The 56,444-nt window shown below is 71.7% G+C and carries 54 protein-coding genes, 1 tRNA gene and 1 riboswitch (2 of these 56 cut by a window edge); of the genes, 21 read left to right on the plus strand and 34 right to left on the minus strand.

Annotation, left to right across the window (positions count from 1 at the left end):
* The 3 genes from L8M95_RS15725 to guaB form a co-directional block, all read right to left on the minus strand.
* Positions 1-245: the 5' portion of an FAD-dependent oxidoreductase gene (locus L8M95_RS15725; protein ID WP_260487023.1), read on the minus strand. 1,519 nt of this gene lie to the left of the window's left edge; the window shows 245 of its 1,764 coding nt (coding positions 1-245); the start codon lies at positions 243-245; the stop codon falls past the left edge of the window.
* 120 nt (positions 246-365) lie between these two features.
* Positions 366-1,505 (minus strand): GuaB3 family IMP dehydrogenase-related protein, encoded by a 1,140-nt coding sequence (locus tag L8M95_RS15730; protein WP_260487024.1) that lies wholly within the window; start codon positions 1,503-1,505, stop codon positions 366-368.
* 6 nt (positions 1,506-1,511) lie between these two features.
* Positions 1,512-3,047, minus strand: coding sequence for an IMP dehydrogenase (gene guaB / locus L8M95_RS15735; RefSeq protein ID WP_260487025.1), 1,536 nt, complete (start codon positions 3,045-3,047; stop codon positions 1,512-1,514).
* 113 nt (positions 3,048-3,160) lie between these two features.
* Here guaB and L8M95_RS15740 point away from each other — a divergent pair, with 113 nt between their 5' ends.
* Entirely contained in the window at positions 3,161-3,583 is a 423-nt protein-coding gene (locus L8M95_RS15740; protein ID WP_396119038.1) for a DUF5319 domain-containing protein, read from the plus strand.
* 62 nt (positions 3,584-3,645) lie between these two features.
* Here the strand turns inward: L8M95_RS15740 and L8M95_RS15745 are convergent, their stop codons facing one another.
* The 4 genes from L8M95_RS15745 to groES all read right to left on the minus strand — a co-directional run bounded on the left by L8M95_RS15745 (position 3,646) and on the right by groES (position 7,557).
* The gene (locus L8M95_RS15745) at positions 3,646-4,671 is read right to left on the minus strand and encodes a hypothetical protein (protein ID WP_260487026.1); all 1,026 of its coding nucleotides are present in this window, start codon (positions 4,669-4,671) and stop codon (positions 3,646-3,648) included.
* On the minus strand, positions 4,668-5,249 hold the full coding sequence (locus L8M95_RS15750; protein WP_260487027.1) for a sigma-70 family RNA polymerase sigma factor: 582 nt from the start codon (positions 5,247-5,249) through the stop codon (positions 4,668-4,670). Before L8M95_RS15750 ends, L8M95_RS15745 begins: the two co-directional genes overlap by 4 nt.
* Before the next feature lie 275 nt (positions 5,250-5,524).
* Positions 5,525-7,147 (minus strand): chaperonin GroEL, encoded by a 1,623-nt coding sequence (gene groL, locus L8M95_RS15755; protein WP_260487028.1) that lies wholly within the window; start codon positions 7,145-7,147, stop codon positions 5,525-5,527.
* 122 nt (positions 7,148-7,269) lie between these two features.
* Entirely contained in the window at positions 7,270-7,557 is a 288-nt protein-coding gene (gene groES, locus L8M95_RS15760) for a co-chaperone GroES (RefSeq protein ID WP_108846796.1), read from the minus strand.
* A 350-nt stretch (positions 7,558-7,907) separates the two neighbouring features.
* Here groES and L8M95_RS15765 point away from each other — a divergent pair, with 350 nt between their 5' ends.
* Positions 7,908-8,753 carry a formate/nitrite transporter family protein gene (locus tag L8M95_RS15765; RefSeq protein WP_260487029.1) on the plus strand — a complete coding sequence of 282 codons (846 nt, stop codon included), beginning with the start codon at positions 7,908-7,910 and terminating at the stop codon, positions 8,751-8,753.
* Between the two features lie 9 nt (positions 8,754-8,762).
* A complete protein-coding gene (locus L8M95_RS15770; protein ID WP_260487030.1) occupies positions 8,763-9,140 on the plus strand; it encodes a hypothetical protein in 378 nt (125 codons plus the stop codon).
* Here the strand turns inward: L8M95_RS15770 and tsaD are convergent.
* The 8 genes from tsaD to glmS are packed head-to-tail and all read right to left on the minus strand — an operon-like array spanning position 9,137 to position 17,801.
* Positions 9,137-10,162 (minus strand): tRNA (adenosine(37)-N6)-threonylcarbamoyltransferase complex transferase subunit TsaD, encoded by a 1,026-nt coding sequence (tsaD, locus tag L8M95_RS15775; RefSeq protein WP_260489286.1) that lies wholly within the window; start codon positions 10,160-10,162, stop codon positions 9,137-9,139. The genes L8M95_RS15770 and tsaD overlap by 4 nt on opposite strands.
* Before the next feature lie 8 nt (positions 10,163-10,170).
* Positions 10,171-10,686: a ribosomal protein S18-alanine N-acetyltransferase gene (rimI, locus tag L8M95_RS15780; RefSeq protein WP_260487031.1), complete on the minus strand. Its 516-nt coding sequence runs from the start codon at positions 10,684-10,686 to the stop codon at positions 10,171-10,173.
* The gene (gene tsaB, locus L8M95_RS15785) at positions 10,683-11,417 is read right to left on the minus strand and encodes a tRNA (adenosine(37)-N6)-threonylcarbamoyltransferase complex dimerization subunit type 1 TsaB (RefSeq protein WP_260487032.1); all 735 of its coding nucleotides are present in this window, start codon (positions 11,415-11,417) and stop codon (positions 10,683-10,685) included. The genes rimI and tsaB overlap by 4 nt, the downstream gene beginning before the upstream one ends.
* Positions 11,418-11,421: 4 nt before the next feature.
* Positions 11,422-11,943 carry a tRNA (adenosine(37)-N6)-threonylcarbamoyltransferase complex ATPase subunit type 1 TsaE gene (locus L8M95_RS15790; protein ID WP_260487033.1) on the minus strand — a complete coding sequence of 174 codons (522 nt, stop codon included), beginning with the start codon at positions 11,941-11,943 and terminating at the stop codon, positions 11,422-11,424.
* Positions 11,921-13,201: an alpha/beta fold hydrolase gene (locus L8M95_RS15795; RefSeq protein ID WP_260487034.1), complete on the minus strand. Its 1,281-nt coding sequence runs from the start codon at positions 13,199-13,201 to the stop codon at positions 11,921-11,923. The genes L8M95_RS15790 and L8M95_RS15795 overlap by 23 nt, the downstream gene beginning before the upstream one ends.
* A complete protein-coding gene (gene alr / locus L8M95_RS15800) occupies positions 13,198-14,370 on the minus strand; it encodes an alanine racemase (RefSeq protein WP_260487035.1) in 1,173 nt (390 codons plus the stop codon). Before alr ends, L8M95_RS15795 begins: the two co-directional genes overlap by 4 nt.
* 38 nt (positions 14,371-14,408) lie before the next feature.
* Positions 14,409-15,908 carry a bifunctional ADP-dependent NAD(P)H-hydrate dehydratase/NAD(P)H-hydrate epimerase gene (locus L8M95_RS15805; RefSeq protein WP_260487036.1) on the minus strand — a complete coding sequence of 500 codons (1,500 nt, stop codon included), beginning with the start codon at positions 15,906-15,908 and terminating at the stop codon, positions 14,409-14,411.
* A 36-nt stretch (positions 15,909-15,944) separates the two neighbouring features.
* Positions 15,945-17,801, minus strand: a complete 1,857-nt coding sequence (gene glmS / locus L8M95_RS15810; protein WP_260487037.1) for a glutamine--fructose-6-phosphate transaminase (isomerizing) — start codon at positions 17,799-17,801, stop codon at positions 15,945-15,947.
* 73 nt (positions 17,802-17,874) lie between these two features.
* Between glmS and L8M95_RS15815 the strand changes: the two genes are divergently transcribed.
* Positions 17,875-18,747: a dienelactone hydrolase family protein gene (locus L8M95_RS15815; RefSeq protein ID WP_260487038.1), complete on the plus strand. Its 873-nt coding sequence runs from the start codon at positions 17,875-17,877 to the stop codon at positions 18,745-18,747.
* Between the two features lie 80 nt (positions 18,748-18,827).
* On the opposite strand, the gene glmM is transcribed toward L8M95_RS15815, so the two are convergent.
* The 3 genes from glmM to rplM all read right to left on the minus strand — a co-directional run bounded on the left by glmM (position 18,828) and on the right by rplM (position 21,327).
* Entirely contained in the window at positions 18,828-20,186 is a 1,359-nt protein-coding gene (glmM, locus tag L8M95_RS15820; protein WP_260487039.1) for a phosphoglucosamine mutase, read from the minus strand.
* Positions 20,187-20,344: 158 nt separating this feature from the next.
* Positions 20,345-20,887 (minus strand): 30S ribosomal protein S9, encoded by a 543-nt coding sequence (gene rpsI, locus L8M95_RS15825; RefSeq protein WP_260487040.1) that lies wholly within the window; start codon positions 20,885-20,887, stop codon positions 20,345-20,347.
* Positions 20,884-21,327, minus strand: a complete 444-nt coding sequence (gene rplM, locus L8M95_RS15830; RefSeq protein ID WP_120286230.1) for a 50S ribosomal protein L13 — start codon at positions 21,325-21,327, stop codon at positions 20,884-20,886. Before rplM ends, rpsI begins: the two co-directional genes overlap by 4 nt.
* Positions 21,328-21,537: 210 nt before the next feature.
* Here rplM and L8M95_RS15835 point away from each other — a divergent pair.
* Positions 21,538-21,613: transfer RNA gene (locus L8M95_RS15835), tRNA-Arg, on the plus strand.
* A gap of 35 nt (positions 21,614-21,648) precedes the next feature.
* Here L8M95_RS15835 and L8M95_RS15840 read toward each other — a convergent pair.
* The 5 genes from L8M95_RS15840 to L8M95_RS15860 form a co-directional block, all read right to left on the minus strand.
* Positions 21,649-22,209, minus strand: a complete 561-nt coding sequence (locus tag L8M95_RS15840) for a hypothetical protein (protein WP_260487041.1) — start codon at positions 22,207-22,209, stop codon at positions 21,649-21,651.
* Positions 22,210-22,347: 138 nt separating this feature from the next.
* Positions 22,348-23,967: a cation acetate symporter gene (locus L8M95_RS15845; RefSeq protein ID WP_260487042.1), complete on the minus strand. Its 1,620-nt coding sequence runs from the start codon at positions 23,965-23,967 to the stop codon at positions 22,348-22,350.
* Complete coding sequence (locus tag L8M95_RS15850; RefSeq protein WP_067712641.1) at positions 23,967-24,257, minus strand: DUF485 domain-containing protein; 291 nt, start codon at positions 24,255-24,257, stop codon at positions 23,967-23,969. Before L8M95_RS15850 ends, L8M95_RS15845 begins: the two co-directional genes overlap by 1 nt.
* A 267-nt stretch (positions 24,258-24,524) precedes the next feature.
* Positions 24,525-26,087 carry a substrate-binding and VWA domain-containing protein gene (locus L8M95_RS15855; RefSeq protein ID WP_260487043.1) on the minus strand — a complete coding sequence of 521 codons (1,563 nt, stop codon included), beginning with the start codon at positions 26,085-26,087 and terminating at the stop codon, positions 24,525-24,527.
* 238 nt (positions 26,088-26,325) lie between these two features.
* Positions 26,326-27,072: an enoyl-CoA hydratase gene (locus L8M95_RS15860; protein ID WP_260489287.1), complete on the minus strand. Its 747-nt coding sequence runs from the start codon at positions 27,070-27,072 to the stop codon at positions 26,326-26,328.
* 96 nt (positions 27,073-27,168) lie between these two features.
* Here L8M95_RS15860 and L8M95_RS15865 point away from each other — a divergent pair, with 96 nt between their 5' ends.
* Together L8M95_RS15865 and L8M95_RS15870 are read left to right on the plus strand one after the other, a co-directional pair.
* Positions 27,169-28,695, plus strand: a complete 1,527-nt coding sequence (locus L8M95_RS15865; protein ID WP_260487044.1) for an acetyl-CoA carboxylase carboxyltransferase subunit alpha/beta — start codon at positions 27,169-27,171, stop codon at positions 28,693-28,695.
* Positions 28,696-28,757: 62 nt separating this feature from the next.
* A complete protein-coding gene (locus L8M95_RS15870; RefSeq protein WP_260487045.1) occupies positions 28,758-30,674 on the plus strand; it encodes an AMP-binding protein in 1,917 nt (638 codons plus the stop codon).
* Between the two features lie 58 nt (positions 30,675-30,732).
* Here L8M95_RS15870 and L8M95_RS15875 read toward each other — a convergent pair whose 3' ends face one another.
* The 4 genes from L8M95_RS15875 to pdxH form a co-directional block, all read right to left on the minus strand.
* On the minus strand, positions 30,733-31,119 hold the full coding sequence (locus L8M95_RS15875) for a hypothetical protein (protein ID WP_260487046.1): 387 nt from the start codon (positions 31,117-31,119) through the stop codon (positions 30,733-30,735).
* A gap of 167 nt (positions 31,120-31,286) precedes the next feature.
* Positions 31,287-31,643, minus strand: coding sequence for an FKBP-type peptidyl-prolyl cis-trans isomerase (locus L8M95_RS15880; protein WP_067712656.1), 357 nt, complete (start codon positions 31,641-31,643; stop codon positions 31,287-31,289).
* A 31-nt stretch (positions 31,644-31,674) separates the two neighbouring features.
* Entirely contained in the window at positions 31,675-32,964 is a 1,290-nt protein-coding gene (locus L8M95_RS15885; protein ID WP_260487047.1) for a citrate synthase, read from the minus strand.
* Positions 32,965-33,099: 135 nt separating this feature from the next.
* Positions 33,100-33,765, minus strand: a complete 666-nt coding sequence (gene pdxH / locus L8M95_RS15890) for a pyridoxamine 5'-phosphate oxidase (protein WP_260487048.1) — start codon at positions 33,763-33,765, stop codon at positions 33,100-33,102.
* An 85-nt stretch (positions 33,766-33,850) separates the two neighbouring features.
* Here pdxH and serC point away from each other — a divergent pair, with 85 nt between their 5' ends.
* The 3 genes from serC to L8M95_RS15905 all read left to right on the plus strand — a co-directional run bounded on the left by serC (position 33,851) and on the right by L8M95_RS15905 (position 37,030).
* Complete coding sequence (gene serC / locus L8M95_RS15895; RefSeq protein ID WP_260487049.1) at positions 33,851-34,975, plus strand: phosphoserine transaminase; 1,125 nt, start codon at positions 33,851-33,853, stop codon at positions 34,973-34,975.
* A gap of 184 nt (positions 34,976-35,159) precedes the next feature.
* A complete protein-coding gene (sepH, locus tag L8M95_RS15900; RefSeq protein ID WP_260487050.1) occupies positions 35,160-36,101 on the plus strand; it encodes a septation protein SepH in 942 nt (313 codons plus the stop codon).
* Between the two features lie 8 nt (positions 36,102-36,109).
* Entirely contained in the window at positions 36,110-37,030 is a 921-nt protein-coding gene (locus L8M95_RS15905; RefSeq protein WP_260487051.1) for a DUF6928 family protein, read from the plus strand.
* 92 nt (positions 37,031-37,122) lie between these two features.
* Here L8M95_RS15905 and L8M95_RS15910 read toward each other — a convergent pair whose 3' ends face one another.
* Both L8M95_RS15910 and L8M95_RS15915 read right to left on the minus strand, forming a co-directional pair.
* Entirely contained in the window at positions 37,123-37,959 is an 837-nt protein-coding gene (locus L8M95_RS15910; RefSeq protein WP_260487052.1) for an RNA methyltransferase, read from the minus strand.
* Between the two features lie 28 nt (positions 37,960-37,987).
* The gene (locus L8M95_RS15915; RefSeq protein ID WP_260487053.1) at positions 37,988-39,457 is read right to left on the minus strand and encodes an NCS2 family permease; all 1,470 of its coding nucleotides are present in this window, start codon (positions 39,455-39,457) and stop codon (positions 37,988-37,990) included.
* Positions 39,458-39,533: 76 nt separating this feature from the next.
* Between L8M95_RS15915 and L8M95_RS15920 the strand changes: the two genes are divergently transcribed.
* The gene (locus tag L8M95_RS15920) at positions 39,534-39,803 is read left to right on the plus strand and encodes a DUF2530 domain-containing protein (RefSeq protein ID WP_260487054.1); all 270 of its coding nucleotides are present in this window, start codon (positions 39,534-39,536) and stop codon (positions 39,801-39,803) included.
* A 5-nt stretch (positions 39,804-39,808) separates the two neighbouring features.
* Here the strand turns inward: L8M95_RS15920 and L8M95_RS15925 are convergent, their stop codons facing one another.
* Positions 39,809-40,729 carry a DUF3027 domain-containing protein gene (locus L8M95_RS15925; protein WP_260487055.1) on the minus strand — a complete coding sequence of 307 codons (921 nt, stop codon included), beginning with the start codon at positions 40,727-40,729 and terminating at the stop codon, positions 39,809-39,811.
* A 57-nt stretch (positions 40,730-40,786) separates the two neighbouring features.
* On the opposite strand from L8M95_RS15925, the gene L8M95_RS15930 reads away from it, so the two are divergent.
* From L8M95_RS15930 to L8M95_RS15940, 3 genes are read left to right on the plus strand one after another with little or no spacing between them, the layout of a single operon-like run.
* Complete coding sequence (locus L8M95_RS15930) at positions 40,787-41,683, plus strand: glutaminyl-peptide cyclotransferase (RefSeq protein WP_260487056.1); 897 nt, start codon at positions 40,787-40,789, stop codon at positions 41,681-41,683.
* Positions 41,676-43,067, plus strand: a complete 1,392-nt coding sequence (locus L8M95_RS15935; RefSeq protein ID WP_260487057.1) for an MFS transporter — start codon at positions 41,676-41,678, stop codon at positions 43,065-43,067. Before L8M95_RS15930 ends, L8M95_RS15935 begins: the two co-directional genes overlap by 8 nt.
* Positions 43,064-43,573: a DUF2771 domain-containing protein gene (locus L8M95_RS15940; protein WP_260487058.1), complete on the plus strand. Its 510-nt coding sequence runs from the start codon at positions 43,064-43,066 to the stop codon at positions 43,571-43,573. Before L8M95_RS15935 ends, L8M95_RS15940 begins: the two co-directional genes overlap by 4 nt.
* Before the next feature lie 8 nt (positions 43,574-43,581).
* On the opposite strand, the gene L8M95_RS17545 is transcribed toward L8M95_RS15940, so the two are convergent.
* Positions 43,582-43,983: a cold-shock protein gene (locus L8M95_RS17545; protein ID WP_312027423.1), complete on the minus strand. Its 402-nt coding sequence runs from the start codon at positions 43,981-43,983 to the stop codon at positions 43,582-43,584.
* 114 nt (positions 43,984-44,097) lie between these two features.
* On the opposite strand from L8M95_RS17545, the gene L8M95_RS15950 reads away from it, so the two are divergent.
* Both L8M95_RS15950 and L8M95_RS15955 read left to right on the plus strand, forming a co-directional pair.
* Positions 44,098-44,385, plus strand: a complete 288-nt coding sequence (locus L8M95_RS15950; RefSeq protein WP_260487059.1) for a hypothetical protein — start codon at positions 44,098-44,100, stop codon at positions 44,383-44,385.
* Between the two features lie 180 nt (positions 44,386-44,565).
* Positions 44,566-44,725, plus strand: a riboswitch (cyclic di-AMP (ydaO/yuaA leader).
* Positions 44,726-44,736: 11 nt separating this feature from the next.
* A complete protein-coding gene (locus L8M95_RS15955; RefSeq protein WP_260487060.1) occupies positions 44,737-45,363 on the plus strand; it encodes a transglycosylase family protein in 627 nt (208 codons plus the stop codon).
* Positions 45,364-45,459: 96 nt separating this feature from the next.
* Here the strand turns inward: L8M95_RS15955 and L8M95_RS15960 are convergent, their stop codons facing one another.
* On the minus strand, positions 45,460-45,660 hold the full coding sequence (locus L8M95_RS15960) for a hypothetical protein (RefSeq protein WP_260487061.1): 201 nt from the start codon (positions 45,658-45,660) through the stop codon (positions 45,460-45,462).
* A 102-nt stretch (positions 45,661-45,762) separates the two neighbouring features.
* Between L8M95_RS15960 and L8M95_RS15965 the strand changes: the two genes are divergently transcribed.
* The 5 genes from L8M95_RS15965 to nirD all read left to right on the plus strand — a co-directional run bounded on the left by L8M95_RS15965 (position 45,763) and on the right by nirD (position 53,773).
* Positions 45,763-48,120, plus strand: a complete 2,358-nt coding sequence (locus L8M95_RS15965) for a helicase-associated domain-containing protein (RefSeq protein ID WP_260487062.1) — start codon at positions 45,763-45,765, stop codon at positions 48,118-48,120.
* Positions 48,121-48,186: 66 nt separating this feature from the next.
* Positions 48,187-49,854 (plus strand): DNA repair helicase XPB, encoded by a 1,668-nt coding sequence (locus L8M95_RS15970; protein ID WP_260487063.1) that lies wholly within the window; start codon positions 48,187-48,189, stop codon positions 49,852-49,854.
* 34 nt (positions 49,855-49,888) lie between these two features.
* Positions 49,889-50,575, plus strand: coding sequence for a DUF3239 domain-containing protein (locus tag L8M95_RS15975; protein ID WP_260487064.1), 687 nt, complete (start codon positions 49,889-49,891; stop codon positions 50,573-50,575).
* Between the two features lie 137 nt (positions 50,576-50,712).
* Positions 50,713-53,262, plus strand: a complete 2,550-nt coding sequence (nirB, locus tag L8M95_RS15980; RefSeq protein WP_260487065.1) for a nitrite reductase large subunit NirB — start codon at positions 50,713-50,715, stop codon at positions 53,260-53,262.
* A gap of 115 nt (positions 53,263-53,377) precedes the next feature.
* A complete protein-coding gene (gene nirD, locus L8M95_RS15985; protein WP_260487066.1) occupies positions 53,378-53,773 on the plus strand; it encodes a nitrite reductase small subunit NirD in 396 nt (131 codons plus the stop codon).
* Positions 53,774-54,028: 255 nt separating this feature from the next.
* On the opposite strand, the gene L8M95_RS15990 is transcribed toward nirD, so the two are convergent.
* Together L8M95_RS15990 and L8M95_RS15995 are read right to left on the minus strand one after the other, a co-directional pair.
* Positions 54,029-55,168 (minus strand): uroporphyrinogen-III synthase, encoded by a 1,140-nt coding sequence (locus tag L8M95_RS15990; protein ID WP_260487067.1) that lies wholly within the window; start codon positions 55,166-55,168, stop codon positions 54,029-54,031.
* Positions 55,169-55,284: 116 nt separating this feature from the next.
* On the minus strand, positions 55,285-56,444 hold the 3' portion of the coding sequence (locus tag L8M95_RS15995; RefSeq protein ID WP_260487068.1) for an FAD-dependent oxidoreductase. It continues 331 nt past the right edge of the window; the window shows 1,160 of its 1,491 coding nt (coding positions 332-1,491); the start codon falls outside the window, past its right edge; its stop codon occupies positions 55,285-55,287.

A 56,444-nucleotide genomic window follows, 5' to 3' on the forward strand; every position in this document is an offset into this window, starting at 1 on the left:
ACGCGCTGGATCCCGAACAGCTTGAGTTTGGGCGCCCACACGTAGCGGTTGAGACGCCAGGATGTCTTGGGCAGGTCGGCGTCCTCGAAACGGCGGCCCGCCTCGATCACCGTGACGCGGTACCCCTTCTCCGACAGCCGCAGGGCCGTGACACTGCCGCCGAAGCCGGAACCGATGACGACGACATCGGTGTCGGTCGGAGTGGAGGGGGCGTCGGTCGGGATCGACTGTGCGTGCGACGTCATGGTGCAACTCCCAGGGGTGGTCGATGGTGGGCATCACAGTACCCGAGCACCATCGAACCTACCCGACAGTAGCCCCTGATTTGTCCACGCGGTGACCGTGAGAGATGCGGCGTCGGACGGTCAGGGCCGGACGGACAGGTCCACCTTCTGGAATCCCTTGACATCGGAGTAGCCGCACTTGGCCATGGCCCGACGCAGGCCACCCATGAGGTTCCGGGTGCCGTCCGGGACGCTGGTCGGCCCCTCGAGGACCTCTGCCAGCGGCGCCAGGGCCGTCTCGTCCTCCACCTCGGACACGTGCCCCCGCGGCACCTTGGGGTGAGCCGAGACCGCATCCCAGTAGACGCCTCGGCCCGGGGACTCCAGAGACCCCGCCAGGAGGGGTCCCAGGACCACGGCGTCGGCGCCGCACGCCACTGCGCGGGCGATGTCGCCGGAGGTGTAGATGTCACCGTCCGCCAGCACGTGGACGTAGCGGCCCCCGGTCTCGTCCAGGTAGTCCCGGCGGGCCGCGGCCGCGTCGGCGATCGCGGTGGCCATGTGCACCTCCATACCGAGCACCTGGCCGGTCGTCGTGATGCCGTCGACGCCGCCGTACCCCACGATCACGCCGGCCGCACCGGTGCGCATGAGGTGCAGCGCGGTCTTGTAGTCGACCACGCCGCCGGCGATCACCGGGACGTCCAGGCCCCCGATGAACTCCCTGAGGTCGAGAGGGGCGTCCTCGCCGCTGACGTGCTCGGCCGAGATGATGGTGCCCTGCACGACCAGCATGTCGATCCCGGCCGCGACGAGTCCCGGGGTGAGCTCGCGCGCGTGCTGCGGCGAGACCCGCACCGCGACGGTCGCGCCCTCGTCCCGGATGCGGTGGACCGCGGCGGCGAGGAGCTCGCGGTCGATGGGCGCACGGTGCAGCTCCTGCAGCCGCGCCACGGCCCGGTGCCCGGTCACGTCGTCCAAGGCCAGCTCCCGCAGCTCGGCGATCACCGCATCGGGATCCGCGTGGCGGGCCCAGAGTCCCTCACCGTTGAGGACGGCCAGACCACCGAGCTTGGAGAACTCCACCGCCGAGGACGGGGAGACCACCGCGTCGGTCGGGTGGGTCATCACGGGGATGTCCATCTGGTAGGCGTCGATCTGCCAGGCGGTGGACACCTCCTTGGAGCTACGGGTGCGGCGGGAAGGGACGATGTCGACCTCGCCCAGTCCGTACATACGACGGGCCTCGCGACCCAGGCCGATCTCCACGACGTTGCGCACGCGACTTCAGTCCTTGACGTTGTAGTTGGGGGCCTCGACCGTCATCTGGATCGCGTGCGGGTGGCTCTCCCGGAGCCCCGCGGCCGTGATCTGGACGAACTGGGCGCGGTTCATCTCCGGGATGGTGGCCGCACCGGTGTAGCCCATGCCCGCACGCAGCCCGCCGGCGAGCTGGTGGAGCACCTGGCCGACGTCCCCCCGGTACGGGACCCGCCCCTCGATGCCCTCGGGCACCAGCTTCTCCTCGGACAGCACATCGTCCTGGAAGTACCGGTCCTTGGAGAACGACTTCTCCTGCCCGGGTTTGCCGCGCCCGCGCATCGCGCCCAGCGAGCCCATGCCGCGGTAGACCTTGTACTGCTTGCCGTCCACGAAGATCAGCTCGCCCGGCGATTCGGTGCACCCGGCGAGCAGCGAGCCGAACATGCAGGAGGACGCGCCGGCGGCGATCGCCTTGGCCACGTCACCGGAGTACTGCATACCGCCGTCGGCGATGACGGGGATGCCCGCCGCCTTCGCCGCCACCGAGGCCTCGAGGATCGCCGTGATCTGCGGGGCGCCCACACCCGCGACCACGCGGGTGGTGCAGATCGAGCCGGGACCGATGCCCACCTTGATGGCGTCCGCGCCCGCGTCGATCATCGCCTGCGCGGCGCCACGGGTCGCGAGGTTGCCACCGATCACCTGCACACGGTCACCGAGCTCACGCTTCACCCTGGCGACCATGTCGAGGGCGTTGCGGTTGTGGGCATGGGCGGTGTCGACGACCAGCGCGTCCACCCCGGCGTCGGTGAGCGCCCCGGCACGCTGCCAGGCGTCCTCCCCCGTACCGATGGCGGCGGCCACGCGCAGACGGCCGTCCGAGTCCTTGGTGGCGTCGGGATGCTTCTCCGTCTTGACGAAGTCCTTGACCGTGATGAGCCCGGTCAGGCGCCCGTCACCATCCACGATCGGCAGCTTCTCGATCTTGTGCCGGCGCAGCAGGCCGAGCGCCGCCTCCGCGGTGACCCCTTCACGCGCGACCACCAGGGGTGCCCGGGTCATGACCTCGTCGACCCGCCGGGACTTGTCCATCTCGAACCGCATGTCGCGGTTGGTGATGATGCCGACCAGCTCGCCGCGCTCGTCCGTGACCGGCAGACCCGAGATGCGGTAGCGGGCGCACTTCTCGTCGACCTCGGCGAGGGTGTCGCTGGGCGCGCAGGTCACCGGGTCGGTGACCATGCCCGCCTCGGACCGCTTGACGGTCTCGACCTGGGCGGCCTGATCCCCCACGGAGAGGTTCCGGTGGAGGACTCCGATCCCGCCCTGACGGGCCATGGCGATCGCCATGCGGGCCTCGGTCACGGTATCCATCGCCGACGAGATCAGGGGCACCCGGAGGGTGATGTCCCGGGTCAGCCGGGTGCTGGTGTCGACCTCACTGGGGACCACCTCGGACGCGGCCGGGAGGAGGAGAACGTCGTCGAACGTCAGGCCCACCATCGCGACCTTGGTCGGGTCGTCGCCGCCGGTACGCACGGGGCCATTCGACTCGCTCATCTGCCGTCCTCCTGGGGGTCGTCTATGTACTGACTTCCGAGGATAGTGGTTCCGGGGGCCGCGACTCGAACCGTCGACCCCGTGAGACCGTGGTCACGGGTACGGTGGAGGGCGTGAACGATCCCCTACGGCACGGAATGCCGCCCGACCCGTTCGCCGGTGATCCGGATGATCCCGCTGCGGAACTGGCCGAGCTCGACCCCGTCGACGACGGCATGCCCGCCGGCCCCCTCGACGCGGATGAGCGGCGAGCGATCGAGGAGGATCTCGCGGACCTCGCGGAGTTCCGCCACCTGTTGGCCCCGATCGGGGTGAAGGGCGTGGCCGTCCAGTGCGACGACTGCGCGGAGGAGCACTACCACGAGTGGGACATGCTCCGGGCCAACCTCATGCAGTTGCTCGAGGACGGTTCCCTGCTGCCGCACGAGCCCGCCTTCGATCCGATCCCCGACGACTACGTGACCTGGGAGTACTGCCGCGGTTACGCGGATGCCGTCCGCGCCCTGCGCCCGCGCCGGTTGAACTGGCGGCGCTGACCGCGGGTGCCGGTGGGCTGTGAGGGCGTCGACCCACGCGCCCGGAAGACGCCGCGTGGCGATCAGTTGGTCGGAGAGGCCGCCTGGCTCGTCTGTTGCGGCTTCGACTGCACCGGCTGCGTGGGGGTCGGGACCTGCGTCACCGTGGTGCGGCTCGGCGTCGGGGCCACCACTGCCCGGTCGTCATCCGCCCCCTCGCTCTCACGCCCCGTCGTGGGTGAGAGGAAATCCTGGATCCGCTGTGTGTCGATCGGGATCTGCAGCGTGGTGGAGATCCGCAGCCCGTCGAGCGGCAGCGGGATCACCGGCATCCCCGCAGGTGGCGGGGGGATCAGGTTGGACGGCAGCGGCACCGGGACACCGGGCACGAGGGTCGCCGCCCCCGGGGCGGGCGCCGACGACGGGGCGGGCGGCGGAGGCGGCGCGGGCGACGGGACCGCGCTCGGGGTCACCCTGCTCAGATCACGCTTGATCGCATCTCGTCGCTTCATCAACTCGACACGCTCGGACGCGTCGGAGACCTCGTCGAGGCGCTCGCTCACCTCCTCGAGCAGACGCTCGGCCTCACCCCTGTCCCCCTCGCGGGCGGCGAGGTCTGCGGCGGCGAGATAGTCGCTGAGATCGTTGACCAGTTCGACGTTCCCGGCACGGTCGGAGAACATCGTCTTGGACACGCCCCAGAGCGGGTCCCCCGGCATGGCGCTGTGCGCGGCCACGGACAGGCCGCCGACGATCAGTGCGGCCACGGCGGCGGCACCGGTCACGGCCTGCCACAGGGCCGGCCGCTGGCCGTGGTGGTGTTCGTCGGACCGCGCCCACCCGCGGCGGGGCCACAGGCGGGAGACGTTCGGAGAGAGGGCGACCTCGATCTCCTCGTCGCTCGGCAGGTCGGGCAGCGCAGCGGAATCCAGGTCGGCGCGCCAGTCGGCGAGGATCGCGACGAGCGCGTCGTCGCCCGCGGGGCGGTCGCCTCGTCCGAGCGCGTCGAGGAGTTCGTCGTCGCGGTCCAGCTCTGCCCGGTCCACGTCGTGCTCGACGAGCGAGGCGTCATCGTCCCGGGTGCCGGGATCGACTTCGTCGTCGTTCATCGCCATCGCTCCTCTCCGTCCTGCTCGATCCTCGCCCGGAGCTGCTTCATCGCCCGGTGTTGGGCGACCCGCACGGCTCCGGCCGTACTGTCGACGATCTCCGCGGTTTCCTCCGCGGACAGTCCGACCACCACACGGAGCCGGATTATCTCCCTCTGTTTCTCGGGCAGGGTGCCGAGGAGGCGGCTCACCGCTCTCGACACCTCGCCGTCGAGGACGTGGTCCTCCGGCCCCGTGTCGGTAGAGAGCACCTCGGGGAGGTACTCCACGGGATCGGACTTGTTCCGCGCGGCGCCACGATGGGCGTCCGCGACCTTGTGGGCCGCGATCCCGTACACGAAGGCCATGAAGGGACGTCCCTGGTCCCGGTATCCCGGCAGAGCCGAGAGGACCGCGATCAGCACTTCCTGGGCGACATCGTCAGCAGACAGGTTGACCCTCTCCGAGCCACCGACACGGGAGCGGCAATACCGCACCACACCGGGCCGTACGAGCTCCAGCACCCGCGCGGCGGCGGTGCGGTCACCCTTGACCGCATCGGCTACGGCGAGTTCCAACTCGTCTGCTGTACCTGTCATCGGATTTCGGGGGCCCCGTGTTACACGGATGTGTTACGGGGCACGGCCTTTCTCTCGAGTCGCGACACGCGTCGCGACGGGTCCCACATCCCGGCCCGACTGACGGCCGGTGTGGCTCGGGCCCAGAATAGGCGTGTGACCCCTGTGCCGGGGGACTACTGGTGAGCGCCAAGCGTAACCGCTCGGGGGCGCGTGGGACCACGCGACCGGTCCGGAACGGCCCACGGGCCCCGCCACCCGCGGCGCGGGGTGCGGGGCCCGTGGGCCGATCGGGATCAGTGCGAGTGACCGGCGTGCGAGTGGCCGCCGGTGCCCTTCTCCTCGGGCTTCTCGACGATCGCGGTCTCGGTGGTGAGAACCATCCGGGCGACCGAGCAGGCGTTGACGACGGCGGACGACGTCACCTTCACGGGGTCGATGATCCCGGCGGAGATCAGGTCGCCGTACTCCCCCACGGCGGCGTTGAAGCCGTCGCGCGGACCCATCTCGGCGACCTTGCTCACCACGACGGAGCCGTCCTCTCCGGCGTTGGCGGCGATCCAGAACAGCGGCGCGGAGAGCGCCTTGCGGACCACGTTCACCCCGACGGCCTCGTCGGCGTCGGCGGTATCGGCGGCGAGTCGCTCGAGCGCCGCGGCCGCCTGGACCAGCACCGAACCGCCTCCGGCGATGACACCCTCCGCCACTGCGGCCTTGGCCGAGTTCACGGCGTCCTCCACGCGGAGCTTGCGCTCGGTCAGCTCGGTCTCGGTGGCCGCACCGACGCGGATCACGGCGACACCCCCGGCGAGCTTGGCGATGCGCTCCTCGAGCTTCTCGCGGTCCCAGTCCGAGTCGGTGGCCTCGGCCTCACGGCGCAGCTGCGCCACGCGGGCGTCGACGTCCGCCTGGTCACCGGCACCGTCGACGATGATCGTGTCGTCCTTGGACACGGTCACGCGCCGGGCGTGACCGAGAACGTCCAGGCCGCACTCCGACAGCTTCATACCCAGGTCGGGGCTGATGACCTCGGCCTTGGTGACGATCGCCAGGTCCTCCTGGAAGGCCTTGCGCCGGTCGCCGAAGAACGGGGCCTTGATCGCGACGACCTTGAGGGTCTTGCGGATCGAGTTGACCACCAGGGTCGACAGCGCCTCACCGTCGACGTCCTCGGCGATGATGAGCAGCGGCTTGCCGGTCTCGGCGACCTTCTCCAGGAGCGGGAGCAGATCCGGCAGGGAGCTGATCTTCTCGCGGTGCAGCAGGATCAGGACATCCTCGTGGATGGCCTTCTGCTCGTCGGGGTCGGTGACGAAGTAGGGCGAGAGGAAGCCCTTGTCGAAGGCGATGCCCTCGGTGACGGCCACCTCGGTGTGCAGGCCCTGCGACTCCTCGACCGAGACGACGCCGTTGACGCCGACGGCGTCCATGGCCTCGGCGACCATGCGGCCGATCTCGGGATCACGCGAGGACACGGTGGCCACCTGGGCGACGGCGTCGGAACCGGAGACCGGGGTCGCCGCCGAACGGAGGAACTCCACGACGGCGGCGGAGGCCTTCTCGATGCCCTTGCCCATCGCCATCGGGTTGGATCCGGCGGCCACGTTGCGCAGCCCCTGGCGGATGAGCGCCTGGGCGAGCACGGTGGCGGTGGTGGTGCCGTCGCCGGCGACATCGTTGGTCTTGGTGGCGACGCTCTTGACCAGCTGGGCGCCGAGGTTCGCGAACGGCTCGGAGAGCTCGATCTCGCGGGCGATGGACACACCGTCGTTGGTGACGGTGGGCCCACCGAACGCCTTGGCGAGCACCACGTGGCGCCCCTTCGGGCCGAGCGTGACCTTGACGGTGTCGGCGAGTTCGTCGACACCGGCGAGCATGCCCTTACGGGCCTGCTCGTCGAACGCGATCAATTTGGACATCGATGGAACTCCTGGAGGGAAGTGGGTGGTCGTGACGGACGGGTACCGCGGGGTGAGACACCTCCGCCCCGGTGGTGCCTGGCTCTGGCCGGCGCCGCCGGGGCGGGGGTCAACAGCTCACGTCAGTCGATGACAGCGAGGACGTCACGCGAGGAGAGGATCAGGTACTCCTTGCCCTCGTACTTGATCTCGGTGCCGCCGTACTTCGAGTAGATGACCTTGTCCCCCTCCTTGATATCCATGGGGATGCGGTCGCCGTCCTCGTCGAAGCGGCCCTTGCCGACCGCGACGACGGTGCCCTCCTGGGGCTTTTCCTTGGCGGTGTCCGGGATGACGAGGCCCGACGCCGTGGTGGTCTCGGCCTCGAGGGCCTCGACGAGAATCTTGTCCTCAAGCGGCTTGATCGCCACGATGATCCTCCCGTATGGGGTGCGGTCGCCCGGGAACCGGGCGACTCGGAGTGTGGTTCGACAGATCGGGACGCCGGTGGGCGACCCGTGGTTCATGTATGACCCGGGCTGCCGCGTGCACCGTCGCGGGTGGCGCCCTCGGAGCTCCGTGTCTATTGGCACTCTACACAGGCGAGTGCCAGCACTCAAGGAAACGAGGTGCGGGGTCCACATCCACCTCGGTTCCCGGCGCGTCGGCGAACCCGTCGCACCCGACCCGGCCGGAGGTAGGCTCACCCGCACGCACGGACATCTACCGGAGAACCCCCTCTGCCCGACCCGATATCCATCGAGGACAGCGAGGTCCAGCAATGACCGCAGTCGCACCCCCCGACATCGTCACCGCCGCCGTCGAGGGCGGGGAGAAGAAGGCCCACGCCCCGGGGTGGCAACTGGCCCTCCGAGGGTTCCTCGCCGTCTACCTGCTCGGCGCGGCCACCCTGCTGGCCGTCGTGGTCACCGAGGCGACCGGCGTGGCGATCCTGGGTGCCGTCCTCTTCCCCCTCGGTCTCACCCTGGTCGTCCTGCTCGGCTGGGAACTCGTCACCGGCGCCTACGGGCTGGTCCCGTTGGCCGCGATGGAGGGGCGGATCCGGGTCCGGGACTGCCTGCGTGTGTTCGGCTGGATGATCCTCGGGCACGCCGTCGGCGGGCTGGCGGCGGCGTGGATGCTCACCTCGGTGCTCACCGGGATGGGGACCGAACCCGATGCCACCGGGGTCCAGGGCCTGGTGGATCTCGCGGTCGAGAAGACGGTCGACTACAAGGAGGCGGGTCTCATCACCGGTCTCGGCTGGGTCACGTTGAGCGCCGTGTTGTGCAACTGGTTGGTCGCGCTCGGGGTCATCATGTCGTTCTCCTCCACGAGCACCTCGGGCAAGATCCTGGCCATCTGGCTGCCGATCCTCACGTTCTACGCCCTCGGTTACGAGCACGCGGTCGTCAACCACTTCACCATCCCCGCGGGCATGATGTCGGGCGCCGACGTGAGCATCGCCGACTGGTTGCTGTGGAACCAGATTCCCGTGCACATAGGCAACTTCGTCGGCGGATTCACCCTCGCCGGCCTGGGCCTGTATTTCGCGCAGCGCACGCGGGTCGACCGCTCCGCCGCGTCCGGGCACACCGACCCCGCCGCCGGGGCCGGCGGCGCCTGACCTCGTCCGGTGCACCCTTCCCGGAGGCCGGGGGATCAGCCCGGCCCGCCGCACCCCCGACCCGGGCACCCGTACGACGCGCCGGGGACGCCGCGGCCCACCGGCACCAACGGACTGTCCGTCATCGCACTCGTGATCGCGGTCGCCAACGTGGTGTTCGGCTCGTTCCTCGGGATGTTCGTCCCGTTGGTCCCCGCCGCCGCCGCGGTGGTCGTGGTCGCGCTCGGACACGTGTCGCTGACGCATATCACCCGGAATGGTCAGCAGGGCAGGGAGATGGCCGTGTCGGCCCTCGCGATCGGCTACCTCTGCCTCGCCGGGTTCGCCGCGTTCCTGGTGCTGACCTTCACGTTCACCGCCGTGGGGATGGCGCTGCTCGGCTTCTAGGCGACCTGGGTGATCTCGACCGGCAGCCCGGGGTCGGCCGCCACGGTCAGGGGGCTGGGGTCCGCGCCCGCGGCGAGGAGCGCGGAGGCGACCCCCACCACCATCGCGCCGTTGTCGGTGCACAACCGTGGCCGCGGGACGCGCAGCGTCAGCCCGGCCTCGGCACACCGCTGGGCGGCGAGTTCCCGAAGCCGCGAGTTGGCGGCGACCCCTCCGCCCACGAGCAGGGTGTCCACGCCCAGATCGGTGCAGGCCCGGACCGCCTTCATGGTGAGGACGTCGGCCACCGCCTCCTGGAACGAGGCGGCGACGTCCGCGACGTCCAACTCCTCACCGTCGCGTTCGGCGGCCTCGATGCGCCGGGCGACCGAGGTCTTGAGCCCGGAGAAGGAGAAGTCGTGCCGGGCGTCGCGCGGCCCGGTCATCCCGCGGGGGAAGGCGATCGCCCCGGGGTCACCGGTGCCCGCGAGTCGGTCGATCACCGGACCGCCCGGATACCCCAGGCCGAGCAGGCGGGCCACCTTGTCGTAGGCCTCGCCGGCGGCGTCGTCGACGGTCGACCCGAGTTCGACGACCGGTTCGGTGAGAGAACGTACGTGGAGCAGCTGGGTGTGCCCACCGGAGACCAGCAGGGCCACGCACTCGGGCAGGGGGTCACCGTCGAACCCCGCGACGGCCACGTGGCCGACGAGGTGGTTGACGGCGTAGAAGGGCGTCCCCCACGCGGCCGCATAGGCCTTGGCCGCGGATGACCCCACGAGCAGCGCCCCGGACAATCCGGGCCCGATCGTGGCGGCGACGGCGTCGGGGCGCCCCACCCCGGCCTCGGCGAGGGCCGCGCGGACGGTGGGCACGATCGCTTCGAGGTGGGCGCGGGAGGCGATCTCGGGGACCACTCCGCCGAACCGGGCGTGCTCGGACATCGAGGAGGCCACCACGTCGGACAGCAGTTCGGCCCGCCCGTCGTCGTGTACGCGCGCGACGGCCACCCCCGTCTCGTCGCACGAGCTCTCGATCCCCATGACGGTCCTCACCGGCTGCTCCCCTTCCCTGCGTCGCGTTCTCCACCGGCGCGCGCCGGCCGCACCATGAGGTGCGCGTCTGCCATGCTCGGCCGGTAGTACCGGGGCCGGAGCCCCACCACCTCGAACCCGTGGGCCTCGTACAGGGTGCGGGCCGGGACGTTGTCGGTCCGCACGTCGAGCACCACGGGTGCCGCGTCGGCGTCCGCGACGGCGAGCATGCGTTCCAGGAGCGCGCGCCCGATCCCGCGGCCCTGGTGTGCCGGGTCGACCCCGATGGTGTGCACTTCGTATTCGCGGTCGCCCTCGGGTCCGAGCACGGCCAGCACGGCGTAGCCGACGAGGACGTCGTCCACCCGCGCGGCGAGGCACAGGGTGTGCCGGGAGCCGATCTCGGACAGGAACGCTCGTGCCGACCACGGCCCGTCGGCGGGGAACAGCACCCTCTCGAGGTCGGCGCACCGCATGGCGTCGTCGGCGACCAGGTGATCGTGGACGACGGCGGCCGACGGGGGCCCGCTCATCGCTGAACCCCGCGCAGCGCGGTCGAGGGTGCGGCGCGCCGGGGCGGGACGGCGTCGGGTCGACGCAGGTAGAGCGGTTCCAGCGGGGCCGGGGTGGCGCCCGTCAGGAGGTCGGGCGCGGCGACCGCCACGAGGCCCGCGGGGTCAGGGGCGGAGACGGCAGCCAGGACCGCGCCGGCGACACCGGGGTCGGCTGCGGTGATCTCCCCCAGACGGGCGGGGTCGCCGACCAGGTGGCCGATGCCGGCCACGTCGATCGCGGCGGCGGGGCCCACCGTGGGGCCCGACGTCCGCACGCCGTCGGCGGAGTAGCGGGCGTGGTACGCCTCACGGCGTCGGGCATCGGTGACGACGACGAGGTCTCCGGTCGCCCCGGCGGCGCGCGCGGTGGCCGCGAGCCCGTCGAGCGAACACACCCCGTGGACCGGCCTGGAGACGGCGTCGGCGAAGGCGGTGGCGGTGGCCATCCCCACCCGTAGCCCGGTGAACGGCCCCGGCCCGGTGCCCACGACCACGGCGTCGAGGTCGCCCGGCGTCAGGCCCGCGTCGGCGAGGCACTGCAGGATGTGCGGGGTGAGTAGCTCCGCGTGGGCGCGGGGGTCCTCGGTGACCCGGGTGGCCAGGGTCTCGACATGCGGGGGCTCGACGTGCGGGTGGTGGTCGCCGGGCACGAGTCGGCACACCCCTGCGGTGACGAAGGGGGTCGAGGTGTCTACGGCGAGGACGAGCACGGGGTCAGGGTACCGCCGGGCCGGCCGTGCGACCGGGCGAGGCGCCCCTGTGCCAGGTGGCCGTCCGGACGTCCGTGTCGTCGGGCCTACGCAGGGTGACGACGAGCGGGGCCTCGACGAGGGAGTCCACGAACCCGGCGCCCCACTCGACGACCACGACGTCGCTGTCGAGAGCGGAGTCGAGGTCGAGGGACTCCAACTCGTCGGCCAGATCTCCGCTGGTCGGCTGGGGGCCGTCGGGGTCCTGGCCGCCGAGGAGGCGGTAGGCGTCGACGTGGACCAACCCGGGATCGCCGGGGGTCGCGGGCGGGTGCCGGCGGGCGATGACGAAGGTCGGCGAGGTGACGCGGCCGCGTACCCCGAGCCCGGCGGCGATACCTGTCGTGAGCGCGGTCTTCCCGGCGCCGAGGGGCCCGTCGAGGACCACCACGTCGCCGGCCCGGAGCAGGGCGGAGAGTTCGGCGCCCAGGGCACGGGTGTCCTCCACCGTGGGCAGCTCGCGCTCACCGGGGACGCGGATCGTCACGAGGCTCTGTCGTGGTCGGCGCTGTCCTGGTCGGCGGACGGCCCCGGCCGTCGCGGCGCTCCCGGTCCCGCCACTCGATGATCGCGTCGGCCACCAGGTCCCCCAGCACCTCCGACACGTGGGCGGGTTCCTCCAACATCACCATGTGGCCGGCCCCGGGGACCACCACGAACTCGGCGTCCGGCAGTTCCTCGACGATGTCGACCGACCGGTCCAGCGGCGTGAGCAGGTCGCGATCCCCGCACAGGACTGTCGTGCGGACGTCCCGCAGGACGGGCACGGCGGCCGACTCGTCGTGCTGGGTGAGGGTCTCGAAGAAGTTGGCGATGGTGAGAACGTCGGTCGAGGCGATGAGTTTGTCCACGAACCGGGCGACGGTCGGACTCATCGTGGCCGGGTCGCCGAACGACCCGCCGTAGATGAACGGCGAGATGATCGCCCCGAGCGCGCGCCGGCCGTTGGTGAACACCCCGGGACTGCGGCCCGCGAGGCCGGCCAGCCGCGCGACGGACCGGTTGTCGAGCACCGCGCCGAGTCCGGCCTCGGAGAGCTCGGCCATCGCGGTGGAGACCAACCCGACCCCCAGGACGCGCTCCCGCACGGTCTCCGGGTGGCGCGCGGAGTACCCCATGACGGTCATCCCGCCCATGGAGTGCCCGATCACCACCACCGGACCGGTGGGGGCCGTCGCGGAGATGACGGTGTCGAGGTCCCGGGACAGCTGGTCGATGGTGGAGTTCCTCCGCGAACTCATCCCGCTCAGTCCGTGTCCGCGCTGGTCGTAGAACACCATCCGGATCTCGGAACCGAACCGGTCCGCGAGGTGCCGCCGCTGGAAGTGCCAGGTGTCCATCGACAGGGTGTAACCGTGGACGAACACGACGGTCATCGGCGCGTCGGTGGGGCCGGCCTCGCGTACTGCCAGCGGCACACCGTCGCTCGCGGCGACCATGGAGCCCCGGTCCACGCCGAGTTCCCACATGTCCTCGCCGGCCCAGGGGTCGTTGGCGCGTCGACCGGGCAGGAGCGTGACCACCGAACCGAGCGTCGCCGCTCCGAGGGCGCCCAGGCCCGCACGCAGCCCGCCGGGGGTGCGGATCTGGTCGGTGACGGCCTCGAGGTCCCCGGCCGCGGCGCCGACGACCTCGGGCGGTCGGATCTCGACCGGCGGCTCGGCTGCGGACCGCGCCGGCCGTCTCGGCAGACGGAGGCGGGGCCTCCCGCGGCGACCGGTCACCTCGCCGTCGTCCTCGCTCATCCCGCGGACTCCCGCTCGGTGCCGTGCGATCCCCGCAGGATGTGATACTTCTCGGCCCGGCCACGCACCGCGGTGACCACCTCGTAGTGGATGGTGCCGACCGTCCGCGCCCACTCGGCGGCCGTGGGGCCGCCGTCGGCCCCGTTTCCGAACAGGACCGCGGTGTCCCCCACCCTGACCGGCGGGCCGGGCTCCGGGCCGAGGTCGACGACGAACTGGTCCATGCAGACCCGGCCGACGTTGGGATAGCGGTGCCCGCCGATCATCACGTCCATCCGGCCCGAGAGCAGCCGCCACACCCCGTCGGCGTAGCCGGCCGCGACCAGGGCCACGGTCGTGTCCTGGGGGGCATGCCACGTGTGCCCGTAGCTCACACCCTGGCCTGCGGCGAGGCGCTTGACCATGAGGACCTCGGCCGAGAACGTCATGGCGGGAACCAGGTCCACCTCGAGGCCCTCGACCGGGCTGAGCCCGTAGAGGGCGATCCCCGGCCGGACCATCTCGAAGCCGTCCTCGGGACGGGTCAGGGTCGCGGCCGAGTTGGCGTGGTGGTTGACCGGGCACTCCAGGCCACGGGCGCGGGCCTGGGCCACGCACTCGTGCAGACGCGCCACCTGCAGGTCGATCACCGGGTTGCCCGGATCGTCGGCGTGGGCGAAGTGCGCCATCAACCCCGTCACCTCGACGAGCCCGCCGGCGGTCGCGGCGACCAGCCGATCGAGCACCGCCGGCCACTCCTCCAGCGCGATCCCCGAGCGGGCCAGGCCGGTGTCGATCTTGGGGGTGATCCTCGCCCGGCGCCCGGTCCGCCGGGCGGCCTCGAGGACGGTGTCGAGGTGGCCGGGGCTCGGGACCGCGAGGTCGATGTCCGCCTCCAGGGCCGCCCGGACGTCATCGGACGCCGAGTACAGCCAGGCGAGGATCTCGGCGTCGATCCCCGCCGACCGCAGCTGCCGGGCCTCGGCGAGGGTGGTCACGCCGAGGGCGTGCGCGCCCCCGCGCAGTGCCGCCAGGGAGACGGGTACGGCCCCGTGCCCGTAGGCGTCCGCCTTGACCACGGCCATGACCCGCGCCCCGCGCGCAGCCCGGACCAGGACGCGACTGTTGTGCTCGATCGCGTCCAGGTCGATCTCGGCGCGGCACGGTGCCGGGGGGACAACTGGACCCATTTCGTCAATTCTGCCAAAGAGCGCCACCGGTAGGCGATTCACGCCCCCCGTAGCGCGGAGATCGCCCCCGGTACGGCGGCCAGCAGGTCGGAGGCCCCGATGGGCGCGCCCGCCGCGCCGTGCCGGTGCGCCGCCCGCCGCGCGGCCTCACCGTGCACCGACGCGGCCACGACCGCCGGCCACGCCACAGACCTGCCGGCCCCCGTGCCACTCGCGAGCAGGGCGCCGGCCATCCCGGCCAGGACATCCCCCGACCCGGCCGTCGCGGCCCACGAGGAACCGACGTCCAGGGTGTACGTCGTCTCGCCGTCGTCGACCAGGGTGACACGCCCCTTGAGCAGCACGGTCGCCTCGATCCCCCGGTCCCTGAGGCCCGCAGTGAACCGGCGCAGGGCGCCGGGTCGGTCCGCGCGGTCCCACCCACCGGTGAGCCGGTCGAACTCCCCGGCGTGCGGGGTGAGCAGAACCGACGCGGTCGCGCCGCGAAGAAGGACAGGGTGCGCTGCGACGCAGGTCAGCGCGTCGGCATCGAGCACGGTCGGCCGCCCCTTCGCGAGCACCGCGTCGATGTCGGACACCATGGCGGTCCCCGTCCCACCCCCGGGTCCCACCACCCACGCCTGGGCGGTGCCGGCCTCGGCGACCGTCGGGTGACACACCACCTCCGGCCGGGCAGCGACGACCGCCTCCGCCCCCGACCCGACGTACCGCACCATCCCCGAGGTCGCCGCGACGGCGGCCGACGCGCACAGCACCGCCGCCCCCGGGTACCGGTCGGATCCGGCGCGCACGGCCACGACGCCCTGGGTGTACTTGTCGTCGGCGGGGCCCGGCACCGGCCAGGAGCGACCCACCTCGCCCGGCACTGGGCACGCGACCGTTCCGGGCCCCGCCGCCGGTTCGCCCAGACCGATGTCCACCACCTCGACGCGCCCACACACCGGGGAGGCGAACAGATGCGCGCGACGCAACACACCGAAGGTCACGGTGAGCGTGGCCCGCACGTGGGGCTCGTGCACGGTCCCGGTATCCGCGTCGACGCCACTGGGCAGGTCCACCGCGACCACCGGGGTGCCGGCGGTGTGGAGCCGCGCCAACACCTCGGCGGCGGGTTCGCGCAGGGGCCCGGTGCCGGCGAGCCCGACCACGCCGTCGACCGCCACGTCGGGTCCTCGCCGCCCGGTCGCGCACACCTCGCCGGCGGACACGATGCGCCCTCCCGCCCGCCGGAGCGCGGCCACCCCCCGCGGGTGGGCACGATCGGGGTTCGTCAGGACCGCCTCGACCCGGCAGCCCCGTGCGCGCAGCGCCGCCCCCGCGTAGAGAGCGTCACCGCCGTTGTCCCCGCTGCCCACGACGAGCAGGACCGACCGGCCGTAGATGCCGCCCGTGATCTCCCGCAGGAGCGCCGCGGTGTGGTGCGCGACCCCCGCGGCGGCCCGCCGCATCACCGCGTCGGGATCCCCGGAGGCCTCCGCGGCGGCGATGAGGGGACGCTCGGCCTCACGGACCGCGTCCACCGGGTGTGCGCGCCTCATGATCGTCGGATCCCGATCGGTCTCAGACCCGGGAGGTCACTCCACCGTGACGGACTTGGCCAGGTTGCGTGGCTTGTCCACGTCGTAGCCCCGCGCGGCTGCGACCTCTGCCGCGAACGCCTGGTACGGGATGGTGGCCAGCAGCGGCTGCAGCAGAGTGGTCGACGCGGGGATCGGGATGAAGTAGTCCGACAGCGGCCGGGCCACCTCGTCGCCCTCCTCGGCGATCACGATGGTCCGCGCCCCACGGGCCCTGATCTCCTGGATGTTGCTCACCAGCTTCGAGTGCAACACGCCGCGCCCCTCGATCGGCGGCATCACGATGAAGACCGGCAGGCCCTCCTCGATGAGCGCGATGGGCCCGTGCTTGAGCTCCCCTGCCGGGAAGCCCTCGGCGTGCATGTACGCGAGCTCCTTGAGCTTGAGCGCGCCCTCGAGCGCCGTCGGGTAACCGACGTGGCGCCCCAGGAAGAGGACGGACTTGGCGCCGGCGAGTTCGCGCGCGATCTCGCGGACCGGGTCGAGGGAGTCCACGACCTTCTGGATGTCCTCGGGCATCCGCTCGAGCTGGCGGAACTCGGCCGCCACCTCGTCGGGGTACTTGGTGCCCCGGGCCTGCGCGAGCGCGAGCCCGACCAGGTAGTTGGCGGTGATCTGCGCCAGGTACGCCTTGGTCGAGGCCACACCGATCTCGGGACCGGCATGGGTGTACAGCACGGCGTCGGCCTCGCGGGGGATCTGCGAGCCGTTGGTGTTGCACACGGCCAGTACACGGGCCTTCTGCGCCTTCGCGTGGCGGACCGCCTCGAGGGTGTCGGCGGTCTCGCCCGACTGGGAGATGGCCACCACCAGGGTGGAGCGGTCGAGCACCGGATCGCGGTAGCGGAACTCCGAGGCGATCTCCACCTCGCATGGCAGGCGGGTCCAGTGCTCGATGGCGTACTTGGCGACCATTCCGGAGTGGTACGCACTGCCGCAGGCCACGATGAACACCTTGTCGATGTCCCGCAGGTCCTGGTCGCTCATGCGCTGCTCGTCCAGCACGATCCGACCGTCCTGGAAATGTCCCAGCAGCGTGTCGGCGACCGCCTGCGGCTGCTCGGCGATCTCCTTGAGCATGAAGTAGTCGTAGCCGCCCTTCTCGGCGGCGGCCAGGTCCCAGTCGATGTGGAAGGGCCGGCCCTCGCTGGGCTCGCCCGCGAAGTCGGTGATCTCGTACCCGTCGGCTCGCAGCACCACGACGTTGTCCTGGCCGAGCTCGACCGCCTCGCGGGTGTGCTCGATGAACGCGGCGACGTCGGATCCGAGGAACATCTCGCCCTCACCGACACCCAGCACCAGTGGGGTCGAGCGGCGCGCGGCCACGATGACATCCGGGTGGGCCGCGTGGCTGAAGACCAGGGTGAACGCGCCCTCGAGACGGCGGAGCACGGTGCGGCACGCGGCGACGAAGTCGCCGCCGTCGCGGCCCGACTCCATCTCGCAGCGCAACAGGTGCGCGGCGACCTCGGAATCGGTGTCCGACTCGAGCTCGACTCCCGCAGCCTCGAGCTCGGCGCGCAGCGGGGCGAAGTTCTCGATGATCCCGTTGTGCACGATCGCGACATCGCCCGAGACGTGCGGGTGGGCGTTGCGGTCGCTGGGGCGGCCGTGGGTCGCCCAGCGGGTGTGGCCGATGCCGGTACTGCCGGGGAACCCGCCCTCACCCGCGGTCGCGAGGGCCTGCTCGAGGTTGGCGAGCTTGCCCTCCTTCTTCTCGACCCGGGAGTTGCCCGCGCCGTCGAGGACCGCGACACCCGCTGAGTCGTAGCCGCGGTACTCCATTCGCCGCAGGGCTTCGACGACGACAGGGAGGGCGGGGCGATGCCCGACATATCCGACGATTCCGCACATGGGCGCTAAGTGTAGCCACGCGGTCCGGGGACCCTGGCCCCTTCGTCGCCCCCGAGGCGATACTGTGGCCCTCGTGGCCAAGAAGACGAAGGAACTGCTCGACCGGGTGATCCGGCGCGGCCCCTACGGCGTCGACCGGGGTGACCTCGGTTTCACCGGCACCCCGGGGTCCGTGTTCGTGCCCCGCGGCGCCCCGTCACCGGCACCGCTCGTGGGCTGGGCCCACGACTGGACCAGGGGACCCGATCACTACGTCGACACCCTCAAGCACCTCGCGTCGTGGGGATTCGTGGTGGTCGCACCCGCCGCGGACCGCGGCCTGAGGCCCCACCACCAGCACTTCGCGGATCACTTGTCGGCCGCGGTGGAGGACGTCCTCCAGGCCCATCTGGGTCGTGGGGCCGTCCGAGCGGACCCGCACCGGATCGCCCTGGCGGGTCACGGTCTCGGGGCCGGGGTCGCCGCCCTGCTGGCCTCCCAGCGCACCGACATCGACGCCGTGGCCATGGTCTTCCCGACCGATACCGTGCCCTCGGCCGCGGACCGCGCGATGACCATCGACGCCTCCGCGCTGCTGCTGTCGGCCGCGGGTGGGGTCCACTCCGAGGACGCGCGCGACCTCCAGCGACTCTGGCGCGGGGACCTGGTGCACCGCCGGTTGGAGAAGGCGATCGAGACCGGGCTGGTCGAGCGCAACGCGCTGATCGAGCGGATCGGTCTGGCGGACCCGGACCAGCGCACCCACCGGGCGGTCCGACCGCTCCTGGCGGGCTACCTGCTGGCCGCGCTGACCGACGACGACTCCTACGCCGCGTTCGCCGATCCGGAGGCGGAGTTCAAGGGCACCGTCACGGTCACCCACGAGATGCTCGACGAGGAAGCGGACGACGTGCTCGCCAGCACCCCGCCGTTGCTCAAGTTGGTCAAGTCCTTCACCGGTGGCTGACGAGCGACCGGCGTAGCGGAGGCCCGGGGCCCGGCGCACACCCGCCGGCCCGGCGCGGGTGTGCGCCGGGCCCTCCGCCGTCAGACCGCCGCGACCACGTCCGCCAGTCGCTCTGCGACCTCGCCGGCGAGCGTGGCGTCCTCGGCCTCGACCATCACGCGGACGAGCTGCTCGGTGCCGGAGGGGCGCAGCAGCACCCGGCCCGTGGCGCCCAGCCGGCGCTCCTCCCCCGCCACCGCGTCGCAGACCGCCTCGGACGCCACGACGGCGGCCTTGTCCTCGACCGCCACGTTGACGAGGACCTGGGGCAGCACGGTCATGACCCCGGCGAGCTCCGCGAGCGACTTCCCCGTCTCCGCCATGCGGGCCATGATGCGCAACCCGGTGAGAACACCGTCCCCGGTCGTGGCGTGGGCGGGCAGCACGAGGTGCCCGGACTGCTCGCCGCCGAGGCTGTACCCGCCCTCGCGCAGCCGCTCGAGCACGTAGCGGTCCCCGACCTTGGTCTCGGTGATCGTGATCCCGGCCTCCCGCATGGCGACCTTCAGACCGAGATTGCTCATGATGGTGGCCACCAGGGTGTTCCCTGCGAGCTCGCCCGAGTCGCGCATCGCGAGGGCCAGGATCGCCATGATCTGGTCACCGTCGACCACCTCGCCGGAGGCGTCGACGGCCAGGCAGCGGTCCGCGTCGCCGTCGTGGGCCAGACCCAGGTCCGCGCCGTGCTTGCGCACCGCGGCGCGGACGTCGTCGAGGTGCGTGGACCCGCAGTTGTCATTGATGTTGTAGCCGTCCGGGCTGGCGTGGATCTCGATCACGGTGGCGCCGGCCTCCCGGTAGGCACGGGGCGCCGCCGCACTGGCGGCGCCGTTGGCACAGTCGACGACGACGACGAGCCCGTCCAGCCGTCCCGGCGTGGCGCCGAGCAGGTGCGCGACATAGCCGTCCAGGGCGTCCTCCGGCGTCGCGCGGGAGATACGGCCGATCGCCGACCCGGTCGGCCCGGTGATCACGCCGTCGGTGAGAGCGGACTCGATCCGGTCCTCCACGTCGTCGGCGAGTTTGTGCCCGCCGGCCGCGAAGAACTTGATGCCGTTGTCCGGCATGGCGTTGTGCGACGCCGAGATCACGGCGCCCAACTCGGCCCCGTGCTGCGCGGTGAGATGGGCGACGGCAGGGGTCGGCAGCTCGCCCACCAGCAGGACGTCGACCCCCTGGCTCGCCAGTCCGGCGGCAAGGGCGGCCTCGAGCATCTCCCCGGAGACACGGGGATCACGTCCGACGACGGCGAGGGGTCGGGGCCCGGAGCGCTGGGGCGACGGCTCGACCCCGGTCGCGAGGACCGCCGCGGCGGCAGCCCCGAGGCGCACGGCCAGGTCGACGGTGAGGGTCCGGTTGGCGAGTCCGCGGACTCCGTCGGTGCCGAACAGTCGCGTCATGTCGTGTGATCCTCCGGGGATGGTGGGTCGCCGCGCCGCGGACGGTGGGCGTGAATGGCCGGGTCAGGATAACCCCGGCCGTCGGTGGAGTGGGGAAATGGACCGGAGCAGGCCCCCGCAAAGGCAGGGACCTGCTCCGTTGTCGCGATCCGGGTGGATCAGCGCTTCGAGTACTGCGGGGCCTTACGGGCCTTCTTGAGGCCGGCCTTCTTGCGCTCGACGGCACGGGCGTCCCGGGTGAGGAAGCCCGCCTTCTTGAGCGCCGGACGGTCGTCCGGGGCGTACTCGATGAGGGCACGGGCGATGGCCAGACGCAGGGCGCCGGCCTGACCCGAGGGCCCACCACCGTGCAGCAGGCTCACGATGTCGAACTGCTCCTCGCGCTCCACGAGGACCAGCGGCGACTTGACGAGCTGCTGGTGCACCTTGTTCGGGAAGTACTCCTCGAGGGTGCGACCGTTGAGGGTGAACTGGCCGGAGCCGGGCACGAGGCGGACGCGGGCGACAGCCTCCTTGCGGCGGCCGACGGCCTGGGCCGGGCCGGAGGCGATGGTCGCCCCCAGCTGGGCGTCGGCGTCGGCGACGTACTCGGTGCCACCGGCGTAGTCGGCCTCGCTGTAGTCCTCCGCGACCTCGGCGGCGAGATCCGCCACCACGTCGTCAGCGACCTCGGACTCGGGGGTGATGTTCTCGTCGGTCACTGGGCCACCTGCTTGATCTCGAAGGGCACGGGCTGCTGGGCGGCGTGCGGGTGATCGGGACCCGCGTACACCTTGAGCTTGGAGGCGACGGCACGGCCGAGCTTGTTGCTCGGGAGCATGCCCTTGACGGCCTTCTCGACGACGCGGTCGGGCCGCGTGTCCATGGCCTTGCCGAGGGACTGCGTCTTGAGCCCGCCCGGGAAGCCGGAGTGGCGGTGGTGCATGACGCGCTCACGCTTGTTCGACGAGATCGCGACCTTGTCGGCGTTGATGATGATGACGAAGTCGCCGGTGTCGGCGTTCGGGGCGAACTGCGGCTTGTGCTTGCCACGGAGGATGTTGGCGACCTGCACGGCGAGTCGACCGAGAACCACATCAGTGGCGTCGATGACGTACCAGGCGCGCGTCACGTCCCCGGGCTTGGGGGTGTACGTGGACACAGGCGATACCTCTGTCTGTCTAGTGGGCTGCCGGCCGGTCGGACGCCCTCCCCCTCGAACGGCGGCCGGTGGTGACCCGCGCGAGGTGGTCCACCGCCCCGCGAGGGGACGACATGGACGCCGAGGGTCAACGTTACCGGCCGGGGACCGCGCACTCCAAGTCGGCGGTCACGTTCCCCCGGGCCATCGGTTAGACTCTCCCCGGTTCCCGCCCTCGTAGCTCAGTGGATAGAGCACGGCTCTCCTAAAGCCGGTGTCGGAGGTTCGATTCCTCTCGGGGGCACCACCCGCACCGTCGGCCGCCGTCGGCGAGTCCGCACCCTACCGGCGGAGCGTCGCGGAGAAAGCGCTGGTCAACGCCAGGATCGGCAGGCCGATGAACAGGTGCACGACCGCCGCCGCGAGTCCGTCGAGGAACGGCACCGTGACGAGCAGCGGCAGGGCCACCGCGGCGACGATGAGCAACCCGACCGTCCAGGAGTAGAACTGCTGGGGATTGGCGGTGCCGATCAGCAGCAGGTACCAGAGCACCCCCGCCAGGATCGCCGCGACCGCCCCGTACACCGCGTACATGGTGGGGGTGTTCCCACCGTTCGCCCACTGGTGGCCGAAACGCGAGAAGACCGCCTCCACGATCCATGCGATGAGCCATCCCGCGATCGCCGCGACGAGGGCGGTCGCGGCCACGCTCCCGGCGAATTTGCCCACGTCGAGGGCGGGGCCACGGCGCGGCGCGGCGCGGCCGGCGTCGTACCCGCCCTCCGGCGCGTAGGCGTCGTCATAGGCGGGCTCGTATGCCCGGTCGTCGCCCATCCGCGAGTAGGCACGCGAGTCGGGTTGCTGCCCCATGCGTCGGGTCTGGTCGTCCTGTCCGGGATACATCTCTACCGCCTCCGAATCGGTGTGGTGCCCACCGAGGGTAGTCCCTCCCGGTCCACGACGAGGCCCGCCCGACCGTCCGAGGACGACCGGGCGGGCCGGGCGGGGTCCGCTGGGGCGGCCCCGTCGAGGTGAGGAACGTCAGTGGGCGATGGTCTTCTCCACACCGACGCCGGTGAGGGACCGGACCTCCATCTCCACCCGCTTCTCCGGGAACTCGTCCTTCTTGCCGATGAGCGTGCCGATGATGCCCAGCAGGAATGCCAGCGGGATCGACACGATGCCCGGGTTCGAGAGCGGGAACAGGGAGAAGTCGACGCTCGAGATCATCGACTTCTCGCCGCCGGAGACCGCCGGGGAGAGCGCGATCAACACCAGGGTGCTGATCAGGCCGCCGTACATCGAGAAGAGCGCGCCGGTGGTGTTGAACCGCTTCCAGAACAGCGAGTACAGGATCGTCGGCAGGTTCGCCGACGCGGCGATCGCGAAGGCCAGGGCCACGAGGAAGGCGATGTTCTGCCCCATCGCGCCGATACCCATGACGATCGACACCAGACCGATCACGACGACCGTGATCCGCGAGACGCGGAGCTGCGACTTCTCGGTGGCCTGCCCACGCTTGATCACGCCGTTGTAGATGTCGTGCGCGAACGAGGCGGAGGCCGTGATCGCCAGCCCGGCCACCACCGCGAGGATCGTCGCGAAGGCGACCGCGGAGATGATGCCGAGGAAGATCTCACCGCCGAGGGCGAACGCGAGCAGCGGTGCGGCCGAGTTCACGCCACCGGGCGCCGCCTGGATCACCTCTGGGCCGACCATCGCCGCGGCACCGAAGCCGAGCACGAGGGTGAACAGGTAGAACCCGCCGATGAGCGCGATCGCCCAGGTGACGGACCGCCGGGCCTCCTTCGCGGTGGGGACCGTGTAGAAGCGCATGAGCACGTGCGGCAGCCCGGCGGTGCCGAAGACCAGGGCGATCGACAGGGACACGAAGTCGAGCTTGCTGGTCTCGGTGGCGCCGTACTGCAGACCCGGCTGCAGCAGGTCCTTGCCCGAATTCGCCACGGCCTCCCCCAGGAGTGCGGAGAAGTTGCCGCGCACGGCCACCAGGACCATGACGCACATGATCAGGACACCGCTGACCAGGAGGACGGCCTTGACCATCTGGACGTAGGTGGTGCCCTTCATGCCGCCGACCAACACGTAGACGATCATCAGCAGACCGACGACCGCGACGACGATCGCCTGTCCGGTCGAGTCGTCGATGTTGAGCAGCAGGGCGACGAGGCCACCTGCGCCCGCCATCTGGGCGATGAGATAGAAGAGACACACCGCGAGGGTGGCCAGGGCCGCCGCCATGCGGACGGGCCGCTGGTTGAGACGGAAGCTGAGCACATCGGCCATGGTGAACCGGCCGGTGTTGCGCATCAGTTCGGCGACGAGCATCAGGGCGACGAGCCAGGCGACGAGGAATCCGATGGAGTAGAGGAAGCCGTCGTATCCGTTGATGGCGATGGCGCCGGCGATGCCGAGGAAGGACGCCGCCGACAGGTAATCACCGGCGATCGCGAAGCCGTTCTGCGGGCCGGTGAAACTGGAACCACCGGTGTAGAAGTCCTTCGTCGATTTGGTCGACTTGGACGCCCTGAGGACGAGAGTCATCGTGATGACGATGAAGATCCCGAACACGACCATGTTGAGCAGCGTGCTGCCGACCTGCTCACCCGGCGTGAGTTCGTTGATGTCGAGTAGCCAATCCATCAGACGGCCTCACCTTCCAGCTCGAGGCGGATGGATTCCGCACGGGGATCGATCACGCGGTTGGCGAACCGGATGTAGAGGAACGTGATGAGGAAGGTCGTCACGAACTGCCCCAGGCCGATGATCAGGCCCCAGGTGATGTTCCCGAACACCTTCGTGGCCATGAAGTCCGTGGCGTAGACGGCGAGGATGACGTAGAGGAAGTACCAGATGAGGAAGGCGACGGTCATGGGAAACACGAACGCCCGGAACTTGCTGCGCAGCTCCTGGAAAGCGGGGCTCGACTGCATCGCCGTGAATTCCGCCGCTTCCGGGGTTCGCCGCGATGCGCCCCCCGTCGGCGGATCTGTGGGTTGGGACACGGAGGTCCTCCGTTTCGGGTTCTCATCAGCGCACCGCTGTAGTGATGCGCCTCACAGGTAGTGACGGTGAAAGTGTGACACGTAACACAAGGCTTAGGACGGCGACTGCCCGAACACTTGTGACCGCCTGCAACTTGGGGGTCGACTCACCCCCATCAGCGGGTGTCACTACCTCAGTCCGGGGCTGAAGACGGGTCAGGCCCCGGGGATCCCACCGCGGCGGCCCACCGCGTCGGCGAACACCCGCACGATCTCGTCGGGCGTCCGGGCGACATGGGTGCTCCCGCCTGTCACCCGGGAGATCTCCGCGAGGGTGCCCGACCCGGTGTCGTCGAGGAGGCTGATCGACACCACGATCACCGGACGCGACGGCGTGACCATCTCCCGCAACCGGGCGAGGAACTCCCCCTCGCCCAGGTCCGACGTCGCGTCGTCGGCCCCGTCGGAGATCACGATGATCGAATTGATCATGTTGGGGTCGTACCCGGAGCGCACCACGGCGTACGCGTCGAGGACCGACCGGTAGAGGTCGGTCCCTCCGCCCACCAGACCGGGCAGGGTCGCCAGTGCGTCGACCAGGGTCTCCCGGTGCGAGCCGACGGCACCGGCAGCGTCGAGGCGCTCGAGTGCGGCGACCTCCGCGTACGGAGCGCTGTTCCGTCCGGCCGCACCGCCGAACGCCCACAGCCCGAGCGCCGCGTCGTCGGGGAACTGCGCGAGTCCGGCGGTCGCGGTGGCGACGAGTGCCTCTATCCGGGTCCGGTCCGTGCCGGGCACCCCGAACCCCATCGATCCCGACGTGTCCACCAGGACGAGGGACCGGGCGGGCATCGCCAGCAACCGCCAGCGCTGGAGCGTCCCGTGGAGACGGTTGGGGTCGCGGACGATGAGCACCTCCGCTTCACCGACCCCCGCCCCGTCCGCGAGGGGCGCCCGGTCCGCCGTCCGGAAGCCGTCGGACGAGAGCCCGTCGAGAAATTCGGACGAGGCGGTCGCATCGCGGAGGGCCTCGGCGGCGCCGGCGACCTCGGCTCGCCGGGTCGGGTCCTGGGTGGTGACCGCGAGGGGGTATCCCAGGAAGACGGCGCCGGTGTCCGGGGCGGCGATCTCGAGCCCGGAGCCCGGGGCGTCGCGCCGGGAGAGCACCGCCTCACGCTCGGTCACGATCGTCGCACCGCCCCCGGAGATCACCCTGTCGAGCATCTCGCGCGAGGCCGGAGGGGCCTCCATGCGGCTCACCTGCCCCTGGGCCAGCATGGCCATGGAGGCACCGAGCGACTCCGGGGTCGACCGCATGTTCTCGACCTCGGAGGTGGCGGCGAGGATCGGTGCATCCGCGATCCCGGACCGGACGGGATCGCCCATCATCAGTCCCGGCGTCGCCAGCGCGGTGGTCCACGTGGACATGTCGATCCGGGTGTCGCGGAACGCGATGACCACCGGGGTCGACGCGAGGGAGTTCAGAACCGTGTCGAAGGGGATCTGGACATCCTGCGACAGCTGCGCGAGCCGCACGGCCGAGTCGGGGACCCAGATGTCGGGGAGGGCCTCGCGGGAGGCGATACGCGCGGAGAGGTCCGCGGACGACACCGGGGCGACCTCGAAGGAGTAGCACCCGTCGGCGCCCCGGGCCAGGGCGTCGACGTGGGCGGCGATGTCGGGCTCGGCGGCGACACTGATCCGGACGTCCTCCCCGCAGAACCCGCCGACACCGGCCCTGGAGAGCCCAGTGAGCACGAGCCCCGCGAGAAGGACCACCGCGAGGAGTGCACCCCCGACGAGGACCACTCTCCGGGCCGTCGGATTCCCACTCTGCGGCGACGCGCTGTGCCTGGCCATCGCTGGCGTTCCCCCTGGATCTTAGGTACCCGGGGCAGTGCCAGACGCCCACGTCAGGCGGATCCGGGTCGGGCGCTGGAATCGTACCCGGGCCGGGGGCCGCGCGGTGTCGACACCTGACGGGCCGCCGCGGGGCGATCTCCTGTCGGTGGGCCGTTCAGCGCCCCCGGAAGACGGGGGGACGCTTCTCGGCGCGGGCGGCCCGGGCCTCGGCCATGTCCTCACTGCTCCACGCCCTCAGCTGGAGCTCGGTGTGCTCGTCTCGCGGGAGCAGTCGGGCGTCGTCGTCGTTGATGACGGTTTTGATGTGTCTCAGGCTCAGCGGCGCGGAGCGCGCGAGCTCGGCGGCGAGCTCCATGGCCGCCTCCATGTCGCCGATCTCGTTGGCGAGCCCGATCCGGGCCGCCTCCTCCGCGCCGACGGGCCGGGCGGTCATGAGCACCGAGCGGGCGTGTCCGCCGCCGACGACGTTGGCCAGCCGCTTGATCGTCCAGTTGTCGAGCGCCAGGCCCACCTTGACGACCGGCACCGCGAAGACCGCGCCCGGTGCCACGACCCGGAGATCCGCGGCCAGGGCGAGCTGCACCCCGGCGCCGACGGCAGGTCCGTTGACGGCGGCGATCACCGGCACGGGGACCGACTCGACGGCACGGAGCATGCCGGCGTGCGCGTCATAGAAGTTCGAGTTGTACACCCCGCCGGACAGGTCGGCCCCGGCGCAGAACGCGGACCCCGCGCCCGTGACGACGATCGCTCGGACCGGATCCTCGGACTCGGCCTCCGCGCCGGCCGCCTCCACGGCCTCCCGGAGCGCGGTGCACACCTCGGCGTCGAGTGCATTTCGGGTCTCGTGGCGGTCGATGGTGACGACGACTACTGCGCCGTCCCTGCGGGTGACGATCATGGCGGCGGGGGCCTCCTCTGCGGGACGGGGGGTGCGGCGGCGCACCCCTGGGCCGAGGATACCGGCTGGTAGTCACCCCCACCGTACGATGCGGTCATGGCGCGAACCGGAGCTCTACAGATCCTCGACCTGGTCCTCGACGACGGCTCGTTCCGATCATGGGACGGCGCGCCGGTCCGCTCGCCCCAGGTGGACTCGGTGCCCGGGTACGAGGACGCCCTCCTGCGGGCGGCCGGGAAGTCGGGGGTGGACGAGTCCGTCATCACCGGCGAGGGGACCCTGCTCGGACGTCGGGTGGTGCTCATCGCATGCGAGTTCGACTTCCTGGCCGGGTCCATCGGGATCGCCGCCGCCGAGCGGATCGTCTCGGCGGTCGAACGGGCCACCGCCGAGGGCCTGCCGATCCTCGCGTCGCCCACCTCCGGGGGGACCCGTATGCAGGAGGGGACGGTCGCCTTCCTGCAGATGGTGAAGATCTCGGCGGCGGTGGCAGGACACAAATCCGCGGGCCTGCCCTACCTCGTCTACCTGCGTCACCCGACCACCGGCGGGGTGTTCGCGTCCTGGGGCTCGCTCGGGCACGTGTCCGTCGCGGAGCCCGGGGCGCTGATCGGCTTTCTCGGCCCCCGCGTGTACGAGGCCCTCTACGATTCCCCCTTCCCCGACGGCGTCCAGGTCTCCGAGAACCTCGCACGGCGCGGGATGATCGACGGCGTACTCCCTCCGGAGGGGTTGCGGGACCTCACGGCGCGGGCGTTGCGGGTCCTGTGCCAGGACCCGCCCTCGGACGACGAACCGGTCCCCCCGCACGGGCCGGTGCCCGAGCCGGAGTCCGACGACGGCACTCCCCCGGACGCCTGGGATGCCATCACGCGGTCCCGTCGCCACGACCGTCCCGGCGCCCGGGCGTTCCTCGACCGTGTGTCGCCGGGCCGGGTTCCGCTCTCCGGCACCGGCCAGGGAGAGGACAGCGGATCCCTCCTGCTCTCGCTGGCCAGGTTCCGCGGCCAGTCCGCGGTCGTCCTGGCGCAGGACCGCGATGCGGAGAACGAGACGAGTCCCCTGGGGCCGTCCGCACTGCGCTCGGCCCGCCGCGGGATGCGGATCGCGGCCGAGATGGGTGTCCCCCTGGTACTGCTCATCGACACCCGGGGTGCCGCCCTGTCCCGGGAGGCCGAGGAGGGTGGCCTGGCCGGCGAGATCGCGCGGAGCCTGGCCGACCTGGTCACCCTGTCCACGCCGACCGTGTCGGTGATACTCGGCCAGGGCACCGGAGGGGCCGCGCTCGCACTGCTGCCGGCCGACCGGGTCCTGTGCGCGAGACACGGGTGGCTCGCGCCGCTCCCGCCCGAGGGTGCCAGCGCCATCCTCCACCACGAGACCACCCGCGCGCCCGAGGTCGCCCGCTCGCAGGGGATCACCTCCACCGACCTGCTGCAGGCCGGGATCGTGGACGTGGTGGTCCCCGAGAAGCCCGACGCCGCCGACGAACCGGACGCCTTCTGCGACCGCATGGCCGACGCCGTCGCGGCCGCCCTCCTCGAGGTCCGCAGACGCCCCCCTGAGCGGAGGTATGCCGAGCGCATGATGAGGTATCGCGTCCTCGGCCTACCCGTAGAGTGAGTCCTGTCACAGCCCACCGACCCGATCGGCGGGCACGCTCCCGTCTGTGAGGGGAACTCCCGATGTCGGACTCCACCACCTCGGCCTACGCCGCCGCCCACCGGCTCTCGATCAGCGATCCCGATGCGTTCTGGCTCAAGATCGCCGAGGACATCGACTGGACCACGCCCCCGACCACGGCGGTCGACGGCTCCCGCCCGCCGTTCTACCGCTGGTTCCCGGACGGGGAGCTCAACACCTCCTACAACTGCCTGGACCGGCACGTCGACGCGGGCCGCGGGGATCAGGCCGCGTTCATCTACGACTCCGCGGTGACCGGCGTCAAGGAGACCATCACCTACGCGCAGCTGCTGACGCGGGTCGAGGAGTTCGCCGGGGCACTGGCGGCCGAGGGGGTCGGGCGGGGCGACCGGGTCGTCATCTACACGCCGATGGTCCCGCGCGCGGCCGTGGCGATGCTCGCGTGCGCCCGGTTGGGAGCGGTGCACTCGGTCGTCTTCGGCGGCTTCGCCGCGCCGGAGCTGGCCATCCGGATCGACGACGCGCGTCCCAAGGTCATCGTCACCTCGCACGGCGGGATCGAACCGACCCGCAAGGTGCCGTACTTCCCCATGGTGGCCAAGGCCCTCGAACTCACCCGGCACACCCCCGGCGCGGTGATCGTGGCCCCGCGCCACGACCAGTTCCCCGACGAGGTCTTCCCGGAGACACCGGGCACCACCTGGAGCTACTGGGAGGACGCCGTCGCCGCGTCCGAGCGGGCGGCCCCGGTGCCCGTCAGGGCCACCGATCCCCTGTACATCCTGTACACCTCCGGTACCACGGGACTGCCCAAGGGCGTCGTGCGGGACAACGGCGGCCATGCTGTCGCGCTCGCGTGGTCGATGTGGAACATCTACGGGGTCCGTCCGGGTGAGGTGTGGTGGACCGCCTCGGACGTCGGCTGGGTGGTGGGCCACTCCTACATCGTCTACGCCCCCCTGCTGATCGGCGCGACGTCCATCATCTACGAGGGCAAGCCGGTCGGCACGCCGGATGCCGGAGCGTTCTGGCGGGTCATCTCCGAGCACCGTGCCACCGCGCTGTTCACCGCCCCCACCGCCGTCCGCGCGGTGCGCAAGGAGGATCCGGAGGGCGCCGAGGTCGACAAGTACGACCTGTCCTCCATGCGCACCCTGTTCTGCGCGGGTGAGCGCCTGGACCCCGACACCTACCAGTGGGCCACCGACAAGCTCGCGAAGCCGGTTGTGGACAACTGGTGGCAGACCGAGACCGGGTGGCCGATCGCCTCCAACCTGCGGGGTCTGGAACCGATGCCGATCAAGGCGGGCTCCCCCACCGTCGCCGTGCCCGGGTACGACCTGCACGTCCTCGACGGCGAGGGCAACCCACTGCCCGCGGGCGAGGAGGGCAATCTCGCCATCAGGCTACCCATGGCACCGGGGACGCTGGCGGGGCTGTGGGAGGACGACGAGCGGTTCGTCTCCTCGTACATGTCGGTCTTCGACGGGTACTACTCGACCGGGGACGGCGGGTACATCGACTCCGACGGTTACGTCTATGTGATGGGCCGGACCGACGACGTGATCAACGTGGCCGGCCACCGCCTGTCGACCGGGTCGATGGAGGCCGTCATCGCGACCCACCCCGCCGTGGCGGAGGCCGCCGTGATCGGGGTCAGGGACGAGCTGAAGGGCCAGCGACCGGTCGGATACGTGGTCCTCAAGTCCGGTCAGGTCCGGGACCCCGAGGAATTGCGCGCAGAGCTGGTGGCGATGGTGCGTGACGAGATCGGGGCGGTGGCCACGTTCCGGGACTGCACGGTCGTCCAGGGTCTGCCCAAGACCCGGTCGGGCAAGATCCTGCGCAAGACCATGCGGCAGATCGCCGACGGACAGCAGGACGTCGTGGTGCCCTCGACGATCGAGGACCCGGCCGTACTGGACGCGCTGGCGCCCTTCCTGCGGCCTCAGGGATAGGGTCCGAGCCCGCCGCCGCAGGAGGCAGGCGGGCTCGGACTCCCGTTCCGGCAGCCGTTCAGTCGAGGAGGGATTCCTCGTTGCCCTGGCAGGACCCGGCGAGATGGGACTCCCACGTGTCGACGGCGGGGTCACACTCGACCGCCAGGGAGATCCCGCCGCGAGAGGGCCCGTACACCCCGATCGCGGAGCGGGGCCCCTTCCTGTCGATGACGAAGACGACCTCCTGGTCGCCCGGGAAGATCAGGTTCACCTGCTCGGCGAGGTCCTCGACGGTGTCGAGCTGCCCCGGCGCGAGGTCGTCGAAGGTGACATACGTGGCCCCGGACACGGTCTCGACGCGGGGCGCGGCCGTGGCGGTGGCGGGGACCGCGAGACCGAGACCGGCGGCGGCGAAAGCAGTGGCGGAGACGGCCGCGAGGGCGCGACGGATGGGCTGGGTCATAAGGATTCTTTCCCGTTCGGACGGCGCTGATCACCGTCGATAAGAAAAGACTTTACTCAAGCCCGCCGTAGTGCGCCCAGATCGGGGCGAATTCTCCCCTCGACGCCGTTCGCCCCGCCCTCCGTGGGGAGGACGGGGCGATCGGGTCTCCCGGCTGGGAGGAGGGCTCAGGCGTTGAGCAGGTCGATGACGAACACCAGGGTCTTGCCGCCGAGCGGGTGCAGGGCCGCGGAGGTGCCGTAGGCCTTGTCCGGCGGGATCACCAGCTGGCGGCGACCGCCGACCTTCATCCCCGGGATCCCCTCCTGCCAGCCCTGGATGAGTCCGTTGAGCGGGAAGGTGATGGACTCGCCCCGGTCCCAGGAGGAGTCGAACTGCTCACCGGTCTCGTAGTCGACCCCCACGTAGTGGACGGTGACGTTGCCGCCGGCGACCGCCTCGGCACCGTCCCCCACCGTGATGTCCTCCGCGACGAGGTCGGTGGGCGCGGGGCCCGTCGGCATGTCGATCTCGGGCTTGTCCATGGTGTCTCCTCCTGGAGTCAGGTTCCCGGGTTCAGCGCTGGCTGATCGGGGTGAAGCTCCGCTCGGCCGGGCCGGTGTAGACCTGACGCGGGCGGTTGATCTTGGTAGAGGGATCCTCGCGCATCTCGCGCCAGTGCGCGATCCACCCCGGCATCCGGCCGAGCGCGAACAGGACGGTGAACATGTCCGTCGGGAAGCCCATCGCGCGGTAGATGAGGCCAGTGTAGAAGTCGACGTTCGGGTAGAGCTTGCGCTCGACGAAGTAGTCGTCGGCCAGCGCCGTCTCCTCCAGCTTGAGGGCGATCTCCAGAAGCGGGTCGTTGCTCTGCGACAGCAGGGAGTGCGCGTGCTTCTTGGCGATCTGGGCACGCGGGTCGTAGCTCTTGTAGACGCGGTGACCGAAGCCCATGAGCTTGACGCCGTCGACCTTGTTCTTGACCCGGTCCATGTAGTCGGTGGCGTCGCCACCCTCGGACTCGATCCGCTCGAGCATCTCCAGCACGGCCTGGTTGGCGCCACCGTGCAGCGGGCCGTACAGGGCGTTGATGCCGCCGGTGATCGAGGAGTAGAGCGGGGCCTCGGAGGAGCCGACCATGCGGACGGTCGACGTGGAGCAGTTCTGCTCGTGGTCCGCGTGCAGGACCAGGAGCATGTCGAGGGCGTCGGCGACCTCGTCGGTGACCTCGTAGTCCGGGCCGAACGTCATGCGCAGGAAGTTGCGCACGTACCCGAGGGACGGATCCGGGTCGATGGCCTCCTGGCCGTTGCGGATGCGCTCGATGGCGGCGGCGAGGGTCGGACCCCGACCCAGCAGGCGCGCGGTCGCCAGGTCGACGGCCTTGGGGTCATCGATGTCCAGGTCGTCACCGTGGGTGCCGAAGAGACTCACGCCGGCGGACAGGACGGGCATCGGGTGGGTGTCCCGGGGGAAGGCCTGCAGCAGCGGCATCATCTGGCCGGGCAGCGACGTCTCGCCGAGGACCTTCTCGGTGAAGTCGGCGAGCTGGGCCTCCGTGGGGTCCTCGCCGTAGATGAGGAGATAGGAGACCTCGAGGAAGGACGCGTTGTCGGCGAGCTGGTCGATCGGGTACCCACGGTGGCGGAGGATCCCCTCGTTGCCGTCGATGTAGGTGATCGAGGAGGTGCACGCGGAGGTGTTGACGAATCCCACGTCCAGGGTGGTCATCCCCGTCTTGGCCAGCAGCGAACCCAACTGCACCGCGTCGCTTCCGCAGGTCGCTTCCACCACATCGAGTCCGAGCTCACCGCCGGGGTAGGACAGTGTTGCCTTGCGGTCCGAACCGTTCGAGCCTGCGGTCACGCGATTCCCTCTCCGACGACTGGTCCCGGCGGCCTGAATCCCGCCACGAATGTGCTGTGCCACACCCTACCGTGGCGGTCGACAACGGTTCGAAGGGAGTTCTGCGACTCTCCCCCCGCGGGCCCGTGCGGGCGGTCAGGGCTGCAGTCTGCGGGCCGTCCAGCTCTCCCCCGAGAGCAGGGACTCGATGCGGTCGTGGAAACGGTCCGGGCCACCCTGCCAGAACTCCACCCGCTCGGGGACGAGCCGGAACCCACCCCAGCGCTCGGGCATCGGGATCTCGTCGACGTCGGCCAGCCGCCGCTCGGCGGTCGCGTACAGCGACTCCAACTCGTCCACCGACTCGGCCGGCCTGGACTGTTCCGAGGCCCACGCCGAGACCTGCGACCCGCGGGGCCGCGTACGCCAGTAGTCGAGGCTGTCCGCCCGGTCGACCTGACGGCACGGGCCCTCGATGTGGACCTGACGCTCGGCGACCAACCACGGGAACGTCACCGACGCGTACCCGGTCTCCGCCAACTGCGCGCCCTTGCGGGACGTCGTCGTCGTGAAGAACGTGATGCCCCGTTCGTCGGCGCCCTTACACAGCACCGTCCTGGTCGAGGGCCGTCCGTCGGCACCGACGGTGCCGAGCACCATCGCGTTGGGCTCGCGGACGCCGCGGCGGCCCGCCTCCTCCAACCACGCGGTGAACAGTGGCAGCCACCCGTCGTCGAGGTCGGCCACGTCCAGCCGGGGGTGCAGGCCGTACCCGACCCGCATGGCGTCGAAGTCGGTCGGTTCCAGGGCTGGTTCCTCCATGACCCAGACGGTACTCCGGGCCCCGGACGGGCCGGACTACGATGGACCCGTCCCACACCACCACAAGGAACGGCACCCCAAGAGCATGAGCGATCAGCTGCCCACCATCCCCGCCGACCTCAAGCCCGCCGACGGCCGCTTCGGCTGCGGCCCGTCCAAGGTCCGTCCCGAGCAGATCGCGGCCGTGTCCGACGCCGCCACCACCGTGATGGGCACCAGCCACCGGCAGAAGCCGGTCAAGGACGTCGTGGGCCGCGTCCGCGACGGCCTGGCCTCGCTCTTCTCCCTCCCCGAGGGGTACGAGGTCGTGCTGGGCAACGGCGGCACCACCGCGTTCTGGGACGCCGCCGCGTTCGGGCTCGTGCGCTCCAAGTCCCTGCACCTGACCTACGGCGAGTTCTCGTCCAAGTTCGCCAAGGTCACCGGCGGCGCGCCGTTCCTGGACGACCCGATCGTCATCTCCTCGGAGCCCGGCACCGCGCCCGAGCCCACGTCCGACCCGTCGGTGGACCTCATCGGCTGGGCGCACAACGAGACCTCGACCGGTGTCATGCTCCCCGTGTCCCGCCCGGCCGGGTCGGAGAACGCACTCATCGCGATCGACGCCACCTCCGGCGCCGGCGGGCTGCCCGTCGACATCGCCGACACCGACGTCTACTACTTCGCCCCGCAGAAGTCGTTCGCCTCGGACGGCGGCCTGTGGGTGTCGATCATGAGCCCGGCCGCGCTCGAGCGGGTCGACGAGATCGCCGCCACCGACCGCTGGTGCCCGGACTTCCTGTCCCTGCCGACCGCGGTGGACAACTCGTCCAAGAACCAGACGTACAACACCCCGGCCGTGGCCACCCTGCTGATGTTCGCCGACCAGATCGAGTGGATGAACACCCGGGGCGGCCTGGACTGGTGCGTCGCGCGGACCAAGGACTCCTCGTCCCGCCTGTACGACTGGGCCGAGGCCAGCGACTACGCCACCCCGTTCGTGGCCGAGGCGGCCCACCGCTCGCAGGTCGTCGGCACCATCGACCTGGACGAGAAGATCGACGCGGCCAAGGTCGCCAAGACCCTCCGGGCCAACGGCATCCTCGACACCGAGCCGTACCGCAAGCTCGGCCGCAACCAGCTGCGCATCGGCATGTTCCCGGCGATCGAGCCGGAGGACGTCACGCAGCTGACCCGCTGCATCGATCACGTGGTCGGCCAGCTCGCCTGATCCGACCCTCTCCGGGCACCACCGGGGTCACCTCCGGAGTCGCCCGAGCAGGTTTTCCGCAGCCCACCCGGCCCGTCCGCGCGCCGGGTGGGCTGCGCTGCCCTACCATGTGAGGACGCGCCCAGGCCCCGGGTAGCGGACCGCTCGGGTCGCCGACGGGGCCGCGAGGAGTCGAGGAGGCGGCATGCGGAAGCTGAGGATCGTCGGTGTGGACACCGAGTCGTCGGTCGTCGAATGCGAGGTCCCGGACTCCGGCGAGAAGTTCTCCCTCCCACTCGACGACCGCCTTCGCGCGGCCGCCCGTGGTGAGTTCGTACCCGGCGGCGGGACCGGGCGGGCTCCCGTGACCGGCACCCTGCGTCCCCGTGAGATCCAGGACCGTATCCGGCACGGCGCCTCCCCGGAGGAGGTCGCCGCCGACGCCGGGGTCTCGTTGTCGCGGATCCAGGGCTTCGCCGTACCCGTGTTGTTGGAGCGTTCCAACGCGGCGGACATGGCCCGGTCCTCTCACCCGGTACTGCCGGACGGTCCGTCGCTGGACACCCTCGCCGACCGGGTGGGCGCCGCCCTCGACCGCCGCGGGGTCGATCCGGACCTGGTCACCTGGGACGCCTGGCGTGACCGGTCGGGCGGGTGGGTCGTCAGGACCTCCTGGCCGGCGGGATTGTCCGACGACGCCAGCGCCACGTGGTCGTTCGTCCCCGACTCGCACGGCGGGTCGGCCCGCGCACTCGACGACGAGGCCGAGAACATCCTCGACCCGTCGCGCGCGACGGCCCTGCGTTCGGTCTCCTCGCCTCCCCCGCTCCCGCCCGGGCCGCCGCCGATCCGGGCGGTTCCGGCCCCGACCGCCGCGCCCGTCACCCCCGCCGCGACGGGGACCCCCTCGGCGCCGGTCACCCCGGCCGCGCCGGCAGCGCCCGCGGTGGCGGGGCCGGTGGAGTCCGGGTCGTCGGAGTCGGCGTCCGGGGGGACGGGCACCGGAGGGAACCGTGCCGGGAACGACGACGACGAGGACTTCCTCCAGCCCACGCCCACCGAACCCGAACGACGCCCCGCGCGCCGTCATCCCACGATGCCGTCGTGGGAGGACGTCCTGCTCGGGGTCCGCGGCAAGGACGACTGAGTCCGGTCATGGGCCATCACGTCGCGACCTTCTGGTACCTGGCCACGGACGATCCCGCCGCACCGATCCGGGCGGGACGTCCGTCCGACCCCGGTTTCGCGCGCCGCCTGCTGTCGCGACTGTTCCCCACCGTCACGGTGGCGTCCCTGGGTTCGTTCCCGCTCAACCGGTCGGCGTCGGTCGGGCCGGGTGAGATCTACGTGGGGTCGTTCCCGGGACTCACCGTCGTCCAGACCCCGGTCGAGGGCCCTCTCACCCCGTCCGCCACCGCCGAGACGTGGCTGCGGCTGGTGGAGGCACCCACTGTCCTGCTGTTCGCCCAGGACGCCGAGACCGGGGTGAGCGGGTTCGCCCGCTGGGAATCCGGCCGGCTCGTGCGGGCGTTCGCCGGCGCCGACGACCGGATCGTCGAGGACGAGGGCATGCCGCTGCCGTTCGAACGCCCCTACTGGGCCGGCGAGTTCCCGCTGGACCGGGCTGCGGACAACCTCCTGGCGCTGCCGTTCTCGCCGTCGTCGCTCCTCCATGCCGCCCACCGTGAATGGCTCGGCTTCGACCTGGAGCCGGGCGGTCTCGACGTCCCGGTCCACGGATTCGCCACCGACGGTCGTCGCGAGGTCCGTCAGCACACACCGCTCGCGGGGCCGGCCCTGCACGTGGTGGGGATGCCGTCGCGGGCCGAGCTCCACGCCGCCGCCCGGCGTGCCGCGGGCGCCGGTCCCGACCCGGATGCCGACTCCGACCGCGGGGCCGACGGGTCCTCCCCGTACGCCGACGACGACTACGAGCGGCTCCCACCGGGCTCCCGGGGCCCGGGCGCGGGTGCGCGAGGTGGCCGGATCCGCGGTATCGCCGGTGTGGTCGGTGACGCGGTGCGCCGCGGCGCGGATTCGGTGTCCCGCCGTCGGCGCGGCGGCGGATCCCGCTAGCAGGGCCACCCTTCCCCCGGGTACCGCCCGCTCACTGCCCGCTCTGGTCCGTTCCGGGCGCCTCTCTGCTCGCGGAAGGGCTGGCGGCGCGGTCAGTCCCGGCGGGACCGCTCGTAGAACGCGACCGCGGCGGCCGTGGCGACGTTGAGCGAGTCCGTGCCGTCGGTCATGGGGATCGCGGCCCGCACGTCGCAGGCCCGCATGGCGTGCTCGGTGAGCCCCGGCCCCTCCGCGCCGAGGACGAACGCCACCTTGTCCACGTCGACGGCCCGGGACAGCGGGGTGTCTGCGGACGGCGTCAGTGCGACCGTCCGGAAGCCGTCCTCCCGCAGGTCCTCGAGGGACCGCTGCCAGGTGGTGGGCGTGCCGGGGAGGTGGGCGAACGGCAGGCGGAGGACGTGTCCCATCGACACCCGAACGACCCGGCGATAGAGCGGGTCCCCGGCGGCGGCCCCGAACAGCACGCCGTCCACCCCGAGCGCGGCGCAGTTGCGGAAGATCGCGCCGAGGTTCTCGGGGTCGTTGACGCCTTCGAGCACCACGAGCGTCCGCGCGCCCTCCACCACCTCCTCGACCGCCAGTGGCGTGGGCCGGTCCGCCGCGGCGAGGATGTCGCGGCTGGACCGGAAGCCGATCACCTCGCTGAGGACGTCCTTGGTGGTGCGCAGGTACACCGCGTCGGGCGCCCGTTCGTCGGCGTCCCATCCCTCGGCGGCGGCCTCCCGGCGCAGTTGCTGCAACCGCGCATCGGTTCCGAGGATGACGTGGGGCCGGAACCGGGAGAGCAGCATGCGACCCACGACGTACGTGCCCTCGGCGATCACCAACCCCCGACCGCCGGGCAGATCGGGCCGACGGTCGGAATTATTGAGGTCGCGGAGATCGTCCAGCCTGGGGTCGGCGGGATCGGAGACATCGACGACGTGCACGGTTCGATCTCTCCTCTCTGCCGGCCGGTCAGGCGAGCGCGTCGGTGATGGGCCCGATCGCGAAGTACACGACGAACGCGACCGCGACGATCCACAGAATCGGGTGGACGGTGCGGCCCTTGCCGGTGGCGGTGGCCATGACGACCCAGGCGATGAAGCCGATGCCGATGCCGTTGGCGATGGAGTAGGTGAACGGCATGGCCACGATCGTGAGGAACGCCGGCAACGCGACCGCGAAGTTGGTCAGGTCGATGGCCTTGATCTGCGAGATCATCAGCGCACCCACGATCACCAGCGCCGGGGCCGCGGCCTCGACCGGGACGACCTCGTACAGCGGGGTGAAGAACATCGCCAGCAGGAACAACCCGCCCGTGACGACGTTCGCCAGTCCCGTCCGGGCTCCCTCGGCGATGCCGGAGGCGGACTCGAGGAACACGGTGTTGGACGACGACGAGGTCAGACCGCCGGCGACGGCACCGAATCCCTCGACGACCAGCGCGGCCTTCATGTTGGGCAGGTTGCCCTTGTCGTCCATGAGCTCGGCTTCCTTGCCGAGGCCGGTGAAGGTGCCCATGGCGTCGAAGAAGTTGGCGAGCAGCAGGGTGAAGACGAACAGTCCCGCGGCCAGCGGCCCGATGCGGACGAACGCACCGATGAGGTCGACCTGACCGATGAGGGACAGGTTGGGGATGCCGCCGAGCGAGTCGGGGATGCCGGGAACCGCGAGGCCCCAGCCGGTCGGGTTGGGCTCACCGTCGACGAAGGACGGCCCGGCGTCGGCGAGGGCCTCGACGATCACCGCGAAGACCGCGGTGACGACGATCCCGATGAACAACCCGCCGCGGATCTGGCGTGCGACGAGGATTCCGCAGAGCAGGAGACCGAAGACGAAGACGAAGGTGGGCCACGAGGCGATGGAACCGTTGATGCCGAGGCCCACCGGGACGGTGGTGCCGGCCGCGTCGGGGAGTCGGCGCACGAACCCGGAGTCGACGACGCCGACCATGGCGATGAACAGACCGATGCCGACGGCGATGGCCGCCTTGAGCTCGGGGGGCACCGCATTGAACACGGCGGTACGGAACCCGGTCACCGCCAGGATCACGATGATGATGCCCTCGATCACCACCAGCCCCATGGCCTCGGCCCAGGTCACCTGCTGGGCGATGGTGACGGCGACGAGCGAGTTGATCCCCAGCCCGGTGGCGAATGCGAACGGGTACCGCGCGATCGCGCCGAACGCGATGGTCATGACGCCCGCGGTGAAGGCGGTGACGGCGGCGATCTCGACGATCGAGAGCTGGTTGCCCTCGACGTCGGTGCCGGAACCGAGGATCAGCGGGTTGAGGATGATGATGTAGGCCATCGCGAAGAAGCTGACGAGCCCGCCGCGGACCTCGCGGGACACCGTCGAGCCGCGCTCGCTGATCTTGAAGTAGCGATCGAGCGCCCCGACCTTCGTGGGGGGCTGCGACGGGGCCCCGGTGCTCTGCGACATCTGGTGACCTTCCTGAGCTGTGGGTGAGGAACCGTCATAGAGTAACCGTCCCGCCGCCTGCGGTAGCGTCGCGGTCATGACGGACGAGCCGACAGACCCGCGGGTGCCGAGGATCCCCGCCTATCTGTTGGACCCGAGGCCCGTCGTGATCATCGGGACGTTGGCGTGGACACTGGCCCTCCTGTCGCACATGCTCATGGACGAGGTCGACATGCGCTCGGTCATCCTGGGCGCGGTCGGCGTCGGCGTCGGCGCTGTCGGCACGATCGTCTACGCCCTGCAGCGCCGGGCTGTCCTCCGCGGCAGTGCGGGCGCCCAGCAGGGACTGGACTACGACCTGGACTGAGCGGGTCAGACCCCGCTCGGGGGCTCCGGGTCCGCTCCCCTGTCCGGGGTCTCCGGGGCGGGTGCCGTCTCCTCGGCCGTCTCGCCGGCCGGCGCCGCACCTGCGGTCCGGTCGTCGGCGGTCGCGGCCCGGGCGCGTGCGGTCGCGGCGAGCTGCTGCGGCAGGACCACCACGTCGACGGCGGCGTCGTCGTAGGCCTCGGCGACGGCCGGCCCGGTGTCCCTGGGGATCTCGACCTCGCTGTGGGCTCCGCAGCCGTACCCGAGGTGGACGACCTGACCGTCGGCGGAGAACTCGTTGGCGCAGACCCCGAACATCGCGCCCAGGGACCCGGCCACCGGCACCAGGAACCCGCAGGACCCGCAGTGGTGCTTGGCGGCGCGGGCGATCTCGGCATCGGGTCCGCGCTCGGCCGACCAGCGGTCGGCGGCGGTGGCCCGCCCCTCCCGGCTCAGGTGCCGGGGGCGGCCGAGGCCGATCGGCCCCGCGAGGTCGTCCAGCTCGTCGTCGCCGGACAGCGCGTAGCCGGGGACGAGTCGATCGTCGTCCTCGGGGGGCGGGAGCAGGTCGCCGGCACCGAGGTCACCGGGCCGGATGCGCCGATCCCACGGCACCCACTCGGGGGCGACCAGCGCATCCGCACCCGGAAGGAGCGCGATCTCGTCGACGGTCAGGTCGCCGCCGGGTACGAGCGCGAGGACGCAGGCCCAGTACCACCCGCGGTACCCGGGGAGCTCGGAGACGAACCGATGCGTGGTGGTGAAGTCCGCCTCGACGGTGCTGCCGAGGTGCTCCCCCACTCCCGCGGCGGCGAACTCCTCGACCGCCCGACGTGCCACGTCAACGCCGGAGGCCAGCCGCTCACGCAGCGCGTCGTCGAAATCCGACCCCTGATCCGTGCCTACCTCGGTGTTCACCCCTCCCATTATGCGCAACTCCGCGTGGAGGTCACGGTCCGGCCCGTCGTGCGGCATCCTTGGGACATGCGCAGCGCCCTCGGCCCGGTCGGCCCCCTCGTCGTCTCCCTGAGCCTCCTCGCCGCTCTCACGGCGTGTTCCGCGGGAGACGGCGACGCCCCGCCCGCCACCACCACCGCCGGCACCGCGCTGGCCTCGTCGAGCATCCCCGCCGGCTCGGTCGCCGGCGGTTCGTCGAGCCGGGGGGTGCCCGTCGGTCCGTCGGACCCGCAACCCGCGCGCGGCTCGGTCGAGGTCGTGCGCACCCTGGCGCACGACCCGTCACTGTTCACCCAGGGCCTCCAGGTGGTGGGCGACGAGATCTACGAGTCGACGGGGCGGGTCGGCGCCTCCCTCGTCCAACGGCGCCCGCTCGAGGGCGGCGACCCCGCGGCGTCGGTGGACATGGCGCCGGACGAGTTCGGCGAGGGGCTCGCCGTCACCGGCGACACGCTGTGGACCCTGACGTGGCAGAACCGCGTCGCCCACAACCGCGACCCGCGGACCCTCGAAGTCCGGTCGGAGGTGCCCTACGAGGGTGAGGGCTGGGGCTTGTGCTTCGACGGCACCTCCCTGGTGATGAGCGACGGTTCCGACACCCTCACCTTCCGTGACCCCGTGACCTTCGAGCCGACCGGACGCGTGCAGGTGACCTCGGGGGGCGCGCCGGTCACCCGTCTCAACGAACTGGAATGCGCGGACGGTTCGGTCCTGGCGAACGTGTGGATGACCGACGAACTCGTGCGGATCGACCCCGCCACGGGGCACGTCACCGCGATCTACGACGCCGGGCGGCTCGAGCAGCCGCGCCCCGCGGACCCCGACGCGGTCCTCAACGGCATCGCGGCACTGCCGGACTCCGAGAACGTCCTGCTCACCGGCAAGCTGTGGCCCAACCTGTACGAGGTGCGCCTCGTTGGCTGATCGCCCCACCGGACCCGCGCGCCGCGCCCTCTCGTCCGCAGGGCGGGGCGTTCGCCGGGTCTTCCACGCCGACGGCGCGGGCCGGTCCGGGCTGGCTCCCCTCAGCTACGTCACGGTCGCGAACTTCGCGTGTGACGCCATCCTCGCGGTGGCCCTGGCCAACACCCTCTTCTTCTCCGCGGCGACCGCGGAGTCCCAGGCCAACGTGGCCCTGTACCTCCTGGTCACGGTGGCCCCGTTCGCACTGGTCGCTCCGGTCATCGGCCCCGCCCTGGACCGCCTGCGCAGCGGCCGCAGGTTGACCGTCTCGCTGACGTTCACCCTGCGCGCGGTGCTCGCCGTCATCCTCGCGCTCAACTTCGACTCGTGGCTCCTCTACCCGCTGGCCCTGGGCATGCTGGTGCTGTCCAAGACGTTCGGCGTCGTCAAGGCGTCCATCACCCCGCACGTGTTGCCCCCGGCTCTGGACCTGGTCCGCACCAATTCCCGTCTCACCGTCCTCGGGCACGTCGGCGGCAGTCTGGTCGCGGGGGCGGCGGCCGGCGCGGTGGCGTGGCTGTGGGACTCGAACGCCGCGCTGTGGTTGCTCGCCGCGGTCGCGCTCGTCGCGGCCTACGTCGCGATGACCATCCCGGCGCACGCCGAGGCGTCGGAGGGCGAGGAGTCCGCCACCCTGCGGATGGAGCGGGGCCGATCACTGGCCAGCGGCCTCAAGGCCGTGCTCACCCGGCCGCTTGGCAGAAACGTCTTGGCGAACCTGTGGGCGGTGTCGCTCGTGCGATTCATGACCGGTTTCCTCACCCTGTTCCTCGCGTTCGTCGCCAAGGCCCAGGAGGGCGCCTCCGCGGTCGAGCAGGCGGGCCTCCTGGCGATCGCGGGCGCAGCCGGTGGGCTGGGCACCTTCGCGGGCAACGCCGTGGGGGCTCGGCTCACCCTGGGACGGCCCGAGCGGATCACCGGCATCGCGGGGGGAGCAGCCCTGGCGGCCGCCGTCGTCGCCGCCTTCCTCGGGACCATCTGGGCCGCTGCGGTCCTCGCCCTCGTCGCGGCGGTGTGCAGTGCCCTGGGCAAGGTGGCCCTCGACGCGTCCCTCCAGACCGACATCCCGGACGCCGCGCGGTCGTCCGCGTTCGGGCGGTCCGAGACCGCACTGCAACTGGCGTGGGTCCTGGGCGGTGCGCTGGGCGTGTTGTTACCGCCGGACTTCACCGTCGGGTTCTCGGTGATCGCCGTGGTCGGGGCCCTGATGTTCACCCAGTCCCAACTGACCGGCCGTGGGTCCACCCTCGTCCCCGGCCTCGGCGGCAACCGACCGCGCTTCCCGGGCCCGCCCCGTGACCCGGGTGTGGCCGACACCCGACCCCTCGGCAGAATGGAGGGGTGAGTTCCCGCAACGAGACCCCGTCGACCGGCTCCCGTGTCCGTCCCGTCACCTGGGTGATCGCGGCGTGGATGATCATCATGATCGCCGCGATCGTCGGTGCGTGGCAGGGCTCCGAGTCCAGGTACGGCAAGCTTCCGGAGGTCACCGTCGCCAGTGACCGCTCCCAGGTGACGGTACTGCCGTTCGCCGCGACCGACCTGGACGGCAACACCTTCACCAACCCGGTGGGCGACTTCCGGGTACAGGATGAACACACCCTCACGGTCCGGCTGCCGGGAGAACTGCAGGACTCGACGATCGACGTCTACGAGGTCCGCGCCGGCGGCACCCGCGAGTACACGGTCGAGGCGGGCGGGCCCGCGCAGCTACTCGTACCCGTGACCACCCCGGACGAGGGCCGCCTCGAGGGCCTGGCCCTCCGTTCGGTGGCGCTCGTCTACGCCGGGGACGGCTCGGAGACGATCCTCAACGGCGAGTGGTCGGTGAGCTTCACCTACGACGACTGATCCGTGGATCAGCTGTCCAGTTCACGGGCCACCGCCCGCAGCACCGAGGCGACCCGGCCCGAGACCTTGGCGTCGGGTCGGTGACCGCGGCGCAACTCGGGCTGGACGGTCGACTCGAGGACCTTGATCATGTCCTCGACCATCCCGTGCAGCTCGTCCGCGGAGCGTCGGGGGCCACTTCTCGGGGCACGCTCCTCGGCGACGGTCGGCTCGTCGTGGACCACCACGCGCAGCGCCTGGGGGCCGCGGCGGCCGGAGACCATGTCGAACTCCACGCGCTGCCGCGGACGCAGCGTCTCCACTCCCGCGGGAAGTGCGTCGGAGCGCACATAGACGTCCTCGCCGCCCTCCTGGGACAGGAAGCCGAAGCCCTTCTCCGCGTCGTACCACTTGACCTTGCCGCTGGGCACCGCGAACCACCTCCCGGCCGAGCGCGCGAACGCGACCGGCCACCTCGATTGACACCCCGAGACTACCCTCGTGCGCGTTGGTGCCCACCGCGAGGCGAACGGTAACCTCCCGGTGTGACCTCCGACGATCGACGCCCCGCCGGCGACCCCTGGACACCCGACACCGCGGCGCCCGCCCGGGCACACGACGCCCCGACCCCGCGACGTCGGGGCCTGTTCGTGACGGCGCTCGTCATCTTCGCGATCGGGGTGGCGTTCACGGTCGCGGCCGCACTCACCCCGTTCGTGCTCGGGCGTGACGCCCCCACGGTCCTCTATCTCGGCGCGATGCTGTTCACCCCGGTCGGGTTCCTGCTGGGACTGCTGTACGCCATCCTGGGCTCGCGCCCGCCCAAGGTGTGACCAAGCGCACCCGCACTCGAACCTCCCAGGTAACGAGCGGATAACGACGTAGCGATCCGGCCTGTACCACCCCAGTTTATTTCAGAATGGTGACGATCAGGCATCGGACCGCTACAGTTCCGTAGCAGACTCGTCAGCGAGTCGGCATCGGACGACCTTTCCGAACCCCGCCCAGCGGCCGATGCGACTGTGACCATTGACCCGGGCGGGGACGGGGGACCCGACAGGGCCCACCACGGGCCCGACGACCGACGGTCGTCTTGGGGTGAAGCCGCCGCCGGCGGCCGGACGCACTCGTCCGAACCCGACAGCTCACCCCGTAGGCACAGAGTGAAAAGGACTGACGCGTACATGACCTCTTACACCGGACGCCACCGTGCTGCCACCACCTCCTCCGCGCCCAAGAACGCCGTGAAGGTCGTGCTCGCGGGAACCGCATTCTCCGCCGCCGGCCTGGCCCTCGCGCCGGCCGCCAACGCCGCCCCCGACTCCGACTGGGACCGCCTGGCCCAGTGTGAGGCGGGCGGCAACTGGGCCATCAACACCGGCAACGGTTACCAGGGCGGCCTGCAGTTCTCGCCGAGCACCTGGGCCGCCTACGGTGGCACCCAGTACGCCCCGACGGCCAACCAGGCCACGCGTGAGCAGCAGATCGCGATCGCCGAGAAGACCCTGGCCGGTCAGGGCTGGGGCGCCTGGCCCGCCTGCTCGGCCAAGCTGGGCCTGAACTCCGCGCCGACCCCGCGCAACCTGTCCAACCCGGCTCCCGCGCCCGCGCCCGCACCGGCCGCGCCCGCCGCCCCCGCTCAGGTCACCGCCGCCGAGCACGTCGCGACGCTGTCCGCCTTCGCCGAGGGTCGGGGCGTCGTCCTGCCGATCGCCGACACCTACGAGGCCAACCGCGACGCCGTCGACGCCGCCTACGCCGGCAACAAGGCTCTGGTGGACGGCTTCGTCGCCACCTACCTGGCCAACTGACGCGGCACCCGATCTCCCGGTCCGCCGGACCACGGGAAAGGGCCGCCACCCCCTACGGGGAGTGGCGGCCCTTTCTCGTGTGTGCGTGCGCCGTGCTCAGCGGGAACGGACGGTCCTGTTGACCACCGTCTCGGGGTGGAGGTACCCCAGCCGTTCCTGCGGCAGCGGGAAGGTCTCCTGCCCGAAGGGGGACAGGCCTCCCGCGACCAGCGCGGCGAGTTCGGTCACCGGGTGCTCGCCGAACGAGGCGTCGGGCCATCCCGGGTTGTCATAGGTCAGATTCTTCTTGGCAGCCACGTGGTCAGTGTCTCACCTCCGGCGCCTCCCGTCAGCAACTGGGTCGGATACGACCCGCACGGCCGTCACGGTCCGCGTGACCTCACTAGGCTGGGACGGATCATGCCGAGTTCCCGTGCCACCTCCCGCCGTGCCACCTCCCGCAGTGCTGGCTCCCCCGGTGCCGCCGGCGTCGAACCGGACTTCCCCGCCTGGCTGGCCGGGCTGTCCGATGACGAGCTCGTGCGCGTGTGTGAGGCGCGCCCGGACGTGGCCACCCCTCCCCCGGCCTCGCTCGACGTGCTCGCGTCCAGGTTGCGGTTGCCGGCGTCCACCGCCCGCGCGCTGGGCACGCTGAAGTGGCCGGAACTGGTGGTCCTGGCCACCGCCGCCGCGGTGGGTGCCGATTCCGGGGCGGTTCCGCTGGGTGCGGTGTCGGGCCGGTTGGGTGTTGACGACGACGAGCCCGTCTTCCACTCCGCCGTCGCCCGTCTCCGTGAGCTCACCCTGCTCTGGGGCGGGGAGGGCCACGTCCGGATGGTGCCCGTCACCGCGGCGGCCGTCCGGTCGGCCCCGGTGGTGGCGCCACACCCCGGCGAGCCGGTCGGCGCTGACCTCGACGCGGCCTGGACCGGCCTGTCCGGCCCCGCCGTCGGGGTGCTCGAGGCGATCGCCCGCGGTCGCACCCCCGTCGGTGCGCTCGGTGCCGGGGCGTCGGAACCGGTCCGCGCCGCCGCGACCGAGCTGGCCGGCGTGGGACTCGCAGAGGTGACCGGTGGCGACGACGGCGAGGTGGTCGTCCCCCGCGCCCACGCACTCGACCGGGCCCGCCACGGAGCGCGGGACGAGGGGTCGTCGCTGCTCCACGCACCGAAGTGGGCCGCTCCGGGGGGCGGGTCCGGCGCGGACGCCGCGGGCCGGATCGATGCCTCCGGAGGCGTGGCGGCCCTCGAACTGCTCCACCGCTGCGACTCGGTGCTCGCGGCACTGTCGACCGCCCCGGCCGCCACGCTCAAGGCCGGTGGTGTGGGGGTGCGCGAACTGCGGCGGGTGGCCCGGGCCGCCGGCCTCGGCGAGGGCGAGCTGCCCCTGCTGCTCGAGGTTCTCGCGGCCGCCGACCTCATCGCGGTCGGGGACACCGAGGTCGGGGACGTGGACTACGACTCGGTGTGGGCCCCCACCGACGCCTCCGACGTCTGGTCGGCCCGTGAACCCGCACGCCGGTGGGCCGAGCTCGTCCTGGCGTGGTGGTCGATGCCGCGCACGCCGTGGCGCGTCGGGGCCGAGCTCGAGGGCGGCGGCACCCTGCCCGCCCTGGGAGAGCCCGTCGGCCCGCCCGGACCGACCGAACGGGGACGGGTCCTGACGGCGCTGGCCGCGCTCGACCCCGCAGCCGCCCCCCACGACACACTGCTGGCGGAGGTGGTGCGCTGGTCCTCGCCGGTGTGGTTCTCGCGCGCGGGGTCCCGGCCGGTGGAGGAGACCGTGGCGGAGGCGCGACGGATGGGGCTCGTCGTCGCCACCACCGCCACCAGCGCCGCACGTGCCCTCGTCGACGACCCCGCCCCGGGCGTCGAGGACCTCGAACCGGTCCTCACCGCCGCCCTGCCCGACCCCGTCTCGGAGGTGATCGTCCAGGCCGACCTGACGATCCTCGCCCCCGGGCCGCTCGTGCCGGAGCTGGCGGCCGAGTTCGCCCTCCTCGCCGACGTCGAGTCGGCGGGCGCGGCCACCACCTTCCGGGTCACCGAGACCTCACTCCGCCGCGCCCTCGACGCCGGTCGCACCGCGGCGGGGATCAGGGACCTGCTCACCCGCACCTCCGTCACCCCCGTCCCCCAGTCGCTGGACTACCTCATCGACGACGTCGCCCGGCGACACGGCCGCCTGCGGGTGGGCACCGCCCAGTCCTTCGTCCGCTGCGACGACCCGTCGCTGGTCGCCCAGGTCCTCGGCTCCCCGGTGGCCGAGAACTGCGCACTGCGGGCCGTGGCGCCGACCGTCCTCATCTCCCAGGCCCGGCCGCTGGACCTCGTCGAGGCCCTCCGGGAGCACGGGTTCTCCCCCGTGGTCGAGGACACCACCGGGGCCGTCGTCGCACTGTCCCGCCCGGCGGCGCGGGTCCGGGAGAGTCGCCTCACCCGCGCACCGCGCATCCCCACGCGGGCGGCGACCCCCTCCGAGCTGCGGGCGGCGGTCGCCGCGATGCGCTCGGCCGACCGGGTGCGTTCGGCACGGGGGGCCTCCGGGGGCGCCTACACCGGCGAGGCCGCCATCGCCCGTCTGCACGAGGCCGCGAGCACGGGCACCGCCGTCACCGTCTCGGTGGTCGACGCCCAGGGCCGATCCACCTCCCGACTCCTCGTCCCGGCCTCCGTCGGCGGGGGCCGGATCGAGGGGATCGAACCCGATTCCGCCGAGCCCGTCACCCTGCCGCTCCATCGCGTGATATCCGTCTCCGACGTCGACCCGACCCGCTGACCCGGATTCCTGGACAATGGAGGGTCGGACCCACGCGGGTCCGGTGAGACCCCGAGGAGGGCCGAAGTGAGTGGTGGACCGCTGATCGTCCAGTCGGACAAGACCGTGCTGCTGGAGATCGACCACGAGCAGGCGAACGACGCACGCCAGGCGCTGGCCCCGTTCGCCGAGCTGGAGCGCGCCCCCGAGCACGTCCACACCTACCGGATCACACCGTTGGCACTGTGGAACGCCCGGGCCGCCGGGCACGACGCCGAGCAGGTGGTCGACGTGCTCGTCTCCTACTCCCGCTTCCCCGTCCCGCAACCGCTGCTGGTGGACATCGCCGAGACGATGGCCCGCTACGGGCGGCTCCAGCTGGTCAAGAGCCCGGTGCACGGGCTGACCCTCGTCTCCCTGGACCCGGCCGTGCTCGCCGAGGTCAAGCGTCACAAGAAGATCGCGCCCATGCTCGGTGCCGACATCGACACGGACACGGTCGTGGTGCACCCGTCCGAACGTGGCCGCCTCAAGCAGGAGCTGCTCAAGGTGGGCTGGCCGGCCGACGACCTGGCCGGGTACGTCGACGGCGAGGCCCACGACATAGACCTGTCCACCGAGTCCGAGGCCTGGGAGCTGCGCGACTACCAACAGATGGCCGCCGATTCGTTCTGGGCCGGTGGCTCGGGCGTCGTCGTGCTGCCCTGCGGCGCGGGCAAGACCATGGTCGGGGCGGCCGCGATGGCCAAGGCCAAGGCCACCACGCTCATCCTGGTGACCAACACCGTCGCCGGGCGGCAGTGGAAGCGGGAACTGTTGGCCCGCACCACGCTGACCGAGGACGAGATCGGCGAGTACTCGGGCGAGCGCAAGGAGATCCGTCCGGTCACCATCGCCACGTACCAGGTGGTCACCCGCAAGACCAAGGGAGTCCACCGGGCTCTGGAGCTGTTCGATTCCCGCGACTGGGGGCTGATGATCTACGACGAGGTGCACCTGCTGCCCGCGCCGGTCTTCCGGATGACGGCCGACCTGCAGTCCCGGCGCAGGCTCGGGCTCACCGCCACCCTCGTGCGCGAGGACGGCCGCGAGGGCGACGTGTTCTCCCTCATCGGCCCAAAGCGGTACGACGCCCCGTGGAAGGACATCGAGGCCCAGGGCTGGATCGCCCCGGCTGACTGCGTCGAGGTGCGGGTGACGCTCACGGAGAACGAGCGGATGCTCTACGCCACCGCGGAGGCGGAGGACAAGTACAAGCTGTGCTCGACCGCGCGGACCAAGATCCCGGTGGTCAAGAAGATCCTCGCCGCGCACGCCGGCGCCCCGACCCTGGTGATCGGCGCCTACCTCGACCAGCTCGAGGAACTCGGCGACGAGCTCGACGCACCCGTGATCCAGGGCTCCACCTCCAACAAGGAGCGGGAGAAGCTGTTCAACTCGTTCCGTGCCGGGGAGATCTCCACGCTCGTGGTGTCCAAGGTCGCCAACTTCTCGATCGACCTGCCCGAGGCCAGCGTCGCGGTGCAGGTGTCGGGCACGTTCGGCTCGCGTCAGGAGGAGGCCCAGCGGCTCGGCCGGCTCCTGCGGCCCAAGCACGACGGTGGTCAGGCGCACTTCTACTCCGTCGTCTCGCGCGACACCCTCGACGCCGAGTACGCCGCGCACCGGCAGCGGTTCCTCGCGGAGCAGGGGTACGCCTACCGGATCGTCGACGCCGACGACCTGCTGGGGCCGTCGATCCCCGAGGTCGGCTGAGCCCGGCAGGCGCGGTCCCTGGGATACTGGGCCCATGGCCGCCGATCGCACACCCCGCGCACCGCACGAGCAGTACCGCCTCGCCGACATCCCCGTCGACGACGCCTGGGTCCGTAAGAACAACGAGAGCCTCGCCGAGGTGCGGCGCCTGCAGTGGTCCGCCGGCATCCTCGGGGTGATCGTGCTGGCCGCGGCCGTGGGCCTGCTCGTCTACTCGGGCTTCGAGGCCTGGGCCTGGATCGTCGCGGCGATGGCCGGGGTCTTCGCGATCGGTTGCCTGGCGATGATCGGCTACATCCCCCGCAAGATGGGGTCCATGCAGCGCACTTACGCCACCTCGGAGCTGGTCCCGGCCATCATCGCCGAGGTCCGGCCGCGCGGCGTCACCCTGCTGGCGCTCGTCGACCGGGCCGTCGACCGGTCGGCCGGCTCCCTGCCCGCCCTGGTCGCCCGGACCTGCGGACCGATCGCCGGGCACGAGGCCAGGGTCGGCGAGCGCGTGCCCTGCGTCGCCGTGGTGGGCAACCGCAGCGCCCGCGGAAGCGACAACCTGTACCAGTTCATCTCCCCCATGCCCGTCGCGTGGGCGACCTCCGACCAGGCCGCCCTCCGGCGGCTCGAGAAGGAGATCCCCCCGGGTGAGTGGGAGCGGCTGCGCCAGAACCTCGACCGGGTGAAGGACGTCTCGGCCGTGCCCACGAGTCTGCTCCCCCTCGACTGAGCCGAGCACACCCCCCGCGCCCTCACCCGGCGACCCGCCCCCTGTGAACTAAGTGTCACGGGACCGTGATCCGACGCCACAGTTCGGCAACACCGCCTTCCTAGCCTGATCCGCACAGGCTAGAAGGAGGTCCAGGAATGACTGAGCACATCGTCGTCGTCGGACACGGGATGGTCTCCCACCGATTCGTCTCCACCCTCGGCTCGCGGTACCGCGACGCCGACCTGGCCGTCACGGTGATCGGCGAGGAACCCGACCCCGCCTACGACCGGGTGGGCCTGTCGGCCTACGTCGGCGCGTGGGAGCGGGCGGCCCTGCACCTCGAGGACGCCCGGCACGCCGCCGACCCGCGCGTCACGGTCCGCTCCGGTCACCTCGTCACCGCGATCGACCGGCCCGCGAAGCAGGTGGAGCTCGACTCCGGTGAGCGCATCTCGTACGACACGCTGGTCCTGGCCACCGGTTCGCGCGCGTTCGTCCCGCCGGTTCAGGGCCACGATCTGCCCGGTTGCCACGTCTACCGCACGCTCGACGACCTCGACGCGATCCGCGCGGCCGCCGAGCGCGCCGGGGCCGGGGCCCACGGCGTGGTGGTCGGCGGCGGACTGCTCGGCATCGAGGCCGCCAACGCGCTGAGCCTGATCGGTCTGACCCCGCACGTCGTCGAGCGCAACGACCGGCTCATGCCCGTCCAGGTCGACGGGCGCGGCGGCGCGCTGCTGTGCGACCTCATCCGTGACCGCGGTATCGACGTGCACCTGGACGTGACCGACACGGTGATCGAGCCCGGTGACGGAGCGGACGGTGCCGGCGGGGTGCGGGTCACCCTGACCGGCGACGACGGCGAGACGACCGCCGTCGACGCAGCGGTCGTGGTGTTCTCCGTCGGGGTCAGACCCCGTGACGAGCTCGCCCGCGGGGCCGGGTTGGCCCTGGCCGAGCGGGGCGGCGTGCTGACCGACCGGGCCTGCCGCACCTCCGACCCGCACGTGTTCGCGATCGGCGAGTGCGCGGCCATCGAGGGCACCTGCTACGGCCTGGTCGGGCCCGGGTACGCCTCCGCCGAGGTGGTCGCCGCCCGGCTCGGCGACGGGCCGGGTGCCGACGCCGAGTTCGCCGGCGCCGACGTCGCCACCAAACTCAAGCTCATGGGCGTGGACGTGGCCAGCTTCGGCGACGCCCACGGGCGCACGCCCGGCTGCCTCGAACTGGTGGTGGACGACCCCGTCACCCGCACCTACTCCAAACTCGTCCTCAGCGACGACGCCCTGACCCTGCTCGGCGGGGTGTTCGTCGGCGACGCGGGCCCGTATCAGCTGCTCAAGCCGCTGCTCGGGCGCACCTTGCCGTCGTCGAACCCCCTGTCCCTCATCACCCCGGGCGCCGCGGCGGACGGCGGTGTCGGCGTGGAGTCGTTGCCCGACGACGCCCAGATCTGCTCCTGCAACGCCGTCACCAAGGGCACGCTCCGCGAGGCGATCTGCGGCGGGGCGTGCGACGTCCCGGCGCTTAAGGCGTGCACCCGCGCCGGCACCTCGTGCGGGTCGTGCCTGCCGCTCATGCGTCAGGTGCTCGAGGCCGAGGGCGTCGAGCAGTCCACCGCGTTGTGCGAGCACTTCGACCAGTCCCGCTCGGAGCTGTTCGAGATCGTCACCGTCACGGGGATCCGCACCTTCTCGGGTCTGATCGGGCGGTTCGGCCGCGGCATCGGCTGCGACATCTGCAAGCCGACCGTCGCCTCGATCCTCGCCTCGACCAGCTCGGACCACGTCCTCGACGGTGAGCAGGCCTCGCTGCAGGACACCAACGACCACTTCCTGGCCAACATCCAGAAGAACGGCACCTATTCGGTCGTCCCGCGCATGCCCGGCGGGGAGGTGACCGCCGAGCAGCTCATCGTGATCGGGGAGATCGCCCGCGACCACGACCTCTACGTCAAGGTCACCGGCGGCCAGCGGATCGACCTCTTCGGCGCCCGGGTCGAGGAGTTGCCCCGGATCTGGCGACGCCTGGTCGACGCGGGCATGGAGTCCGGTCACGCCTACGGCAAATCGCTGCGCACGGTGAAGAGCTGCGTGGGCACCTCGTGGTGCCGATACGGCCAGCAGGACTCCGTGGGGATGGCGGTCCTGCTCGAGAACCGCTATCGCGGGCTGCGCGCGCCGCACAAGATCAAGATGGGCGTGTCCGGCTGTGCCCGCGAGTGCGCGGAGGCCCGCGGCAAGGACGTCGGCGTGATCGCGACCGAGACCGGCTGGAACCTGTACATCGGCGGCAACGGCGGCGCGACCCCGCGGCACGCCCAGCTGCTGGCCGGAGATCTCACCGACGACCAACTCATCCGCTACATCGACCGCACGGTGATGTTCTACGTCCGCACCGCCGAGCGCCTGCAGCGGATCGCACCGTGGCTCGAATCGCTGGCGGGCGGCATCGACCACCTGCGTGAGGTCGTGTGTGAGGACTCTCTGGGACTCGCGACCGAACTCGAGGGCCGGATGGAGGCCCACGTCGAGGGCTATGTCGACGAGTGGGCGGCGGTCCTGGACGACCCGGACAAGCTCGCCCGCTTCGTCTCGTTCGTCAACGCCCCGGAGGCCCCGGACCCCACCGTGCAGTTCGAGGAGAAGGGCGGCCGCAAGGTGCCGGTCCTCCTCGGCTCGCCGTCCATGCCGGCCCGCGTCTGACGGTCCCGCGCCGGACACCGGCCAGCTCTGCCGGCCACCCCGCCCACGACTCCCGCTCACCAGCACCGCCCACGACTTCCGCCCGCCAGTCCCGCCCACCAGGAGGAGATCCGCCATGACCACCACCCAGCTGTTCACCGCCACCCGCCCCGCCGAGATCGCCGTCTGCCCGGTCGGCCGACTCATCCCGGGGCGCGGGGTCGCCGCCTTGCTGCCCGACGGCCGCCAGGTGGCGGTGTACAAGATCGACGACGACGAGGTCCGCGCCCTCTGCAACATCGATCCCGTCGCCCGGGCAGCCGTGATGAGCCGCGGCCTGGTGGGGGACCGCGCCGGAGAGCCCGCGGTGATCTCGCCGATCGGCAAACAGGCCTATGCCCTGGCCGACGGTCGCGGCCTCGACGACCCCTCGCACGGTCTCTCGGTGTTCCCCGCCAGGGTCGCCGCCGACGGCACAGTGTTCGTGGCCACGCAGCCGGCCGTCCGGCATGCCCGCGTGATCGCGGCGTAGTCGCCGGGCCCCGCACGGCGAGGCCGGCCCAGACCAGCCAGCGGCCCGTTCCCGACACCGGGGCAGCGCATCCGCTCGTGGATGCGCTGCCCCGGTGGCTTGCGATGGCCGAATGCACACTCTTGCTGGGGTTACGCTGCGAACGTGGTCCATTCCGAGTGCGTAAGCCGGCGGGCCAGCGCATGTGGCGTGTGATGCGCTGGCTCGTGGCCACCACACCGCCTGGGCCACCACACCGCGCCGCGGCCCGGCGCCTCAGATGTTGAGTCGGTAACCGCGCTTGACGACGGTCGTGACGAGGTCGGGAACGCCGAGCGCGCGCCGCAGCCGGCCCATCGCGGTCTCCACGGCGTGCAGGTCGGTTCCCTCGCCGGGCAGTGCCGCGAGCAGGTCGTCCCGGCTGACGCAGGCCCCGGGCCGCCGGGCCAGGACCCGCAGCAGCGCGAGCTGGGCCGGGGTGAGGTCGACGAGTCGTCCGTCGACCAACGCCGCCGCCGCGCACACGGTGAGCTCGTGCCCGGCGACCTCGATCGGCTCGGTCCGGGCGGCGAGCTCGTCGGTGGTGTGCCGCATGAGCGACCCCAGCCGCATCCGGTCCGGGCTGGTGAACGGGACGTCGAGTTCTGCCAGGGGCGCCGCGGTCACCGGCCCCACGCACAGCGCCGCGACGGGCCCGCCGAGCGCGTCGAGCAGGTCGTCGAACACGCCCAGGGCCTCGGCCCGCTTGAGCACCGCCACCACCGCCGGCGCCGCGGTGAAGGTCACCCCGTCGACGCCCCGGGCCGCGATGGTCCGCACCAGATCGTCCAGCGCCGCGAGATCGTCGGGTAGCTCCCAGCGGTAGACGGGCACCTCGATCACGTCAGCACCCGCCTCACGCAACCCGTCGAGCAGCACCGCCATCGGGTTCCAGCCGGAGCCCGCGCCCTGGATCTGGACGCCGATCGTCAGCCCCTCCACGCCCCGCTCGAGCAGCATCTCCAGCAGCTCCGGGCTGGCCTCGCTCTTGGCCGAGGCGTGCTCCCGCAGTCCCGCCGCGCGGATCGCACCGGTGGTCTTGGGTCCGCGGGAGTACAGCGGGATCTCACCCATCAGTGCGAGCAGGTCCTCGGCCAGGCCCCATTCCTCGCACACCTGCATCCACCAGCGCACGCCGGCCGCGGTGGTGAGAACCATGAGGTCGGCGGGCGCCGCGAGCAGGCGCCCGGTGGCCTCGCGCACCACCGTGTCCTCCGCGATGGGGATCATGTGCATCGCCGGCGCGTGCAGGACGGTGGCACCGCGCCGCTCGAGAAGGGTGCGCTGCTCGGAGGCCCGTCGGGCGGCGGTGACGGCGACAGTGCGTCCGAGCAGCGGGAGATCGGGTTCGGAGGTGGTCACGTCGGAATCGGTCACTCCCCCATCATGAACGAGGCGTGTGTCCGGCAGGTTTCCCTCCACCGCCTCGTCCGCCCCCGCTCCCGCTCCCACGTCCGTCCCCGCCGCCGCGTCCCGTGACCGCTCGTCCCCCGTCATCCCGCCTCCTGAAGCCATCCGCAGATCCCGTCGACCGCCGACGAGCACCCGCCACATCCGGTCCCGGCGCGGGTCCGCTCGGCCAGCGCACCGCTGTCGCGCGCACCGTCGGCCCAGGCCGCGACAAGGTCGCCCTTGCTCACGCCGTTGCACCTGCACACGACCGCCGCGGCCGGCATGGTCGACGGCGTCTGAGCCGCCACTGCCTCGGCCCGGCCCAGCACCACCGACACCACGTCGTCCGGCACGGGCAGGGCGTTCTCGAACAGCTGCGTGAGCATCCCGACCGGCTCCGGGTGCCCGATCAGCGCGGCGCCCACCACGCGCCCGCCCGCCACGTCGACGCGCGCATACCGGCCGCGGGCGGGTTCGCTCAGGGTCGTGACCTCGATGGGTGTTCCGGTGTCGGGGCATCGCGATCCGTAGACGTCCGCCGCGAGCGAGCCCAGGGCGACCACGTCGAGCCCGTGGGCCTTGAGCCTGGTCACCTCCGCGCCGCCGACGTACCTCGCCTGCGGGTCCGCGCCGCTGAGCCGGGCTGCCAGCACCACGGCCTGGTCCCAGGCGGGCGCGACCAGCCCGCCGACGACCCCGCGGTGCTCGGCACAGTCGCCGAGGGCGGAGATCGCGGGGTCGCTGGTGGTCAGCTCGTCGTCGACGACCACGCCGCTGCCCACCTCCAGCGCGGCGTCACGCGCGAGGTCCGTCCGGGGCGCGGACCCGGCGGTGAGCACGACGGTCCGGCAGCGCACCTCGCCGTCGTCGAGGGTGAGGGTGGCCCCGTCCCACCTGGTGGCTCGTACACCGGTCAGGACCCGCACCCCCAGGGCTGCGAGGGCGCGGACCAGGACGGCCCCGGCGCCGACGTCGAGGCACCCGTTCATGGGTCGGTCGCGGGGGTGGACGACGACGACGTCGTGCCCCGACCCGGCGAGTGCGCAGGCGATCTCCAGACCGATGAAGCCCGCACCGACGACCGCGACAGGGCCCGGGTGGGCCGCGAGATGAGCGGTCAGTTCTCGCTGGCCCGCAGCGTCCCGGAGGGTGAACGCGCCGGGCGCCAGGCCGCCGCCGGGACCGCGGATGCCGTCGACGGGCGGGATGCGGGGTGCGGCGCCCGTGGCCAGGACCAGGTGGTCGTAACCGATGCGTTCGC

Origin of the sequence: Dietzia sp. B32 (genome assembly GCF_024732245.1) — a bacterium.
Taxonomy (GTDB): Bacteria; Actinomycetota; Actinomycetes; order Mycobacteriales; family Mycobacteriaceae; genus Dietzia.

Bases quoted from the DNA above. Each gene is read 5' to 3' on its own strand.
- guaB (WP_260487025.1), bottom strand. From the start codon at position 3,047: ATGAGCGAGTCGAATGGCCCCGTGCGTACCGGCGGCGACGACCCGACC.
- L8M95_RS15745 (WP_260487026.1), bottom strand. From the start codon at position 4,671: ATGAACGACGACGAAGTCGATCCCGGCACCCGGGACGATGACGCCTCG.
- L8M95_RS15750 (WP_260487027.1), bottom strand. From the start codon at position 5,249: ATGACAGGTACAGCAGACGAGTTGGAACTCGCCGTAGCCGATGCGGTC.
- groL (WP_260487028.1), bottom strand. From the start codon at position 7,147: ATGTCCAAATTGATCGCGTTCGACGAGCAGGCCCGTAAGGGCATGCTC.
- L8M95_RS15765 (WP_260487029.1), top strand. From the start codon at position 7,908: ATGACCGCAGTCGCACCCCCCGACATCGTCACCGCCGCCGTCGAGGGC.
- tsaD (WP_260489286.1), bottom strand. From the start codon at position 10,162: ATGGGGATCGAGAGCTCGTGCGACGAGACGGGGGTGGCCGTCGCGCGC.
- rimI (WP_260487031.1), bottom strand. From the start codon at position 10,686: ATGAGCGGGCCCCCGTCGGCCGCCGTCGTCCACGATCACCTGGTCGCC.
- L8M95_RS15795 (WP_260487034.1), bottom strand. From the start codon at position 13,201: ATGAGCGAGGACGACGGCGAGGTGACCGGTCGCCGCGGGAGGCCCCGC.
- alr (WP_260487035.1), bottom strand. From the start codon at position 14,370: ATGGGTCCAGTTGTCCCCCCGGCACCGTGCCGCGCCGAGATCGACCTG.
- L8M95_RS15805 (WP_260487036.1), bottom strand. From the start codon at position 15,908: ATGAGGCGCGCACACCCGGTGGACGCGGTCCGTGAGGCCGAGCGTCCC.
- glmS (WP_260487037.1), bottom strand. From the start codon at position 17,801: ATGTGCGGAATCGTCGGATATGTCGGGCATCGCCCCGCCCTCCCTGTC.
- glmM (WP_260487039.1), bottom strand. From the start codon at position 20,186: ATGACGCGACTGTTCGGCACCGACGGAGTCCGCGGACTCGCCAACCGG.
- L8M95_RS15840 (WP_260487041.1), bottom strand. From the start codon at position 22,209: ATGTATCCCGGACAGGACGACCAGACCCGACGCATGGGGCAGCAACCC.
- L8M95_RS15845 (WP_260487042.1), bottom strand. From the start codon at position 23,967: ATGGATTGGCTACTCGACATCAACGAACTCACGCCGGGTGAGCAGGTC.
- L8M95_RS15850 (WP_067712641.1), bottom strand. From the start codon at position 24,257: ATGCAGTCGAGCCCCGCTTTCCAGGAGCTGCGCAGCAAGTTCCGGGCG.
- L8M95_RS15860 (WP_260489287.1), bottom strand. From the start codon at position 27,072: ATGATCGTCACCCGCAGGGACGGCGCAGTAGTCGTCGTCACCATCGAC.
- L8M95_RS15865 (WP_260487044.1), top strand. From the start codon at position 27,169: ATGGCGCGAACCGGAGCTCTACAGATCCTCGACCTGGTCCTCGACGAC.
- L8M95_RS15870 (WP_260487045.1), top strand. From the start codon at position 28,758: ATGTCGGACTCCACCACCTCGGCCTACGCCGCCGCCCACCGGCTCTCG.
- L8M95_RS15875 (WP_260487046.1), bottom strand. From the start codon at position 31,119: ATGACCCAGCCCATCCGTCGCGCCCTCGCGGCCGTCTCCGCCACTGCT.
- L8M95_RS15880 (WP_067712656.1), bottom strand. From the start codon at position 31,643: ATGGACAAGCCCGAGATCGACATGCCGACGGGCCCCGCGCCCACCGAC.
- pdxH (WP_260487048.1), bottom strand. From the start codon at position 33,765: ATGGAGGAACCAGCCCTGGAACCGACCGACTTCGACGCCATGCGGGTC.
- serC (WP_260487049.1), top strand. From the start codon at position 33,851: ATGAGCGATCAGCTGCCCACCATCCCCGCCGACCTCAAGCCCGCCGAC.
- sepH (WP_260487050.1), top strand. From the start codon at position 35,160: ATGCGGAAGCTGAGGATCGTCGGTGTGGACACCGAGTCGTCGGTCGTC.
- L8M95_RS15905 (WP_260487051.1), top strand. From the start codon at position 36,110: ATGGGCCATCACGTCGCGACCTTCTGGTACCTGGCCACGGACGATCCC.
- L8M95_RS15915 (WP_260487053.1), bottom strand. From the start codon at position 39,457: ATGTCGCAGAGCACCGGGGCCCCGTCGCAGCCCCCCACGAAGGTCGGG.
- L8M95_RS15920 (WP_260487054.1), top strand. From the start codon at position 39,534: ATGACGGACGAGCCGACAGACCCGCGGGTGCCGAGGATCCCCGCCTAT.
- L8M95_RS15925 (WP_260487055.1), bottom strand. From the start codon at position 40,729: ATGGGAGGGGTGAACACCGAGGTAGGCACGGATCAGGGGTCGGATTTC.
- L8M95_RS15930 (WP_260487056.1), top strand. From the start codon at position 40,787: ATGCGCAGCGCCCTCGGCCCGGTCGGCCCCCTCGTCGTCTCCCTGAGC.
- L8M95_RS15955 (WP_260487060.1), top strand. From the start codon at position 44,737: ATGACCTCTTACACCGGACGCCACCGTGCTGCCACCACCTCCTCCGCG.
- L8M95_RS15965 (WP_260487062.1), top strand. From the start codon at position 45,763: ATGCCGAGTTCCCGTGCCACCTCCCGCCGTGCCACCTCCCGCAGTGCT.
- L8M95_RS15975 (WP_260487064.1), top strand. From the start codon at position 49,889: ATGGCCGCCGATCGCACACCCCGCGCACCGCACGAGCAGTACCGCCTC.
- nirB (WP_260487065.1), top strand. From the start codon at position 50,713: ATGACTGAGCACATCGTCGTCGTCGGACACGGGATGGTCTCCCACCGA.
- nirD (WP_260487066.1), top strand. From the start codon at position 53,378: ATGACCACCACCCAGCTGTTCACCGCCACCCGCCCCGCCGAGATCGCC.